The organism is Maribacter sp. ACAM166, from assembly GCF_005771495.1.
Taxonomy (GTDB): domain Bacteria; phylum Bacteroidota; class Bacteroidia; order Flavobacteriales; family Flavobacteriaceae; genus Maribacter.
The window spans coordinates 1-50,617 of the sequence record NZ_VAUW01000031.1 but is presented as its reverse complement, the minus strand read 5'-3'; the positions used below and the strand labels follow the sequence as shown (position 1 = coordinate 50,617).

The following is a 50,617-nucleotide window of genomic DNA, read 5'->3' as shown; positions in this document are numbered from 1 at the left end:
GATACTTGTGCCCAGATTTCTCACATCCTTTTGTGTGACCACATTTCATACATTTAAAACCATCGTGCCATTTTATTTTCGCTAAATATGCCTTACAGGCATCATCATTTGGCAATTCTTTTACAAAACTCAATATATTCTGTCCTTCAAATACTTCCATAAACGTTGTTTCTATTGACAACAAGATACAGAACTTAAATGACTAACTCAATAATTATATTTAAACTACTGGCCATTTAAAACACCGATAACTTCTTGATTAATCTTTTTTACTTCTTTTACATTCATCTTATCGACCTTTCGGTCATAGGTCATAAAACCATTCACCTCTCCTTCAACATCTGTCGTCTGCGTGTAGACTGCCCCAGAAAATCCTGCTTTTACTAGTTTTTTCAACTCTCTAGCATACTTTATATATTCAGCTGTAGTTTCTTTTGAATTTTTAAATTTTACGTATCCCCAGTTATTATCTGGCTTCCATAAATGATTCTTTAAAGCAAGTCCAATTCCACCATATTCACCTAAGACATTCACTCTTTGAGCATCATAAAGGTACATTTCTGGCCCTGGATAATTGTGTAAATCGACAATATCACCCGTGCGATAAAAATTACCTCCACTCGCAGAATTAACTAACCTACTTTTATCATATGCCTTTGTCCATTCTGTAATTTCTTCCGTTTTAAATTGTCCCCATGCCTCATTGAATGGCACCCAAACAACAATACTTGGATATGAGTATAAATAATCCATTATATCCTTCCACTCTGTTCTATATATTTTTTCCGATTCTACACTTCTCTTTAATTCGGAACCATCAAAATAATTACGGTTCTGCCATTGGGGACTCCTGTCACCACTTGGCATATCTTGCCACACCAAAATTCCCATTCTATCGCAGTGGGTATACCATCTCGCCGATTCAACTTTTACATGCTTTCTAATCATATTAAAACCTAGCTCCTTAGTTTTTTCAATATCATATTTCAAGGCTTCATCACTTGGCGCAGTATAAAGACCATCTGGCCACCAACCTTGATCAAGTGGCCCAAATTGAAAATAATCCTCGTTGTTAAGTTGCATCCTTACGATACCAAAAACATCCTTTTTCATACTGATCTTTCTCATACCAATATAACTTTTCACCTCATCGACAACCAGACCATTACTTAAAACCTCTATTTTTAAATCATATAAAAATGGTGTTTCTGGCGACCAGAGTTTCGCGTTCTCTACAGATAACACAATTTCTTCACCAACCACTGCTTTTGCAATAGCCACATTGATATCACCATCGAAGACAGTAACTTCTACTATATCACCATACTCTGCTCCTTTGACAACAGGCAAAACTTTTATTAGTTCATTATCTATATCTGGTACGGCCTTTAGATGTTCAATATGTTTTTTTGCAACAGGCTCTATCCACACGGTTTGCCATATTCCTGTTACAGGAGTATACCATATTGCTTCTGGTTTGTTTACCTGTTTGCCTCTAGGTTGCGGACCGTCATTAGTGGGATCCCAAACCTTTATGGTAAGTTGTTGCTCCCCATCAATTAGAAAAGGGGTTATATCAAAAGAAAAAGGAGTATATCCCCCTAAATGAGAACCTACTTTTACACCATTAACCCAAACAATTGTTTCCCAATCCACAGCACCAAAATGTAGTATAATAGCTTGATCTTTCCAACTAGAAGATACTTCGAAAGACGTGTTGTACCAAAGTTCATTATCCGTTCCAACCTCTTTCATAACTCCAGATAAACTTGACTCTACTGCGAACGGAACTAGTATTTTACCTTGGTAATTGGTCGGTGTAGTACTACCTTTTTTCTGAATAGCATAATCCCAAAGACCATTTAAGTTTTTCCATTCATCACGTTCCATAATAGGTCTAGGGTATTCCGCAAGAACATTATCGGGAGTGATTTTTTCTGCCCATACTGTTTTGATTTTATCACCTGCAGGCCTCCATTGACCCAATACCGGTTGAGAAATAGAAATAAGCAAAAGGAATAAAATTGCAAAAATCTTGATTTTTGTTGTTATCGAAAATAAATAATTCATTTTTTGTTGTTTTATTACTTTTACAAAGTAAAATTATCAACCCAACATCAACCTACTCTTTAGTTTCATTGTTTCATATATATTGGTCAATCGTAATTTTTATTTACACTGTTCGCAATATTGAACTAAATAGTGTTATCTATGAGACATATTATCGTGAACTATTCACTAAATTTTAACGATATTCGAACGTCTTGAAAAAATTTAAATTAAGCTTACTTCTTTTGGTTTTCCATTTTAGCCTACTATGTGGGCAAGAAATATATTTTCAACATTACATGGTGGGAAATGGATTATCACATAATACCATTCTAAGTTCCATGCAGGATTACAAAGGTTTTCTTTGGTTCGGCACAAAAAATGGTTTAAACCGTTTTGATGGATATAACTTTAGGTCTTTCCAAAACAATCCTGATGACCCCAAAAGCCTTAAAGGTAATTATATAGAAAGTCTTCATGAAAATGATAGCACCATATGGGTAGGTACCGATAATGGTTTATTTAAGTACAATGAAAGGTTTGAGAATTTTGATTTTATTGAAGGCACTTCAGATTCACAAATTATAGATATTGAGAACGACAAAAAAGGTAATTTATGGTTTGTCAGCGGAAGTACTTTGAACAAATACAGTCTAACCACAAAAGAAATTACGGAATATCCCTCCGACCAGTTTTTTAATGCTACAGATATTCATAGATTAAAAAATAATGACATTTGGATTGCCTCTACAAATCACATCTATCATTATGAGGAAGCATCTGATTCTTTCAAAGAATACAGCCTTGACGTTGAAGCCGACCTGAAACGGCCTTTTAGAATCAATGAGTTATTTGACCTTGATGAGCGCACTCTCCTTTTAGGTACACAAAACCATGGCGTGCTTGCCTTTGACCTGGTTGATGAAAAATTAAAAACATTGGCTCAAATAACTAAAGAATGCTATTATGTTAGAGACTTTGCCATGCGTGGAGAAGATGAGCTATGGGTGGCATCAGAATCTGGTTTACATATTTATAATCTAAAAACAAAGGATTATACAAACTTGACCAAAAATTATGATAATCCTTATGCACTATCTGACAATGCTCTATATACTCTAACAATAGATAAAGAAAATGGCGTTTGGGCCGGTTCTTACTTTGGTGGCATAAATTACAATCCAAACCAATATTCACCATTTACGAAGTTCTTTCCTATGTCCTCACAAAATTCTATCAATGGAAATGCGGTGAGAGAAATACAACCAGATAACTATGGTAATCTTTGGATAGGTACAGAAGACGCTGGTCTTAATAAATTTAATCCAAAAACAGGTCTATTTACCAACTACACATCAAAAGACAAAGATGAAAACGGTATCTTGACTTATCACAATATTCATGGTCTCTTACCCGTAGACGACAAGTTATGGGTAGGTATGTTCGACAATGGTCTAGATATTTTGGATATTAAAAAGGATAAAATAGTAAAGCATTACAATATAGGAAAAGAAGGCGCATTAAGAAGCAACTTTGTTTTTGAGCTATATAAATCCAAACAAGATGTCCTTTTTGTCGTAACCACATACGGCATACAGACCTATAATCCTTTGACAGATAAATTTATCCTGTTCAAGGCCTTTCCAGAGAATCATCACTACACATGTTTTTTTGAAGATGAACAAGGTATTCTGTGGGCAGGAACTTATTCTGATGGACTATATTTTTACAATCCTACAACAAAGAAAAAAGGTTATTTTAAGCATGACCGAGGTATTGCAACAAGTATTTCCAACAATCACATAAATGGAATTTTTCAGGATACGAGAAATAACATTTGGATTACCACAGAGAATGGATTAAATTTTTTAAATAAAGATAAAAAGGGTTTTACAAAATATACGACGAAAGATGGTTTTCCATCAAATGTATTTTATGGGATGTTAGAAGATTCTACTAAAAACATTTGGATCACTACTTCTAATGGTTTGGTAGAATTTGACCTAAAAAATGATGTAAAGAAAATTTACACCAAGGCGAATGGTTTAAAAAGTAATCAATTCAATTATAACTCCGCCTATAAGGACCCGAATGGCCGTATGTATTTTGGTACGGTAAACGGCATGATTAGTTTCAATCCAAAAGATTTTAAAAAGAATTCATATAGCCCACCAATATATATTACAAGTCTACAGATTAATAACAAAGATGTTTTTGTTGACCAAAAAGATTCTCCCATTAAAGAATCCATCTCTTCCCTAAAGAATCTGATCCTTTCCCCAGAACAGTCTTCATTTAGTTTAGAATTTACTGCTCTTAGTTACATCGCACCTGATAATACGGAGTATTGGTATCAAATGGAAGGGCTTAATAATGAATGGGTCTATTTACAAAAAGATCATAAAGTATACTTTATGGAATTGGCTGCGGGTAATTACAATTTTATTGTGAAATCTATGAACAGTAGCGGTGTGTGGGGCAAGGAAACATCCGGATTGGCCATTAAGGTACTTCCTATATTTTGGAAAAGTAATCTTGCTTATGGCTTGTATACATTGCTCTCTGGTTTTTTTATTTTTATTGGGTTTAGAACTTACGATCAAAGAATAAAAGCGAAAAACATTCAAAAAATCAAACAACTTAACAATAGAAAGGAAAAAGAAATCTATGAAGCCAAAATTGAGTTCTTTACCAATGTTTCCCATGAAATACGCACCCCATTGACCTTAATAAAAAGTCCTTTGGAAAAAGTTTTAAAAAAAGCACATGAAGTCCCAGGTATAAGGGATAATCTAGCCATTATCAAAAAAAATACTAACCGTCTTTTAGACCTTGTAAATCAACTACTTGATTTTAGAAAAATTGAGATTGAAAGAGTAGACCTTACTTATGTTGAAACAAATGTATCTGAATTAATTCATAACACCTATGAAAGATTTAGTGAGGCCATTAGGGATAAAAAGGTAGATTTTAGTTTAAAACTAGAGGGAAAAGACGTATTAGCTTTCGTAGATCCAGAGGCACTTAAGAAAATATTAAGCAATCTTTTTGGTAATGCTATTAAGTATGCCGATAAAGTCGTAATAGTATCTTTAATATCCGAAGGAACACAATTCACTCTAAATTTAAGAAATGATGGAAAACTCATTCCTACTCATTTAAAGGAACGAATATTTGAACCTTTCTTTAGGGTATCAGGCACAGAAAACCAAACAGGAACAGGTATAGGACTTGCCCTTGCTCGTTCTCTAACCGAGATGCATAACGGAAGTTTAAACTTAAATACAAGTGATGGCATAATGAACAGTTTTGTGCTTAAACTTCCCATTCATCAAGCAAAAGAATTTAGGTTGCGCCCCAAGACAGTGCAAAATTGGGCAACTGACGAAACTATAATAGATGTAACCATTTCACCTAATCAAGGTAATTGTATTCTATTAGTGGAAGATAGCGAAGAACTTTTAGACTTTGTAGCCAAAGAGCTTAATGAAGAGTACTTTGTGCTGAAAGCTTCAAATGGTGAGGCTGCTTTAAAATTGCTTAATGAAGATAATGTGCAGCTGGTAATCAGTGATGTAATGATGCCCGGTATTGATGGATTTACTTTATGTAAAAAAATAAAGACCAATTTAGAAACTAGTCATATTCCAGTAATTCTTTTAACATCTAAAAGTGCTATGTCCGCCAAAATGGAGGGCTTAGAGTCGGGTGCGGATGCTTATATTGAAAAACCTTTTTCAATTAAACATCTTAAAGTACATATTGCTAACCTAATTGAAAACCGTAAGAATATTATGGAACATTATGCAAGTTCTCCACTGGCACATATTAGGAGTATAGCGAATACTAAAACAGATGAAACCTTCATTAAAAAACTAGATGAGGTCATTTATCAAAATTTGTCAGAGAACGATCTTAATGTGGAGACCTTAGCTGAAATTATGAATATGAGTAGATCTACATTATATCGTAAAATAAAAGATATTTCCAATCTTAGTCCGAATGAACTCATTAACATCGCTAGACTCAAAAAATCAGCAGAACTACTTAAATCTGGAAAATATAGAATCTTTGAAGTGGCTGAAATAGTGGGTTACAATTCAGCAACTAGTTTCGGACGTAATTTTCAAAAACAATTTGAGATGACACCTTCGGATTATATGAACGATAAAAGTTCCTAATTTTCATTTGCTTTCAAAACTTTATTTGAAGTAACATTTTTTGTAAAAACAGAACTATGGTTTGAACTGAGCTAATCTAGTATCAATTAAATCTAATTACCAATTACTGTTATGTAATTTTATCAATTACTCAGTAAATTTATTAATAATAAGTAACCACTATTTTACAAAACAGCATCTGGAAAGGAATGTTTTAAAAAATTAAGGTTCAATTCATCTCTTGTGCTTTCCAATATTAATACTTGTTCTAATACATATTGAACTTTGTCAAATACTTCTCTTTAATTCTCTATATTTTATTTAAGGGATTAGTCATGCTAATCTCTTTAAAGTAATTGCCGATAACAAATTGACAATAGGAAAAATAAAATTTCGCAGAACCCATTATATTCAAGCATTCCGAATAAGATGTTTGAATCCAGTCGAGATTATTATTCTTTTTTTATATAAAAAGAGAAAAGATATTCTTTGGACTTACTATATTTAACTGGACTTAGAGTTAAGAGCGTGTTAGCTGTTTAAATTAACTTTGAAAAATGTCAAGAGAAAAAAGAAATTACACCGTAGAGTTCAAGGAAAAAGCTGTGGAACTTAGTTACGCACGTGGTAGCGTTGTAGAAATATGCAGGGAACTGGATATACCTACATCAGTATTGAGCCGCTGGCGCAGGGAATCGGGTGCCTATGGCAAGAACAGTTTTCCGGGCAAGGGGAACCCGAAACTTACGGACGAGCAACGTGAGATCGCCGAGTTGAAGAAAAGATTGATGGATGCCGAACTGGAACGTGATATCCTAAAAAAGGCGATAGCCATCTTCTCCTAGGACGACAGGAAAAATATAGGTTCATAAAACACCATAAATTTAAATTTCCAGTCGGGAAGATGTGCAAAATGTTCAAGTTAAGTAAAAGCAGCTATTATAATTGGTTAGGTAGGGAACCATCCAAAAGATGGTTGGAAAACCAAACGATATCCTCGGTCATTCGAGTTATTTTCATAGATAGCTTCGAGAGTTATGGGGCACCAAGGATCAAAGAGGAGCTCTCAAAAAAGGGATATCGTGTTTCCAGGCCACGGGTTGCCAGGATAATGAGGGCCAATAATCTGTTCGCCAGAAGAAAGCGCAGGTTCAGCATTACAACGGACAGCAGGCACAACTATCCGTTGGCCCGCAATATTCTGGACCGAAACTTTACGGTCTCTAGAAAGAACCAGGTTTGGGTGTCCGATATTACCTATATAGAGACTAAACAGGGATGGATGTATCTGACCGTTATCATCGATCTGTTCCATAGAAAGGTCGTAGGGTGGTCGATGGGCGAAACCTTAAATACAAGTGACACTATAATCCCTGCTTGGAATATGGCCGTTAAGTCCAATAATATAACAAAAGAACTCATATTTCATTCCGATAGGGGATCTCAATATGCCGGTCACAGATTTACCAATATCCTAAAAAGTTATGATGGAACGGTAAAGCAAAGTATGAGCAGAAAAGGAAATTGTTGGGACAATGCGGTGGCAGAATCATTTTTTAAGAGCTTAAAGGTAGAATGGGTCTACAAACATAGTTATGGACTTAGATCGGAAGCCGAGCTATCCGTCTTTCAATGGATAGAAACTTGGTACAACAGAAGAAGAATGCACTCTACATTGGGGTATAAAACCATAGAAGAATTTGAAAACGAAATGTATAATCAACAAATAGCAGCATGACTCTTATCTAATTGTCCACTTTTTTGTTGCAAGTCCAGAATTATGGGATACAAGAAACTGGACGAGGTCATGGAACTACTCAACGATGAGCTGGAAGAGTTCAACTAATCTCTGGACAAGTTGGAGAGACTCATCCAGAACGTGGATGACATCAAGATAAAATTGGATACTTCAGAAATTGAACGGATGCTCCAAGAATTATTAGTCTCCTTGGAGACTAATAATTCAAGACTTCAAGAGTTTTTTCAGCATATGGGGCAGCAGATTTCCAAAGCAAAATTGGTCCCAAAAGTGCAGCTGTGGATTCATTATTCGATTTAGATGCTGTCATTGGTCATTATCGGGTATCTAGCTTTTAGGATATCTCGAACAGGCGATATTCAAGAAAGGGCATTTGCCAAGAGAGAACAAAGGATAATCTCAGACCTTCGAGGATATTTTGACCAAAGCCTAGGGCATTATCAATCGTATCAAAAATGGATTAAAGAAAAAGATAGTGTTCCAAATCAAAAGTAGAGTGCGCCCTATGCGGTTTTTGCTTTACGTTTATCTGTAGGAACACTACAAAAACCGCATAGAATCCCTGCGCAGACAAGTTATGGTAAGATTTTTTAGGGGGGGGTAACCTATGTGTAAACTCAGGGAAAGCCCATAATAATTGATATTGACATCAAATAACATCAATTCAATTCATTAAAAATTGGAGGTCAAAAATAATAGATTTGTGTCACCCAGAACTAAAAAAGCCGACTCCTAAAAGTCGACTTTCCTTATGTACAGGCGGAGAGACTTGAACTCATACACCTTGCGGCACTAGATCCTAAGTATATTTAAAACATCACTACTTTATTTTAAAAATTAATAACAGCATCTAATGCTTCATCAGCTTCTTTGTGAATGAAGTTCGCTTGATACCCAATTGTAGTTTTTAGATCACTATGACGATACAACTTTTGTAGCATATAAGGGCTGATAGAATCCCCCGCGATATTCCCGAAACTATGACGAGCAATATGGTTCGACAAGTTCTTTTCTATACCACATTGCTTTCCAATACGCTTTAAATATTTATCAAAAAGACTGCTTGCGTTTCTAATTTTCACAAACTTGTCATATTCACTTTTTGGGTTAACATTGTCTAAAAAAGGAAAGATATTATCTGTTGATATTCGCCTATTTTCATATAGCCTAATTATGTCTTTAGCCTTTTTAGGTATCTTAAGACTAACAGGCTTTTCATTTTTGTTCATCGTATAGAACAAACGACCATCTTTAAAGTCCGACCATTTCATTTCCAAAACATCAGATATTCTGATTCCAGCAAAGTAAAAGGAAAATAGCCAAACGTTACGTGTATGCCAAATACTTGTTTGCATTTCCAAGTTCAAATCTTCTATCCTCAATATTTCTTCTCTGGTCAATCCGATTTTATGACCGGATGTTATTTTTATTTTTTCCTTATCTCCGGCAAACGGATAATGTTTTCTATCTACTTCCCCATCCGTAATAACTTGATTAAAGAGGGTGCGAATAAAAATCAATTGGTTTGTGATTGTACGTGTTTTTTGACCTAGATATGCAGCACAAAAAGATTTGTACTTATTCAAAAAAGCCGTATCAATCTCCTCAAAGGGAAGTGTTTTCTTCTTTGTAAAAAGCTTAATATCGTCCACCATGGAATGTTCAGGTTTCCGACCTTGAACCATTCGTTTTTTACGACGTTCCTGTATTTGTTTGATTACAGTTTCCATTGGTGCACTAGAATTTAAATTTAAATACTCTGCTATGTTATACAGGATAGACATTTCCGATTTAGCAACGGAAAACGTTCCCGCCTTATATTTTCGTTCAATACGCTCCGCTGCAGCTTCAAAAAAAGAAACACCACTTCCTTTACGTTTTACCTTATTAGCTATTTGTTTTGTTGAGAGATTTTCGTTGCTCGTTTCCGCATCAAGTAGACTTGCATGGGCTTCACTCAACTTTTTTTGAAGTAAATTATTTAACCGCGTTGAATTCGGATGCGACTTTTTTAAGCATCGTTCTGTTGCGTTCCATTCTTTTTCAAAAATATAATTACCTGTGAAAATATAGCTTGTTTTGCGATTTTTCGTTACACGAACGGCTATAGGAACTGTGCCGTCCTTTTTCTTTTTATGCTTGACAAGTACTATCTTCACTGATGCCATGGATTATTCTCTTTCCTCAAAGATAGAAGAAACTTGCCGAAAAAGGGTAAAACATAGGTAAAACATTTACTGCTTTTAGATGCCTTTTTATGGTTTTATTGAAAACAACATCTCCTATAAACATTAGTATATACTACATATTAGACCATATCACACCAATACCCTTAAGGCTCATAACCCGAAGGTCGCTGGTTCGAGTCCAGTCCCCGCTACGAAGGCCTAGGCCAACAAAATCAACGGTTCGTGTACGCACAAGCCGTTTTTTTATGTCTTTTATTTCCATACTTTTGCCTACCGTATACGATAACGTATACGCTTTGCGCATGAAACTTAACTATTCCGAGCCTAAATTCTATACGGGAGGGGTCAATATTAAAGGTTGGTCCAAACTAACCCGCAAGCAGCAAAAGGAAGCCCTTTCCAAGGATTGGTATGTCTATTTTTCATACAGGGACAAGGATTCAAATAAACTCAAACGCCAATCTCCAATCAAGGGTGGCGTAAACCGTTTCAAGACCAAAAATGAACGATTGATGTTCATGAAACTCATCAAAAGGTCACTTGTGAAATTTTTAGAAAACGGATATGTTCCAAATAAGGACAATTCTCAACTCTACGTCCCATCAAAAGAGCCTGCCCAGGAAACCACTGCTCCTGAAACCATTTTGGAGAAACTACAGGAGGAAACCCCAAAAACGGAAACCCAACCAAAACCATCACCTACCCCTGCCCTGCCCGTTACCGTCGATGAGAAATCCATGTCCGCCGAAGAAGCTTTCGATTTTGGGCTCAAAATCAAAAAGCAAACGCTCAGCCCTAATTCGTACGTAGGATATGTAAGCCCCGTTCGGCAATTCCAAAAATGGTTGAATGAAAAAGAAATAAAGGATATTAGCAAGATAAACAAGAAAACGGTAGTCGAATATCTTAATTCCGTTTTAGAACGAACATCGGCTAGAACCAGGAACAACGCCCGAACCACGCTAAGTTCAATTTTCACAACGTTGGAGGACAATGAAATTATAGATGATAATTTTATTCTTAAAATTAATGTTCTCCCCACTAAGCCAGAACGAAATAAAACTTTCACTCCGGTACAGGAATCAAAACTGGAGACCTATATGACAGATAATGATCCTTTACTCCTATCTTTCGTTCGGTTCCTTTCACTTAATTTTTTAAGGCCCATAGAAGTTTGCCGTTTAAAGATCAAGGATGTTGACGTATCCGACAAGAAGATATATGTCAAAGCAAAAAACAAAAAAGTCAAGATTAAAATTATCCCTGAAATATTAATCGATCTACTACCTGATTTTTCAGGTCTTGAATCTGAACATTATCTTTTCACACCACACCAAATTGGTGGAATTTGGGATATCCCGGAAATGGACAAAAGAAATTACTTTTCTAAAAGGTTTAAAAAAGTGAAGGACCATTTCCAACTTGGTAGAGAATACGGACTCTACAGCTATAGGCACACTTATATAACCAAGCTGTATAGAGAGATGAGAAAAGAATTATCTGAAAATGAGACCAAAAGTAAATTATTGGGAATAACCGGACATAATACTTTAATTGCATTAGAAAAATATCTTCGGGATATCGATGCGGAACTTCCAGCCGATTACTCAGAATTCCTACAAACATCAGTAACCGATAAAACCCAAAATGACTAAAAAGAATAAAGCTTATTTTGGATATTTAAAAAAAGAGGCGCTTAGTTCTTTATCCAATGAAGAAAAAATGGCACTGTTCATTTCGGAAAAATTGTTCACTACTACAAAAATCTTAAGCCTGACATCTAAGACAGCTATAAACCTATTGGACCCAGAGCAATATAAGACCGTAAAAAAACCGGTCAAGGCACTACTGAATGCCTATTATAGTCACATTACAAATACTTTCCAAGAATATATCGAAAACATATTCATTGATTTCTTCCATTCATTCAATAACCAAATTTTTGCGCTGGAAAATCCGGAGGTAAAAAAAATTGCTAGACTCCACTATCTTACTATTATAGATAACATACATTCTCCAAATTTTGACATTGTGAGAATGTCTGAAAATAATAACGGCTTTCCTAAAGTGAACAATGCTACCAAATTAGAATTGTATTCAATTAAACAGGATACTTTTAAGACCAGGGCCGTTCAGGAATATTCAAAGGGGTTAGATCAATTTTTAATGGGGAATTCAAAAAAGTTTAATGACGGATTATTAAGCGAAATTCCAATCTTGAAGGAAATCATACAATTCGAAGGTGATTTAAAAATACTATTGGCCTTGAACGAAGAATTTAAATTTGAAGAATTTGATTTTAATTATGCACCAAAAATAAAAAGCAACGGTTCCATTAAAACTAATACCTTACCCCTATCGCAAATACCAGAAACAAGTTTGCCAATGCCTACGCAAGAAGAAATGAATCAATACGTATTAGACTATGTTTTTAGCAAAAAAGACTGAAGAAATACCATTTGGGTTACCATTAGGGTTATTCGGGTGTTATACCACCCGAACAACTACCCGCTTTTAAAATTAAATAACATGTCATAACTACCTAATATTCTGTTATTTAAATAAACACTAAAACAACAACTCTAATTCTATTCTATAAACCCCTACCATTGCCAACCATTGCCAACCCTTCGCAACCCTATAGGTTAATCACTAAAAGGTCTTATCCTAAAATTTAAACATAGAAGAACTATTTGAAAGTTCAATTAAGTCGAAACTGGTTTGTTTGAACTTTAAGAGTTAGATTGTAGGTTCGGAAAACGTTCGATTTGTAAGAATAAGTTTCTATCTATTAATCCCTTTAGCGATTAGTACTAAATGTAGAAATAGTTTTATATTTTAGCACTGAGAGAACATAACAATATTCGGTGTAATCCAAGAACAGTACAGTGTCGCTTAAATGAGAATTGAAAAACAAATTTTGAATGTTATTGCGGCATTGTTGCTTATAGCGGCTTTAATGCTTCCTGACGTTATTCAATTTTCACATATCTTTCAGGAGCACGAACACGTTGTATGCAACGAGCAGACCACCCATATTCATACCGATGTTCCAGACTGTAAAATATGTCATTTTCATTTGGCCTCGTTCAATTATGAGTTGGCGGAATATGTAGAACTTTTGACTCCTCCAGTTCTAGAAAAAATCGAAATCCAATTTTCTTCACTATTATATCATTCCTTCAAAAACACTAATACCCGATTAAGAGCACCTCCGCATTTTCTTAGTTAAAAGATCCGAACCCGGTTTTATTTTTATCTAAGAATATTATATGCGCCTTTATGCACTAATAATACTGTTATTTAGCAGTATTACATCCATTTCACAAAATTGTAATTATACCCTTTCCGGTACCGTCGTCGACTTGCACGACAGTTCTGTTTTACTTGGCGCCACGCTTATCGTGGCCGGAACTGAACAGGCAGTTCAGACCGATTTGGAAGGAAAGTTTACCCTAGTAGGACTTTGTGAGAATACCTATTCCATACAAGTTTCGCACCCCTATTGCCTAACGGAGGGATACACAATAAAGGTAATTGGCAACACGACAAAAATCTTTCGTCTAGAACACCATTTAGAGGAACTCAACGAAGTGATTCTAAAAGGGAAAGCCAATAGAAACAAGACCAACACCCTTTTTGAAAACAAGGTTTCAAAGGAAGAATTGGAACGTTTCAGTAGCGGCTCGCTAGGTGATGCCCTAAATAGTCTTAGCGGTGTTTCTTCACTGAATACGGGAAATACGGTAGTGAAACCGATGATCAACGGATTGCACAGTAGCCGTGTAATTATCGTTAATAACGGGGTCAGGATGGAAGACCAGGAATGGGGGGCAGAACATGCACCAAATGTGGATGTCAATGCTGCGGGCAACCTTACCTTGATTAAAGGAGCTGGGGCTTTACAGTATGGCGGTGATGCTGTGGGCGGTGTAATTGTTGCCGAGGCATCAAAGGTAACTGTTAAGGATAGCTTGTATGGCAAATCAATATTGAGTGCAGCATCCAATGGGAGGGGTTCTTCCGTGACGTCCCAATTGACCAAAAGTTATCAAAACGGTTGGTATGGTACGGCACAGGGTACAGTAAAACGTTTTGGTGATTTTGAGGCCCCAGACTATGTTTTGAGCAACACCGGTATTTTCGAACGCAATGCTTCACTTCGAATTGGACTTAATCGCTTTGATTACGGCATGGAAGCGTATTATTCCCTTTTTAAAAATGATATAGGGATATTGCGCGCTTCCCATCTGGGAGGTGCCCAAGACCAAGTAAGGGCAATCAATAGCGACCGGCCGCTTATAATCAGGGATTTCACCTACAACATTACCGAACCAAATCAGGACGTGATTCATCATTTGGCAAGGTTAAGGGTATTCAAAAGGTTCGTGGGCCTGGGAAAAATTAGCTTGCAATATGATTATCAGCGCAATAATAGACTTGAATTCGATATCCGCCGTGGGGACGATGCAGACAAGGCCTCTCTTGATCTAAGGCTTGATACACATACATTGATGCTGGACCTCGATGGTGTCCTTAACCATAAAAGTAATTTGAAGTCCGGAATGATGGCTCGATATCAAAATAATTTTGCTAACCCGAATACAGGGGTAAGACGTCTGATTCCCGATTTTGACAAATATGATTTAGGTGTTTATGGTATTGTAGATTACAGGCTGGATAAAAACCTGATTCTTGAGGTAGGGGCGCGTTTTGACTACACTTTTATGGATGTGTTCAAGTTTTACCGAACCTCTTTTTGGGAATCACGCGGTTATGACGAACAGTTTACAAACATTGTAGTAAAGGAACTGGACAATCAGATACTCACCAATCCGCAATTAAATTACTACAATGCGTCGGCCACCGCCGGAGGAACCTATGCCTTCGATGATGAATACAAACTCTTTTTTAATTATTCGCTGGCTTCTCGAGCACCGAACCCTTCTGAACTTTTTAGTGAAGGGCTGCACCATTCAGCTTCCCGCATCGAGTTGGGCGATTTGCGTTTTAGACACGAAGTGTCCAACAAATTGGCCTTGACACTGCAACGGGAGAATTCCACCTTTGGCTTTTCCATCAACCCGTATATCAATAGTATCAGTGATTTTATCGTCATAGAGCCTACGGAAATCCAACAAACGGTCAGGGGAAGTTTTCAGGTCTGGGAATACCGTCAGATCAATGCCAGATTGTTGGGTGTGGATGTGGATGCCTCCTATACTTTTGTAACAAATTTCCGTTTTGACCATCAGTTCTCCCTGGTCAAAGGCTATGACCGTAACCGTAAAGAAGCACTAATAAATATGCCGTCTGTAAATACCAAAAACGGACTGGTATACCAGAACACTGAATATCATAATCTAAGATTGGCATTGGAAAGCCAATATGTTTTCAGCCAGAACGAATTTCCTGATAATAATTTTGAAGTCTTCGTCCCCGAAACCCAAACATTCGAGGTCGTTGATGTTAGTACCCCTCCAGATGCTTACCATCTACTCAATTTCAGTTCGAACATCGATTTTAATATCGGCAAAAAATCAAAACTTACACTGGGGCTTACCATAGATAACCTTATGAATACTTCTTATCGAAATTACCTGAACCGACTGCGTTATTACGCGGACGACTTGGGCAGAAACCTTTTGTTAAACTTTAAATACAAATATTAATTTTCAAAATCAAAACAATGAAGAAAGTCAAAATTTTAAGTACAGTAGTATTCGCAGGACTTTTATTTACCGCCTGCTCGAACGAGGACAACAGTACCCCCGAACCTGTAAACGAAGAGGAAGTAATTACCACGCTCACGGTAACCCTTGCCCCAGAAGGTGGCGGAACGACAATTACATTACAGACGCAAGACCTTGACGGGGACGGGCCAAACGTGCCTGTTGTATCGGTTTCAGGAAATCTGGAGGCAGGTGCTGTCTATAACGGTATTATATTAGTGTTGAATGAGACCGAGACCCCTGCCGAGAACATTACCGAGGAAGTGGAGGATGAAGATGACGAGCACCAATTTTTCTACACAATCGGGGGTGGCCTTGATGTAAACACGGTATACGGTAATTTTGACGGTGACGGCAATCCCTTGGGAACGGAATTTACCCTGACCGCAGGAGCAGTTAGCACTGGTGCGCTTACATTCACCCTACGCCACGAACCAAAAAAACCAAATGATGGTACGTTGGCCGATGCAGGTGGGGAAACTGATCTTGCAGCAACCTTTACTGTAACAGTGGGGTAGAATTACCTTTACAAACTTATTTCTCTAAAAGATGCCCTTTACAATCATATTTGTAGAGGGCATCGCTTTTTTGTGTTCTGAGTCGATCGTACTAAAACCGGTATAGCAGGCTCAATATTTATATCTTAACTCTTTAAGCTATCCGTTGTACCAAAAGTTTTAATGATAAAAACGAATAACAGTCCAGGGATACTTAGGTAGTTTTAAACCAACATATTTTGAATTGTATCCACTATATCATTACTATTTTTAATTCCTATCCGTCGAACTTTTATCACCATAAAACGGCAGTTTTTAGGAACATTTTTCCACCAAGTCGAATAAAGTTCAAAGATTTCCAAGTTTGGTCATTTTTTAGCAGTGATGTTAATTCCTATTTTAAAGGACACTCTAAGTATATCTAAACGATCCTTTTACCTATTTAAAAAATGGACTTTCGTTGAACTTTCTATAAGTTTAGCAATGGGTATGGTAAATGAACTATTTTGAAAAACTCCTATTGATTATAGTTATAGACGCTTTTATTTAGACTTTGAACGCCAACCTGAAGTTCATTTAAGGGTGGGGTTAAGTACACTAGTTCAATTAAGTGGGAAATAGGTTTATCGGAACTTCGCATTAGCTATGTTGTAATTTCAACATGAACCTTTATCTCTCAAATTTTACTCTAACTAGCAACTACAATTCTTTGATTTAGTGGTCATTTCAAGAATTTTTTATTTCAAAAGGAGTCTTTGTTTTGTAATGATTTCTAAAATCGGACGGTGATGATTTTGTTTTTAATTTGAACACACGTGAGAAGTATGCATAATCCTCATAACCTAAAAATTCAGCGATATCAGCTAAAGAATCTTCAGAATGTACTAAGAGTCGTTTAGCCTCAAGTATAATACGTTCGCTAATAAGTTCTGAAGATTTTTTATTTATCGTATTCTTGGTAATTCTATTCAAGTGCTTTGTGGTGATATTAAGTTTTTCAGCGTAAAATATTGAAGATTTTTGTGTCCTATAAAACTGTTGGATAAGTACTTCTAGATTTTTCAAGGTACTAAGGTAGGTCGTGGATTTCACAATTATGTGAAATTCAAAAGCTGAATATAACCTTGTTAAATCAATATAAACAAGGTTTATCAGGCTCAATAATTTTTGCTTTTTGAAAGTTGCACCATTATAGTATTCGTTGTTTATTTCTTTAAAACGTGAAATCACGGATTCAAGATCATCAATCTTCAGTCGAAGATTTGGTGGGTTTTCATATGAAAAATAAAATGGGAATTGTGTTAGTTTGGCATTTAAAAAACCAAACTCAAAAAAATCCTGAGTATGGAAAAATATATAGCCTTCAGGCTCACTATTGAATTTCCAAAAGTGTGTCTGACCAGGTTTTAAGAAAAACACACTACCAGGTTCAACAGGGTAGTTGGTGAAGTCGATTTCATGACTCCCAGTTCCTTTTGAAAAAAGAACACATAAAAAAAAGTCGTGCCTATGCGGTATGAAAACACTCTCTTTATTTTTCCATAAATGCGCCGCTAAATCATTACTATAAAAATCGATCAAGGATTCTTCTTTCTCAAATTGCTCGATGCTTAAAATAGGAATCATGCTCAAACTGCTTTAATATGTCCTAAAAGTACAAATAATGGAGATTATTCTATAATTAAAAGATACACTGAATGAATATCTTTGTTAGTGTTAAACGATTATCAATACATTGATTTTGGGAAAAAGTAAACCTAAAAATGAGTAGTTATGGAATTTCTGAAAGGAACTAAAGTTTATAGTATCTTAACTGGAGCATGTCCTGTTTGTCATAACGAGAGTATGTACCAAGAGAGTAACTCTTATAAACTAGGTAGCACCCTAAAAATGAATAAACGATGTGGTCATTGTGATACGAAATACAAGATAGAACCTTCCTTTTTTTACGGCGCTATGTATGTTAGTTATCCTGTTGGGCTTGCGTTTGGTGTAACAACTTTCGTATTGAGTTATTTAATTCTTGATTTGAGTTTAATTATTACCTACTGTATTATAGTTGCTGTGATGATTATGGTACTGCCAATAGTACTCCGAATTTCAAGAAATATTTGGATTAATATTTTTATGAGGTATAATGTAGATACTACAAAAAAAATATAACCCTAGAGCAATAGGGTGCTTACTGATGCTAATATTATAAGAGCTTAGGTAAAAAAGAGTGATATTTAAAAAATCTAGTTATAGATGAGTTTAATTATAATAGTTCAATTAAGTCAGAATTAGGTATAATTGAACTTTGCTGACATTTGGTGTATGCTTAGTTACGATTGTTGAGTAACTAAAATAGCAAAAGGAAACCAAAAGTTATTGAAATCCGTAGGATTTTCTTAGCATACACAGAGCCAAGCAATAAATTAATTAAACACGTCTTTGTTAGGCACCGTGTTTTATTTTATAAATTTTCTTTTTCAGCTTTTATCCAAAAATAAACAGCAAAAACAGTCGTTACAATCGGAATCATAAAGCCATATTCATCAATCCAGAATGTCGTATTATCATTTGAAATAGTTAGCGGAGCGCATATTTATTGAATGTAAATATTGTGAACAGAATGATAGACCGCTGCTGGCCACAAACTGTTCGATTTAAAAGTGTAATAATCCAAAATTACAGATGTCCCAATTATCATTATTGTAAAAGCACTAATATGTAACAAAAGATTTTCACCGCTTCCGTACATTACAGACTGTTCATCTTTCTTAGAGATAGACTGAAACCACGTATAAACAAAGTCAAAAGTGACATACGCCGACCCGTAAACTTTGAGTTATTAGGACATGGTTTTGTGCCTGTCTATAAAAAGGGCGTAAAAGGACATTACCAACTTGTAGTAACAAAGAAAAGTTGGGCAAAGATTAAACGTAACCTAAAAAGCATAACCAAGAAAACTAAACCAATGTCGTTGACAGAACGGCTAGAACGACTAAATCAAGTCTGTCGAGGTTGGATGAATAATTACCACCTAACCAACATTTACGCAAAAGTTAAAAAGCTAGATGAGTGGTTAAGAAATCGGTTGCGATATTGTATTTGGCACGATATGAAAAAGCTAGAGAGGAAACGTAAAAACCTGATTCGTTTAGGAATAGAGGACGGACAAGCATACGCATGGAGTAGAACAAGAATGGGAGGCTGGGCAGTCGCTCAAAGCCCCATTTTAAAGATTACTATTACCACATCTAGGCTTAAGCGAAAAGGATATAGACCTTTGCTAGATTACATTAATAATACGCAAACTTCAATTTGGTGAACCGCCGTATACGAGACCCGTACGTACTTTGGTGTTACAGGCGCACTCTGGCTAATTTAGTCAGAGCCGTCTACTCGATGTGTGCTGTGTAAGCTATAATCAAAGATGGAGGTAGGTCCTCCGATGAGGGTTTTTCGTCATAACGTGAAGCAAAACCTTTTTGTAACAATTCTATCGCATTATTTTTATCGTCGTCTTTAGCGTATGCTTTAGCGATTTTTATCATAATATCATTTGACGGAGCAGAACCTGTAGGAATTCCTCTTAAAATAGTTCCTCCTAAGTAAAGAGTTTTCTTTAGTGCAGTAATTGCTTTTGGATACTGCTCGATTTGAATAAGAAAGTCCTAATAAATAAAATAGATCAGGATCATTTTCATAGTCTTTAATTAGGTTCTCTAAAATAGTGATGGACTCTTGCCATTTTTTATTTTTGACTAAACCTACCGCTTCGTTTCTCTGATGAAAATATTCTGTTGTGTTTTCTATATTACTATTTTTCGTTTGAGAAAAAGTGTAAGAGATATTAAAAAGAACAAGTAGGATAAAACTTAGAATGGCTGTATTTTTCATATTTAATTATTGTTCGCTTATTATTAAGACAACTATAGAAGAGAACTCTCACACTTATTTTGCCATAATATATTAATCACTATTTTTGGCTATTTTACTTTTTAGTTGTTTTGGTAATCGAAGTAAATTAAAGGTTAAACAAAAACGAATAGTAACGTGATTTTGATTGTTTGATTAATGATTGGTACTACTAACAAAAGTTTAATTTGTTACAATCGAAGTGGTATCCAACAAAGGTGTAATGAACATATGGTCATTATACATCTAATAGGATGTTGTTTATAATATAAGACTGTAGAAATTACTGTTAGGGCTGTTTTTAGGGATATATTTTTCATATTTATACAACTAGTTTTTTAATCCGTTAGTTTTCTCATCACCCATTCTAAGGGTCCAGAGTTGTAATATTTTCTCCAAATAACAGCAAATAGAATACACAGTAAACTAAATACGATTGCATAAATCACTGAAAATTCAATTGAATAATTTCCTATTTTAGAGGAGTTTATCACTTCAATAATTCCCATTCCAATAATCACGTGTGCTACGTAAAAGGTCAATGCTAATTGACCTGTTTTATTTAAAGCATCAATGATAAAATTGTTTGCAAATTTCTTGGCAATTAGTATAGACGCTGAAATTAGTGCAAAAGCAATCGCAATACCATTGAACATATAAATAGGTAGAGGCGGCATTGGGTCCGTTCCCAAAATCTCAGTTATTTCCAAAGCAGCCTCTTGGTTTCCTTCTGATAACATTAAGATGGACACATAGGACATAACTTGAATAGAAATAAAAATGATGGTACTCATCCAGAATGTTTTTTTTACGAATTTGTCGTTGTGTAAATCCTGTTTTCCGAACCAATAACCAAAGAGCATAAATGCAGTCCAAGGCATTACTGGATGAAAACCATTAAAGAAAAGGTTTCTCATAAAACCTTTAAATGTCCAAAAATATTGATAGTCTAAGGTGTCAAAATCCCAACCGGTCTCGTAATTCAAAAATGTTATTATAATTGGATACGCTATAATTATGGAGATACCTGAAATTAAGATTGTTCTTTCTTTACAAGTTAATAGTACCATTATGATTACCATATAAATACCATAAAAATGTAGAATATCTGCTGGCCAAATTGTGATGTATGAAATACCAACAAAGAATAGAAATACGGCTCTTTTTAGAATTCTAAACCGAGCAATTTTTAATTTGGTTTGGTCGTCATTTTTAATGGCAGAATTTGTCATTAAAGCAAGACCAACACCAGCTAAAACAACGAATGTAGCTGCGGCTTTGCCATCAAAAACACTTGCAAACGATTTTACCCAAGATTGGCCATTTTCGCCAAATACAACTTTGAAATTGACGATTATCATTCCAATAACGGCCAATGCTCTTGCTACATCTATTCCTATTATTCTTTGTTTCATAACGTTTTTTTTGTTTTGTAAAATGTTAATCTATTATCCTACATTATTTGATTTTTCATTGAAATAATCTGGTCTCCATGATAAATTCCCAAAGATTATCTTAAATCGATCTTTCCATGACTTGCACTTTTTTAAATCTTTTAGTACGCTTTTAAATTCTATGAAATTAATTAACAGGGGGTTGTTGGTATCTATATCTTTGGTTAACCCATAAATAACTTTTTCCTCTTCCTTTTGATAGGTTCCAAATACCCGATCCCAAATAATCAAAAAACCACCATAATTTTTATCTAAGTATTTTTTATTTGAACCGTGATGTACACGATGTACCGATGGCGTATTGAAAATTTTGTCTGGCCAACCTAACTTTCCAATACGTTCCGTATGTATCCATGTTTGAAATTTCCCAACTATGATAAGTCCTACTATAGCTTGAAAAGGACTAAAACCTATGAGTATCATTGCTATTAAAACACCCATTCAATCAAGCCTTCCAAAAATGCTCAGTCGAAATGAAATACTTAAATTATAATCTTTAGAAGAATGATGGACACTATACAAAGCCCATAAAATTCTTTGTTCGTGCTCTATTCTATGCATCCAATAATAGGTCAGGTCTGCAGTAAAAATGCGAGTACCGAAGTCAGTGGATTTATAGTTATAGAGAGTGGAGTAAGCCAATGAAAGGGCATTAAACATATAACGCCAATGGAACCGACTACTGTTTTTTCCATAAGCTAATTTATTATAAAAATTAAAAAATTAGCACCTGTATCTCTCCATCTTCTTTTTTTTGAGGTAATCAAATCTGTCAATGTTTCAATAAAAATTAGGCTAATATTAAAAATAAAAAAATAGGCAATGAAGGTCATTATTTGAGATGCTTCAAATAAGGATATTAATCTTGTGAAACTCATTTTATGAATGTTTTAATTTGCGTTGTGCAATTATGGCTTATGCGTTCCGAGATAAAATGCACTTAAAAATTAATTCCTAATTCCAACGCAAACCCAAAATTTCTATTGATTACTTTAGACGTCTGCCATTGTTGAAAGAGACTAGCTCCAATTACGATCCCAAAATCTTTCCAAGGAATTATTTTCACTCCTTGGTTAGCACGAAAACCTATTAAAAAATTAGTTGATTTTTTGTCTTCTAAATCTATTAATACTTCCATTCCGATAGGTACATTTAGACCAATATCGACATAAACACCAGGTGTTATTTTGATATAGCCATTGAATCCTAAACCTAAGGCATATGAATCAACAGTACTATACCCACGCTCCTGTACTATATCTGATTTAGCTCTAGATTGACCATAGCCTATTACAAAAGGAATAATAAGGTCTTTTTCATTATCTGAAAATCCAGTATATGAAACATTCCAACCCTCATTATATTTATCCGTCATTCTTTTAAATGTTAGCATATTGAACCACTTACCTAAAGGAACATAGGTTTCAAAAGTGGATTCTTTCTTATTGGAACTTGCATCATCTAGCATTCCACCTTTTGTCAAATTATTGGTTGTATTTACTTTTTGTGCATTAATGAAGCTCCATATACAATATTCCAATGCTGCCCGGATTCTTTGTTCGTGGGTTTTGTAGATTTCCGTTAAATTAGAAGCTGGAAAAACCTGATCTTCAAAATGAACTACTTTATAAAGTTCTTCTCCGTTTGCTGTATAGAAATTAAGTTCAATATAAACCCTTGCTGTTCTCTTATCGAGACTTGTTTGTGCATCTTCAATTTTTAAACTTTTAATCCTTAAAGTAATCGGAACTCTGCCAACCGTTTTAGGTAGAGCAGCATCCGTAAAGTATTTGATTGTTGTTGCAGTGCCATTCTCAAAACGCAATTTTATTTTCTTATTAGAATTATCTTCTATAACACCAAGGTATAGCTCCTGGCAATCATCTATGACGTTGTCTACATAAAAATTCTGATTCTTAAACTCGAATGGCACCTTTTTTAAATCTATAGTTGTCTGTGAAAAACAGATGGCACAACTAAAAAATATGGCTGAAATATTTATTATTTCTTTCATCATTCATTTATTAAATAGGCTTATAATAATGCACTTCGACATCCATGATTTCATTAATATCATACTTAAGTATTAAAGAGTTCTTTGAAATTGAAATGATGTATGCTTTTATATTTTCATCATATTTATCGCTCATTACTACATAAGCACCGTTTATATTTAGGATGTAAGTTCCTTCTTCTTCTTTACCTTCTGATTTTGAAATAAAAGTCATGTCTTCTTTAAAAAGGATGTAATCGTCTTTTTCCTTTTTGTTGGGCGGATACTCCGTACCTTCGATTTTATAGGTATCTAAATACCACGTATTGAATAGCATATTTGTCTTATCTTCCTGTCCAAATACATTGCTACTGACAGCGATTATCAATAGGCTTGTTATGCATACTGTCTTTATACTATTCTTTAAACCCTTATAATTTTTTATCATTTTCATTATAAACTGTTTTGGTAATTTTTAATTTGCTTATTAACCTTATTAATATTGATATAGGGCCTTTTGTAAATCTCTGGCTCCATAACATGGAAAAGATTATCGAAACGATACAGAAATCTATGGCATACAGAAAAGCAACCTCTGTATTTAAGTTGTTTTTACCAAAAAGCAGGTATACACTTAGTATGCCCAAAACTACGTGGAGTATGTAGTGAATAAATACCATTTGACCCGTTTTTGCGATAATTGATAATCCGTGTCTAGTATTCATTTTTTCAGTAATCCAGACGCATAGTAGAATTATTGTAAAAGACCAGCTTATACCTGAAATCATAAATAATGGCATCGGTGGGAATGATTCTGTTCCCCAGATAGCTATTACATCTTCAACCGGCATAGTAGTATAGTGCAGAGCGATGTAAGCAAGCCTAAAAGAACTCATCTGAACCAATAAAAATATGGTTATGGATAATAATAGGATTAGATTTCTGTTATTTTTGTTTGCTATATTTTGCCTACCGAGCCATATACCTGCTAGTACGAAAGCGACCCAAGGCACCACAGGATAAAAACTATTCACTATTAAATTCTGGAGAAAACCTTTGAAGGTCCAAAAACTAGTATACTGTTTAATGTTCCAATTCCAGCCAGTTTCCAAATCCACATAACCCAGAATAAGTGGATAAACGGCGATTAAAAGAACTATGATTATCCATAGACTTTTCGAGCGTATTGAAATCAATAAGGCACCGATGGAAATAAAAAAACCATAATTATGTAGAATATCAGTAGGCCATAAAGGCAGGTAGATCAATCCGAACACAAATAAGAACGCACCCTGTTTCAGTATTATTCTTTGTTTTTGCCATAGCCTTATTTTATCGTAATAAAATAAATTAGTCTTGACCAACAAGGAAATTCCAACACCAGCCAATACAATAAAAAGAGCGGCTCCTTTGCCTTGCAACTGGTCTAAAACCCTGGACAATAACCCATCATCATTTAGCCTCGCCAGACTCAAATTAAAGTTGACGGTGATCATAATAAATAAGGCCAAAGCTCTGGCAACATCATACCCTTCGATTCGTTGTTTACTTTCGAACATATAATACAGGTACATTGGTGATAGATTTGATGAATGTTACTATCGGCTTAGAGGCCGCTCAAGTATTGATTGTTGACTTTGTTAGCCTAACTTTTAAAAGTTGTAAGAAAGTGCCAATTGGAAGGTTCTGTTTTTAATTTTCCCGGTAGTTTTAGTAATATCTAACACACCGTAAGAATAGCGCAACCCTATTTCTACATTATCGACAACGCGATACCCTAGACCTAAGACTGCACCAAAATCCATTTTTCGATAATCCAATTTAGACGGGTTATTGTCCTTTTTGCTTAAAAGCAGTCCAACATAAGGTCCTGCCTCAATACTTATTTTTTCAACTGGATAAAATTTCACAAGTGCAGGAAGAAGGTTTACATAGTTTAACTTTATAGTTTCAAAACTTTCTTCTTTCTTAGCTCCCTGTATGGAAAACATAGCTTCCGAACGAATCGATACTTTTTCAGCAAATCTGTATTCTGTAAAAATTCCACCTAAAGGACCTATTTTACGCTTTCCGTCGGCATTTTTTAAATTCGAGAGATTTACCCCAGCTTTAACCCCGAATTCTAAATTGGAGCTGTCATTGGACTGTGCAATACTTGTAAAGATTCCGACCAATATCAAGGATATTATCAGAGTAGTAGTTTTTAATGCAATCATAATTTTTCTTTTTTAAATTATTATAAATGATTTATATTTATGAGACAAATGTATTTTGGGATGTGTAATTAAGCGTTCTTCCCTATAATACCAAACAAAAAAAAGTGTCTTCATTTATCGGGAAGACACTTTTTTTTTGTTATTGTAATCTGATAATCCAGTATTTACGCTAATCCTCAGCGTTGTGAAGTTTTTTAAATTCGGTAGGAGTCATTTGTGCACTTTTTTTGAATGCCGTATAGAAAGCAGCTTTACTATTAAAACCTACATCTAAAGAAATTGAATAAATTGTATCTGGCGTAGGTTCGAGAAGCTTCGTTTTCGCAACTTCAATTCTATATTGATTGATATAATCGGGAAAGCTCATTTGGGTATTTTCATTAATAGCCTGTGATATATGATGTACAGAATTATTGAGTTTGTCTGCGAGGGTGTTCAGCTTAATGTCAAAATCAAGATACAGCTGTTCTTCCCTGACGCTTTCTTCAATTTTTTTGAACAGATCAAAAGAATCAGACAGAGATGACTTCGCATACTTTTTCTTTGTAGCTTGAGGTAAATCATCAAAAGAACCTGTAAACGCAAAAACGGGTAAATGCATAATCGAATACGCGAAAATAAAAAAGAAAATGGATAACAAAAGCGTTTCGGTCTTCATATAAAATTCAAGGGACGCAAGGCTATCAGTGTTTAGAACCGTATTGAACCCACTTGCAAATTGTAACACAATAAATAATAGTATCAATATTTTGATCCACTGATAATTTAGTTGCTGCAATCTATCCAAAACTAGAAAAAGCGGGGCTCTTTCCAATTTTATATATCCCAATACCAATAAAAAAATATTTATGATAGTGACTACAAGATATTCTAGTTCTATCCAAAACCAAATACCATAGTTATCGGCAGATGCAATTATCTCGTTGACAGTGTCATACTCTAAGATAGGTAGAAAAAGAGCCCAACGGATAAGGGTATATCCTATTAATAGAAAAATCCATTTTTTAAGATTTACCGCTGTTTTTGTAAATAGTAAAATAAAATAGTAGAATAGGGGACCAATAATATGGTATAATAGGTACGAACCACCCGAATATAGACTGTTTATATCAAGTTTGAGAGATAAATAATAATCGAAGGATGTATAGGCATATAAAAACACCAGTACACTCAATACCAGCCTTATTTTTTTATCATTGCCTAGGCCTGATTTTCTTGATAGTATAAAAATACCCAAGAGTAATCCGAGTATTGAACTAAGTATAGGAGAAACATCCAACAAATTCATGGAAACACATTTAATCAGGTGTAAAAATACAGTTGTTTTATTTGCTAATAAAAAAAGAGGTTTTGCATGGGTGATAATTACAGCGTATTTGATAAGAACGGAGATTCAATTCTTTTATATGTTAAGCTTTTTGTAAGGGTTTCTTTGTCAGTAAATTATAATTTAGTTAAAGAAACGGACGTGGTCTACGCACAAGAGATTGACTCAACTAGGCTGTTTTTACAGAGGCTTTAGGAGAACCGGTCTTGATCGAATCTGTTGGCGAATAATGGTCAGGTAGCCTTGGAAGGCATCCATAACCGTCCTGAAATTATCAAGGGAGGGTTTCCTTCCCCCTTTCTTAAAATACTTTTTTAGATTGAAGGCAATCGCGACCATGAGCATGACCTTATGTGCACTGGACTTACTATATTTAACTGGACGAGCGTGTTAGCTGTTTAAATTAACTTTAAAGAACTGGACTAAGGCTTTTCATAGGAGGTGTTGTCAGGCACTGGCTTCATTTGCATTTAATTCGTTTTCAATATATTGGATAACCTCGACTGTTTTATTTAGATAATCCTCAAGTTTGATAATAGTAATATCTGAATCTCGTCCATGTGCAATATTGTGTCTGTCCTTGAGAATGTAATTAATTGCAGCACCTCTATTTTCTTCTTGCATGTAATCTCTTATTACGTCATGCCATTCGGGATTGAAGGATTTGGCTAAAGCTCGAATTTTTTCGCTATTAGCATTTTGGATTTTAAATAGTTGGGACTTTGCATATGTCAAAACAACTGAAGAGTCGCAACTATTTTCTGCAATATCGCTAAATGCATGAAAAACCGAATTCTCAATAAATCCTGAGCAAAGCACGCAGATATATTTTGTGAGATGTGACCTTAATTCATCATCAGGCTCGAATTCTTTTGCTTTTACTATTAATTGCTGAATTCGATTGTATTGGATGTTAAGCTCGGAATTATTGAACATATTGATTTATATATTCATTAAACAATCGATGTCTATCGGCAACTACCTTATCATCCGATGTAGCACGTGTTATTGAGTCTACAAAATCTTGATTTTTGTATAGGCTATTTATGTTATTAGCAAATGACTCAAAGTCGATATCATCATCAATCCTTTTAGCTATCCCTACCATTAATACTTCGAAAGCCGCTGCATTGAAAACCCTATCAGGTCTAAATGCATTTTTGCCAATTCTTTCAAAAATGATATCAGCGGTTCGCTTAAAAATTGCCCCTAATCTTTCCAATTCCGCATCAGTTGGGTTTCTGTATCTCCCGTTGAATTTATTCAGAAACTCCTTCAAAGGCTTACTATAGATGTCAAGGGAAGTATATATTGCGAAAAAGCGTAGAATCATTTCTTGGTCTTTTAGTCTATTATTCTTCTTTCCAAATAACTCTCTCCAAGAGGGATAATCATTCAAGTCAGAAATCAAATCATTTAATTTACCAATATAAATTGCTGATCTAATTTCTTGTGGTGTAAGTTTTCTGCCTCCTGTGTTTAGCCTCTCAAAAACATGATATATACTCGTGTTATCATCTGTTGGGGTTTCTTGTTTTATAATTGTGGCGTGTAAAATGGAATCATCAAGATTAATTCTATCATCCTCTTCTAATTCTTCATACGTCTTGCCTTCAAATTTTTCTTGAACATTTTTTAGCCTAAAAACTCTTTTTTTTGTGTCACCTTCCTTTGGGTTGAAAAATCCTTCGTAGAAAAAAAGTAAAGATTTCAACCTTTGTTGACCATCTATAACTGAAAGTTTGTTAGAGTCACTTTCTTTAGCCAAAAAGACACCTGGTACTGGCAAGCCAAGCAATAAAGATTCAACGAGTCGTGAGGCTTCAGCTTGATTCCAAACATAGTCTCTCTGAAAGGGTGGAATAAAAATATCTCCTCTTTTCAATCTTTTGACAAGTCCATCCACATCATAGTCCGCGCCATAACTGGAAATCCCATAAATCTGAGGTGAAGAAGCTTCTTCACTTTCTTCTACATCAATTACAGGGTCATCTAATTCCTCAATATTATTACCGTTCATAATTTACTTTTTATTTATTCTTTCATAGGTAATTAAAGTGTTATTACTACAAAAACCTTCCTACAAGTATTTGGTTTAAAGATATAGTTATAGAAATGAAATTTAGTTTTTGTTAGGGACTTACTAACTTTATTATTGAACCAGCAATTATTAAAAAAATAGATTATTCTACTAAATTTTCGGGCCCTCGTTCTCCCAATAAATCTGGGCCAGCTTTCATATTGGCTTTATGCAACTCAACTACTCTCATTATTTTTTGTATTTGTTCTGGATATTGATTCGCAATATTAAATCGTTCCGAAGGATCTTCTTCCACGTTAAATAACAATGGAGGATTGTGTGAAACTTGTTTTGCTCCTTGAACATATACTTCTTGAGTAATCATATGCGCTTTGTAAGCTCCAACCCTAGCAGCAAATAAATCTCTTCCCAAATAGTAAAATAATTCTTTCCTTGGACTTTTGCCTTCACCAAACAAAACAGGACTTAAATCTACTCCATCTATTATTCGGTCATCAGGTACAGGTACTCCTGCAATAGAGCTAAAGGTTGTAAATAAATCCATTGTTGTACCCATTTCCATAACTACTTTCGGATTAATATTTCCTGGAGACCAAAAAATACCTGGTTCTCTAAATCCTCCTTCCCAAGTAGATCCTTTTCCATTTCTCAAGAGACCTGCACTTCCACCTGAAATTTCAGTAGGAAGCCAAGGGCCATTGTCTGAGGTAAATATAACCATTGTGTTTTCTGCTAATCCTTCTTCCTCTAACATTGCCATTATCTGACCTACACTATCATCGATTTCTTCTACAACGTCACCATAAAGTCCTCGTACACTTCTGCCCATTGACTCGTCTGAAGCAAACAATGGAACATGGGGTAGATTATAGGCCAGATACATGAAAAATGGCTTTTCTCTATTATCCCTAATCCATTTTGTAGTCTCTTCGGTGTAACGTTTCGTCATTGTGCTTTGATCAACTGGGCGTTCAATTATCTCTGTGCCACGATACATAGGAACATTAAAATCGGCAGGAGTTAAATCTTTATATTCTTCGGTCCAAAGTTTCCAATAATCACCGTAAGAAGTTAGCTTTCTAGTCAAATCCATATCATTTGAATAGGGTATACCATAGTAATAATCAAAGCCATGATTTACTGGGAGGGACTCGGGCTTGTGTCCTAAATGCCATTTCCCAACCATTCCTGTAGAATATCCTGCCTTTTTAAGTTGCTCCGCAATTGTGATTTCTGATTTTGGTAAGCCATTTTTGGAATTAGGATGTAATACCCTGACTACATTACTGGCCATACCACTTCTCAAAGGAAGTCTGCCGGTAAGCAGCGCAGCCCTACTTGGGGTACATACACTTGCTCCCACATAAAAATTTGTCCATTTTTGACCTTCAAAGGCCATACGATCTAGATTAGGGGTGTTAATTGTGGGATGTCCATAAACACCTAAATCGCCGTAACCCATGTCATCCGCAAATATGATTACAAAATTCATTGGTTTATCTTCGGCTGAAGTTTCATTAACAGCGATTCCCTTATCTTGGTCATTACATGAAAATGTTAAGATTACCATCCCAACAAATAGAGCCTGTTTTATGAAACTTAATTTTTTGTTTTTCATTGTATTACTTTTTTAATAATTGAGATTAACATAATGCCACTAAAAAGGTGCAGTGAAATATTACACTACACCTTTAACAACTAACTAAACAATTGCCTTCACACCTATAAATTTCAAGTATCAGCAATAACAGTATAACTCAATTTCTATTTACTAAATCTTTTATCAAAGCTTTATCAATTTGTGCTTATCCAAACAATCCACTATGTAGTAATTTCTGCGTTTTAAAAAACTTACCAGAAATCACTTGTATCCTTATATTGATTACCGCATTTGACCTAGTTATATCATTCAAATTGACGATAGGCCTTACTTTAATTCTTACGCTATCTTTACTATAAAAACTGTAATTATAACTCAACTAGTTTTAAACTGGTTTCACACTCGTGGCTGAATAATTATGGTATTTTTTATAGATTATTGTAGTTTCTACTCATTATCCTTTTGCCAAGGGACTTTTCCGCTATTTTGGATGTGCTGCATTAAAATAGCATTCAGTTCTTCATACTTATCTTGTTGCTCATCAATAAGATTATGTTGTTCTTGAGGGTCATTTTTTAAATTATAGAGTTCATAACTTTCATAAGGACTGTTTTGCAATAGTTTCCAATCACCCTTGCGAAGTGCATAAATTGCTTGACCGCCATATTTAGTACCTCCTTCCCTTCTTGTAAAGTAAAAAGATCGGTCGAGGTAATCTGATTGATTTTCGTTTATCAACTCGGAATAAAAACTTTGCCCCTCTATCGTATTCTTAGGTTTCGACCCTGCAATTTCAAGTAACGTTGGGTAAAGATCCATTGAGATTTGCATTTTGTCGGAAACGCTACCGCCCATTATTTTGCTAGGCCAGCTAATCGCTGTTGGCACTTTCAAACCACCTTCATACATACTTTGTTTACCATCCCGCAAGGGACCGTTATTTGCTTTGCTTGGTAAATGACCGCCGTTATCACTAGAAAAAACAATGATAGTATTTTCATATTGACCACTATCTTTTAAGGCTTGTATCACTTTTCCGATTCCGTCATCCATATGCTCTATAAAGGCGATTAACTTAGCTCTTGTTTCATCGATTCCTTTCTCTCTTTTTCTCACTTTATCAAGCCATTCTTTAGGAGGTTGTACTGGAAAATGAGGCGCATTATAAGCTAGATACAGAAAAAAGGGGCGATTATCGTCTGCTTGGCTCTTGATATAGTCAACTGACCAATCGGTAAAAAGGTCTGTTGCATGTCCTACCGGGTCGATTACCTGCCCGTTAAGACGCATATAGTTGATATCATGGCGACGATGTGTCCAATAGTCGTCCATCATATCGCCTAGCCAACCTTTAAAATAGCCGAAGCCACGTTCTATGGGAGTATTCGGAGATTCAAGGCCCAAATGCCATTTTCCTATTAAGGCAGTAGAATATCCTGCCATTGAAAGCTCTTGAGGCAAAAGTGTCGCTTTTGGATTTAAATAGCCCCAATTATTATCTGGATTGGTACGAATAACGCCTGGAACACCTACATAATCTTGATATCGGCCGGTAAGTAACGCCGCTCTTGTTGGAGAGCAAACTGGACAATTTGCATAGAAATTGTCAAAACGCATCCCCGATGATGAAATCTGGTCGATATTCGGGGTGCGAATGTCCTTAGTGCCATAATACGATACATCATGATACCCTTGATCATCAGTAAAAATCAACAGTATATTAGGTTTGTCAACAATAGTCAAACTAGAGGTCTGTGCGACAGACGTTAACGAAAATATTACGGTAGTAACTACGCAATAAAAGGATGTTTTAATTTTAAAAAACATATTATCTAATTATACGATGACCTTACTCTCTATCTACTAATTGGTCTTTACCTTTAACCATTTTTGACTTATGAACCCCTACCACGTCACTTATTTCACTAAGTATTTCAGGATGGCCTTCAGCTATATTAAATTGTTCTGATGGGTCTACAGCCAAATTGTATAGTAGGGGTGTACTATGCTCTTCCTTAGGACCAAACTGCCCATATTCTCCTTGGGTTATAAAATGTGCTTTATAATCTCCTACCCTAACGGCAAATAGATCTGGTCCCCGATAGTAAAAAATATTTTCCCGGGGGCTAGGCTGCTCATTGAATAAGGTCTGGCTCAAATCCAATCCGTCTATCATTCTATCTTTTGGTATTGGTACACCTGCCATTTTACTGAAAGTGGTAAACAAATCCATTGTTGTTCCTAATTCGGTTATTAATGCTGGTTTAATCTTGTTAGGAGACCAAAAAATACAAGGTTCGCGCATACCGCCCTCCCAAGTCATTCCTTTTCCTGCTTTCAGTAGCCCAGCACTACCTCCATTAACGCCAAAAGACAACCAAGGACCATTGTCAGAAGTAAATACTACTATTGTATTTTCGGCCAAGCCTTCATCTTTTAAAGTAGTAATAATTTGACCAATGCCATAATCAATTTCCTCAACTACATCACCATAAAGTCCACGGTCACTTTTACCCAAAAACTCTTTAGATGCAAACAAGGGTACATGTGGTAGATTATGCGCTAAATATAAAAAGAATGGCTTTTCCTTATTTTTTTTTATAAAGGAAATAGCTTCCTCCGCATATCTTTTTGTAATAGTATTCTGATTGGCAGGTCGTTCGATAATCTCGGTATTGCGCATCAATGGCACATTGAAACTTTCAATTTTAATGTTATCGGGTTTCAACCAAAAATTCTTATAGTCCTCCATCGTATTGATTTCGGTAACGTTGTCCATATCATTACTATATGGAATTCCGAAATAATAGTCGAATCCATTATTGGTTGGTAGATATTGCTCTTTATGACCTAAATGCCATTTACCGATACAAGCCGTGCTGTAGCCTACCGTTTTCAATTGTTCAGCAAGTGTAATTTCTTCCGTTGGCAATCCATTTACTGAGTTCGGAAACAAAACCCTGACCTTATTGCTGGTCATACCGCTTCTAACAGGTAGGCGACCTGTTAATAATGCTGCCCTACTTGGAGTACAAACACTTGCACCAACATAAAAATTGGTCCATTTCTGACCTTCATTAGCCATTTGGTCCAGATTTGGGGTTTTAATTGTCGGGTGCCCGTAAGAACTCAAATCACCATAACCCAGGTCATCGGCAAAAATTATAATAAAGTTAGTTTTCTCTTGAGCGTTGCCACGATTAACACAAAGAAGTAGTCCGCATATTGATACTAACAATAACTTTGTCAATTTTCCTATTACGGGTAATATATTATCACATCTGAAATTCTTCATTCTCTAATAGTTTAGTTAATAACCCGGATTTTGAACAAAATTAGAATTGGCATCTAATTCTAACTGTGGAATTGGGAACAACACATGATAGTCCTGTGCGTTTTTACCTCTTGCTTGTGCCTTAGAGATAAACACTTCTTGCCTAATTTTGATCCTCCCGAGCTTTTCCTTCAAAGAAAAATTCCCAACCCCGTTCTTGTAAAATTGCAGCTCGGAGAGAATCCTTGGTGTAACCTGTTAAAATCAATTCGGATGCTCCTGCTCTAATCCTTACTTGATTGATTAGATTTATGGATTCTTGGCTAGGACCATTGATTTCATTCAATGCTTCTGCGCGACTTAACAAGATATCAGCATATCTAATGGCAGCAAAATCATTACTTGCCCAAGGTCCGACTGCAGTTGGTTCGAATGGAAATTTATTTGGAAACGACTGATCATTTCCAAGTCCCATGACCAACTCACCACTTTGGGTGCTGACCCATTCGGTAATAATCTGACTTGTCCTAGTATCAGAAGCTTCAAAGGAATTTACAAAATCATCGGATAAGTATGTCCTAGCTGCGAAAACAGCATTATTGCTAAATGGTCTAGGAAAATCAGGTGGGTAAGTTAATGCATTAAGACCATTACCTGTTTCCCCGCCACCAGCACCATTTTTTGGGAGTACCCATATGACTTCTTGATTTTCTTCATTATCAAAGGCAAAGACATCTGAATACGTATCAAGTAATAAGTATTGATTCAGGTCAATAATATCTTGGGCTGCATCAGCAGCCTTTTGCCATTGTTTACTATTCAGATAAAATTTACACAAAACTGCCAATGCAGCACCTCTTGAGGCCCTTCCAAAAGCTGGTGACTGTTTGGGTAATGCACTTGCTGCCATTGTGAGTTCCTGTTCAATAAAGGTGCGAGTTTCCTCCTCGTTCGCCCTTGGAATTAAAGGGTCTTCACTAGAAGAACGATACAAAGGAAGTGGACCATACCAATTGAACAAAGCAGCATAATTCCATCCTCTAAGAAAATGGACCTCTGCTTCTGTCAATTTCTTAAAGCTTTCTGAAAAATTGTCATTATCCAAATTATCCAATACGATGTTTGCATCTCTAATACTATTAAAATGTACGCTCCAAGTTGAAAAAAAATGGCCATGGTTAGAATCCCATGTAAAATCCATTTGGGCCACCCATAAATTCTCAATTGACCCACCAGCACCTGTGGTCTCACCAGCAGTCATACTCTCCATATGGAAAGGAGCCCAAAAATCTTGTGCGCCCCGTCTTTGGGCAAAGGCATAGGATGCATTTAAAACTGCCGATAGTCCATCTTCGGAAGTAAACAATGTTGAAGGAGAAAGTTCTGAATATACTTCTTCTTCCAATTTATCATCACAGGCAAAAAAACATGCCGTGATGAGAACGATAAATAATATTTTATAATATTTCATTTTATCTAAATTTTATGATTATGATTTTAAAAATTAGCTGTTACCCCTAAAAGAAAGGTTCGGGCTAGGGGATAGCTACTATAATCTATTCTGACATTGCTTCGGCCTAATGAATTAGCCTCAGGGTCAAAACCAATATAATCCGTTATAGTAAAAATGTTCTGACCTGAAATATAAACACGCAGTGCATTAAGGAAATCTATGTTGTCAATCGGTATATTATAGCTCAATTGAACGTTCTTTAAACGGAGATAGGACGCATCCTGTACGGTCAAGGAATTTACCTTGCTAGCCCCATAAGAGTTTGGATCAACAGAAGAAGGCCATTTAGCATCCGTATTTACAGGTGTCCATCTATCCGTAATTGTTTCTGCTAATCGGTTTCTTCTAAAATTAGCAGGATATAAAGACTCTATAAGGTTTACATTAATTAAATCTACTCCAGATTGCCCTTGAAAAAAGAAATCCAATTGTAAATCTTTCCATGTTATGGAATTCTGAAATCCATATGTAAAGTCCGGCAAAGGACTACCTATTATAGCTTGGTCTAAAGGCGTGATTGCCCCGTCTCCATTCCGATCTTCAAAAATCGGAAAACCAGGTTGGGAATCTGGTTGCGCTGAGTTTGCAATGTTATCGCTCTCTTGAAAAATTCCGGTAACAACGTATCCATAATAGGAAGCTAGTGGATCTCCTTCTCTTATGATAGCCGTATTTCCTACGGCTTGTATATTTCCGGTTACAATACTTTCAATTCTTCCTAAATCGACCACTTTATTATTAATTGCCGAGAAATTAAACGAAGACTTCCACGAGAAATTATCTGTAGAAATATTTGTGGAAGAAATGAGAACTTCGATACCACTGTTTTCTACCTCTCCAACATTGGACAATATTGATGAGAAACCAGATGATGCTGGTAAAGGAAGATTGAACAATAAATCTTTTGAGTTCTTTTTAAAGTAATCTAACGTACCGCTAAAACGCCCACCGAGAATTCCCCAGTCTATTCCCACATTAAACTGCTCTGTCGTTTCCCATTTCAAATCAGGATTAGCAATTCGGCCTGGAACTACAGACCCCTGTAAAACCCCTCCTAGAACTGCATTTGGACCTGAGCCAAAAGTCAATTGGGAAGCAAAATTTCCAATTTCTTGATTTCCTGTCTGTCCCCAACTTGCTCTAATTTTCAATTGATTAAATGCATCTGGTATAAATTCTTCCTCTTCCAATTTCCAACCAACGGCAAAAGATGGAAAATATCCCCATTTACTATTTTCACCAAAACGGGAGGATCCATCCGCTCTTATAGAAGCGGTCAATAAAAATTTATTGAAAATATTATAATTGACCCTTCCTAGATAGGATAATAACGTATTTTCTTCCTTGTTACTATTGACTTCATCGTTATTGGTATCTCCCAAACCAAGATTATTGGTTTCGATATCATCTGTTGGAAAGCCACTTATTTGAGCGGAGACAAAGCGACTGCTAAACTTTTGAAAGGTACTACCTCCAAGTATTGTCAAACTATGATTCTCATTGAATTCTTTGTTGTAAGTCATAGTATATTCAAAAAGGTAATTTGATCGTTCTAAAGAATTGATATTTGCGATTCCTCCAGAAGCAGCACCGAATATGGTTTGGGAATCATTATAAATATCCCTCCTAGACGTTTGCCTATCAGTTCCAAAATTGAATTTTCCGGATAAAGCATCCGTAAAATTGTAGTTTAGAAATGCACTTCCAAAAGTTCTATTAGTCTCGTTTAGACTGGTTATTGCATCTATGACGAGTACTGGATTGTTAATTGTCAAATTAGATGATTGAGCGAAACTTCCATCGGGGTTGCGTATTGGTTCTGTCGGATCGTAAAGCAAAGAAGAGTATATGGGTCCACCATTTTCATTGGTTTGTATACCATCCACATTATTATTGTCTTTTATCAGACTTGTATTAAAATTTAATCCAATTGTTGCTCTATCGCTAAGTTTAGATTCGAGGTTAATTCTCCCCGTATATCTTTTAATTCCTGTATTCTTAACGATTCCGTTTTGATTAAAATAGTTGAAGGAGGAGTAGTAGGATGTATTTTCAGATCCACCACTTGCTGAAAGGTTATGGCTTGTTATTGGTGCAGAGCGTAACACTTCATTTTGCCAGTTTACCCCTCTGCCTATCGAACTAATATCCGCAGCACTGAAAACCTCTCCATTACCCCTTTCACTTGACAAGGTGTTTATTGCGTCAATATATTGGTCAGTATTCAGGACATCTAAATTGGCTACTTTGGATTGCAGACCCGCATAGGCATCATAAGTAACGTTTATGCGGCCTTCCCTACCTTTTTTAGTAGTAACCAAAATGACACCATTCGCTCCCCTTGATCCGTAAATTGCAGTAGCGGAGGCATCTTTTAGTATTTCTATGGATTGAATGTCAGCAGGATTTAAAGCGTTTAAGGGATTTCTAGGGCTTTGATTGTTGCCTACTTGGGCTGCACCACCTGACCCAAGATTAGGACTATTATCAATTGGGAAACCGTCAATTACATACAAAGGCTCGTTGCCTGCATTTAATGAACTTGACCCTCTAATACGAATGGAAAGACCTCCGCCAGGAGCCGAGCTAGATTGGGTAATATTGACCCCAGCCGCCCTACCTAACATTAACTGGTCAACTGATGCATTTGCTCCAGGGTTTAAATCATCTTGACCTAAAGATGTTACCGCTCCGGTTAGGTCACTTTTCTTTTGAGTTCCATAGCCAACTACTACAATTTCATCCAAGGCGGAAGCACTTTCTTGAAGCGTGACATTCAAACTCGTTTGTCCTTTGAGAGCAATTTCCTTTGTTAAAAAGCCTATATAAGAGAAGACTAAAATAGCATCGCCATCTGCAGTTGTTATAGTGAAATTACCATCAAAGTCTGATTGTGTCCCATTCGTAGTTCCCTTTTCAACAATATTCGCACCTGGTAAAGGAGTACCTAGATTATCTAAAACTTTTCCTGTAAGCGACAACCCCTGAATAATAGTATTAAGTTTATTTTTAACGGGTGGTTTAGAAATTTTATAAACAGTCACTTGCCTATCAATAACAGTATATTTTAAATTATAGCTGCCCAGCAAAGGTTCTAGGATATTTTGTAATGTTATCTTCTTTTTGGCCAATGAAACCTTTTCATTAACGGGAAGAATACCATCCTTATAAAAAAAGATGTACTCACTGTTGTTTTGAATCTCATCAAAAAGCATCTCAAAGGATACTTGTTCAACGTTAATGTCCATGGTTGTCTGAGAATAAGTCTCGTTTGCCATAACCGTTGTTAATCCAATTGTTATAAGAATTGCGAGCGTTCTCATGATGGTATTGATGATGTGCCCTACGGTATTATTACCAGAATAAGGAACGTTCCTTAAGGAATTATTCATAATTTTGTGGTTCAATTAGTTAATTATTGTTTTACTAGCGATAATTCTACTATTTAGCCAGTAAGTGTTGGCGCACTTGCTGGTTTTTTTAATTTAAGTTATATCATTGACTCTTGATTTTAGGATTAGTTTTTTTAGTTAAAATAATATTTCCGTTCTCTTTTGTTACCTCAATTTTAGTGGTTTTACTGATAATTTCGATTACCCGATCTAAATCTTCTTTGAGGTCAAGCTTCCCGGAAAAAGTTTCTCCAGCCAGTTCCGCATCAGAAATAGTGATATCTACGTTATAGTATCTGGATAACTTAGCTGTTAAATAATCAAGTCTATCTTTTGCCAGATTTACATAACCCTCTCTCCATGCAAAATAATCATCCACATTAACTTTTCGTCTTTCTACTTTTGCAGTATAACGATTATAACTAGACAAAGTGCCAGGAGTGATTTTATACGACTTTGATTCATTCCCTTCATACGTTATTTTAATACTACCGCTTTTTAATACCGTATTCATTTGAGTATCTTCGACGTAATTTGAAATATTAAAAACGGTGCCCAAAACTTCGATTTCTTGGTTCTTTGATAAAACCTTAAAGGGTATATCCTTATTATGAGCTACTTCAAAAATAGCCTCTCCTTCAAGATATACTTCCCGTATGTCTTTTTTGAAGAGTGCAGGATAAACAATTCTTGACCCAGAATTGATCCATACTCTAGTGCCATCTGAAAGTGTAACATCGGTTCGTTTTCCGTATGGTACTAGAATAGTATTAAAAATGGGCTTTTTATCAACCATTGCCTGCTGCTCATAATCCTTTCCTTTTCCCAGATTAACATTTTTTCCATTGGTTGAATATTTAATTGTACTATTTTCTTCCATAGAAATATTTTCTCCATTTCCCAAAACTACAGTCACCTTATCGGAATTAATTATATCTACTGTTGAGATTTCGCTAATGATATTTTTTAAAGATGGTTCTTCTGGCTGATAAACATATTTAAATATTCCAAAAATCAGAATAATACTGGCTGCTGCCATTAAAAGATATGTTTTGTTAGGCCAGCGCTTTTTTTTCATTTCTGTAGCCGATGTTATCAAACGCTCACGAAGTGCTCGCTTTTCCATTTCAGATAATGGTTTATTGGTCTTTGAATTCATAAAATGATTTAAGGGCGTATCGCAAAATTTAGTATACAAACTACCCATCTACTTATAAGAGTAGTGAATACAAGTACATAGACACGAAAATGAATAATTATTTTTTTATAGAAATATGGAAAGTGTAGAGTTTCGAATGGTTTTAACAGCACGATATATTAAGGTTCTGGCAGAAGAAACGCTTACACTCATAATATCGGCAATCTCGTCATAGGACTTCTCTTCTGTAAAACGAAGTATTAAAATGTTCTGCTGATGTTCGGTAAGATTGGTAAGTGCCCTTTTTAAAAAACTAGAACGTTCATCTTTATGTTCTTGTTGAATTAGTTGTTCTTCATGAGAATTGACAACTTTTAAATCAATTGGAATATTGTTGTTATTATCATCCCAGTTTGGTCTTAAATGTGTGATTTGAAATTTATTCTGCTTGTATAATTTTCTTTTGAAAGATGTTATTAAATAACCAGCAATGCTTCTAACCTCTGCTAGATGTTCATGATATTTATATAGGTCTAAAAATAAATCATGAATATGATCTTGAACAAGATCTCTACTCCCAATCGTTTTCATTCCAATAGCAAATAGTTGGTCAACATATAAATCGTATAGATTACCCAAGGCCTCAGGATCTCCACGTCTCAATTCTAGCCAGATTTCTTTCTCTGAATCGCTTTCAATACATAATTTTTGATTGGCATTATCCATCTTGGTTGGTTTCATAAATTTTTGTGGAAACAATCATAATTAAAGAAATTTCAATTTTGTTAATAACATATTATTAGTGATTGATAACTATAGAAGAACATTCAAATATATTATATTTTTGAGAATTTAATAATTTTAAGGTACATAATATAAATTAAAACTATTTGTGAATTATCTAATTAACTACAGTATCCTATGTTAGGAATTGGTTGTATCTATTTCTCCTAAATTAAAATGACTTAAATATATTATTAAATTTTCCTCATTCCTATGTCTATAAAATAAAAGTTATATCCTCCTTAGATAAGAAACCTAGAACTATAAAAGAACAGTACAATGAAGCGAAATATATCCTTAAGAATATCAATTAAACTACTATTATCAGTTTTTATCTTCTTTTTTTATGTGAATTTTGATGCTTTAGCTCAAGGGGAAATAACGAAAGAACCAAACATCGTTCTGATATTTATGGACGATATGGGATATGGAGACTTGACTTCTTATGGAGGGATTGGTTATGAAACTCCCAATATAAATAAATTGGCAGCGGAAGGTATGCGCTTCACTAACTTTTACGCGGCCCAGGCCATATGCAGTGCTTCTCGTGCGGCTATCCTTACTGGATGCTATCCTAATCGTATTGGAGTAACGGGAGCCTTATTTCCAAATTCCAAGATTGGTTTAAATAATGATGAAGAGACCATTCCGGAAATCTTAAGAAAAAAGGGCTACGCTACCTCAATGGTAGGCAAATGGCATTTGGGCGAATCGGAACAATTTCTTCCACTTCAGCATGGATTTGATGAATACTTTGGTTTGCCCTATTCGAATGATATGTGGCCAGTGGATTATGATAACAAACTAGTTACTGATTCTTCATCTTGGAGATCCAGGATGCCACCTTTACCATTGATAGAAGGAAACAAAACTATAGAATATATTCGCAATATTAGCGACCAAAATAGGCTTACCAAGCGTTACACTGAAAAGGTAATCAATTTTATTGAAAGACATAAAAAGAAACCTTTTTTCTTATATTTTGCTCATTCTATGCCCCATGTTCCTTTGGCCGTATCGGAACAGTTTAGGGGTAAAAGCCTGCAAGGTTCTTACGGTGATGTAATGATGGAAATAGATTGGTCCGTTGGTCAAGTAATGAATACCCTCAAAGAGAATAATATTGATAAAAACACCTTGGTCATCTTTACAAGTGACAACGGTCCATGGCTTAACTTCGGTAATCATGCCGGCTCATCCGGAGGTTTAAGGGAAGGGAAACAAACTTCGTTTGAAGGTGGCCAGCGAGTACCTGCCATAGTACGTTGGCCTAATTTAGTGCCAGCTGGAACCATAAATAATAAATTGGCCTCTACCATAGATCTTTTGCCTACTTTTTCGGTAATTGCAAACGCCAACCTGCCTGTTAAAAAGATTGACGGTGTAAATATCCTTTCTTTGTTCAGAGGGGATGAAGATGCAAATCCACGGAATCACCTTTACTATTATTACAATAAGAATAGCTTGGAAGGAGTTCGTATGGACTCTTGGAAACTTATTTTACCGCATTCTTATCAATCATATGAAGATGAATTACCCGGTAATGATGGTTTTCCAGGTAGTCGGCATTTAGACTCCACCGGATTAGAATTATATGACCTTCGACGAGATCCTGGAGAGCGTTTTAATGTAAAAGAACAGAATCCAGAAGTGGTGAAAAGTATCATGGACCTTGTTAAGGTGGCAAGAGAGGATTTGGGAGACGACCTCACAGAAAGAGAAGGTAATAATAGACGTAATCCTGGAAGGATAAATTAAAATGAATTCTTATAAAGTGAAAATTGAATAATTCAGGTAAATTGTTTTTTTTCGGTCTATCCAAAGAACTATAAAAATGTCTTAGGTAATTTTTTGGGTTAGATGAAAACCATTTATTACTGGGATAAGTATTAAATGGGTTTAATCATGTTGAGTTAGCCTAGTTTTTTTTGAAAAAGGGATGCTGGTTTTTTAATATCCCTTTTGTGTTAATCGATGATTACTAATTAGTAATTCATTTTTGATAAGACTTAAATTTCAGTCCCAAAAAATAGCAGATTAAGGACAGTTTTTCTGGAATGTGTAATCTTTCGTCCAGGTATCTCAACGAATTTTGTTTTAGAATAAACTGATTACAGAGTAAGGAAACAATATTCAATAATCTTATTGAGAAAATGGTCATTATTATATAAAACAAAATTAATAAGCAATTAACTTCTGACCTCTACTATTGCATATAAAGTATATATTAAATGGTAATTTTTAAGAAGTAAAAATTAAAAGCCGTGGCAATAATGGAATATTTTAAAGGGAAAGATTTTGAGGCCGGAAAATTGGAACTTTCAGATATGTATACGATCGCAAATGAAAATGGCGAATTAGCTTTAAAAAGGGGGAAGCAAAAGTTATTTGAATCTAGGGTCAATCAATTTATCTAAAATATGAAGCAGAATACAGTATTAATTTATTTGGTAACACTTGTTGCAACATTAGGGGGGTTGCTTTTTGGCTATGATACAGCTGTAATCTCAGGAGCAGAAAAATCAATTCAAGCATTTTTAATTGATAGCCAAGGCTTAGGTTCTTTTTTACATGGTATTACGATTTCATCAGCGTTAGTAGGTTGTATAATTGGAGGTGCTCTATCAGGAATTGTAGCTTCTGCCTATGGCAGAAAATACGCTTTGATCATTGCAGGTATTTTATTTCTGCTGTCTGCTTTAGGTTCCGGAAACCCGGAATTCTTGTTTTTTGAAAAAGGCGAGCCATCAATGGGCTTACTTTGGATGTTTAATTTCTATCGGGTTATAGGTGGTATTGGTGTTGGTTTGGCATCAGCGGTATGCCCTATGTATATAAGTGAAATTGCTCCAGCTGACATTAGAGGTAGATTAGTTTCCTTAAATCAATTTGCTATTATTTTCGGTATGTTAGTGGTGTACTTTGTAAATTGGGGTATTGCTGATGGCCAAACCATTGAATGGGTTAATGAAATAGGGTGGAGGAGAATGTTTATTTCTGAGACAATTCCTGCATCTATATTTATCATACTAATGTTTTTTGTGCCGGAATCTCCAAGACATCTGGCGTTGCAACATAATGACACAAAAGCATTGTCTATTCTTACCCGTTTCAACGGAGCAGAAAGGGCTTCTCAGATACTTAATGACATCAAAAATAGTGTAGAGACTTCGAAGGCAAAGTTGTTCTCATATGGTAAACCAGTCATAGTCATTGGGGTATTATTATCGCTCTTCCAGCAATTTGTAGGTATTAACGTAGCCTTGTATTATGCACCCCGTATATTTGAAAGTATGGGAGCAGCTAAGGATGCTTCGATGTTACAAACAATTATTATGGGATTGGTAAATGTATTGTTTACGGTCATTGCCATTTTAACTGTTGATAAGTGGGGAAGAAAGCCTTTATTAATTATAGGTTCAATTGGAATGGCAATTGGAATGATTGCTATTTCAACCTTGGCTTTTTTAGATATTATAGGTATTAGCACCTTGGTATTTATAATTATATATACAGCTTCTTTTATGATGAGTTGGGGGCCAATTTGCTGGGTACTTATTTCAGAAATATTCCCGAATAAAATTAGGAGTCAAGCAGTAGCTATTGCTGTTGCGGCCCAATGGTCGGCTAATTTCTTTATTTCTTCAACCTATCCGCCAATGATGGAATTTAGTAATGGCGGAACGTATCTATTCTATGGAGTAATAAGTATTCTTTCTGCTTTTTTCGTGTGGAAGTATGTTCCCGAAACCAAAGGAAAAACCTTGGAAGAAATGGAAGGTATCTGGAAGAAAAATTAATTTAAAGCATCTGTATATCTAATTGGATACTCAATTTTTGATTGGATTAATCTATAGATTATTCGAGAAAAATAAACAAGAAAACAGACCAACAATCAGCGAATAAAATTAGTGGACTCTCTACAAAAAAGCGGATAATTAGTTAGGAGTCGTGCTGCTAACATTCGGACTGGCCATTTGGTCTAAAGGGGTAGATTACGACCAAGAAAAAATACTTGAGGATGATATAGCCGTCTAGTCTTTTGTTAAGTTTATACTGGTATTATCATCGAATCTGAACGGAAATAATAGTACATAATCGGTAGGAGGTTTTGTCGGTGAACCGAAGCATGATTAAAGGTTTAATTATTAGGATACTATAGGCTGACAGAATTCTTTTCGATATTTTTAAATTTAATCCATTCTTAGATTCTATTATCTACCCTATTATTATTTTAGTATCTTCTACTTAATAATTTAAAGTCAACTCAAGGTAACCATTAGGAACCATCGACAACCCTAACTACTACCCATAAACTATATCGCCTACCATAGGCAACCATATTGCCAACCATTGACTACCCCTATTTCATACCCAAGGTAATCATATCACCTACCCAGAGCTACCCATTTGCTTACCGGAATTAATGTATTGCCAACCCGAGATTACCTACGGCTACCCTATGGCTTACCCGAGATCACTGTATTGCATACCCAGGGCTACACATTTGCCTACCCGAGGTACTTCAATTGCCAACCATTATCAACCATTGCCTAACCAAGGCTACCCCTATCACCAACCCATTATAACCATTATTACATAACGTTAAATGTATTACTTAACCAACACTACCCTATCCTATACCCCTAATACTAAATTTATCCAACCCAGAATTACCATAATTCCTATCAGATTTTACATTAAAACCAACTAAACGTATCCATTACCAAGCAGAAACAATCATTTTATCTCCCCATAGTTATCATCTTACCTTTCAGTGCCTACCTGAGAAAAGCATATTATCTACCAAAACATACGCTCTTAAAATTACAAAGGGAAATCATATTATCTAACTGGGCCTACCCAAGGTAACCGAATAGCGAATAGATATTCAATTGCCAAAACATTTTTATTTAATTGTGTTTATACCCCTTACTTTTTGCTATTTTTGACTAAATAAGTTGTCTAATCAGCGTATACGCTAACGGATACGATTTTGGAGGAAAAAGCTTGAAAAAGACCTAAAATATGAGGTTTTGTAAAACTCATAACCCGAAGGTCGCTGGTTCGAGTCCAGTCCCCGCTACGAAGGCTTAGGTCAATGAAAACAACGGTTCGTATACGCACAAGCCGTTTTTTTATGCCTAATTTTAAGGAACTAATTGCTATTTAACACGAAAATGAATACGATTTACCTGTAAAACGAAATTTTTACAGACCTAAAATATATTCGGACAATGGTGATTTAACAAAGCGCTGGTATGTCTATTTCTCCTATCGTGAACCTAAAAGCGGAAAGCTAAAACGTCAGACACCCTTTTATGGAGATGCCAATACATACAAAACCAAAGAAGATTGGTTGTCCATTTTAGTTACCTGTAGAAAGGTTTTACTACGATTATTGAAACAAGGCTATAATCCGTATACTGATAATACGGAATTACATCGTAAATTAACTAGTAAGAATAATGCGGTTAACAATCCAATCTTAGTAAAGAAGGAAATTAAAGATTTGAGTATTGCAGATGATAAGCTAAATATGACTATTCAAGAAGCTTTCGATTTTGGAATTAAACTCAAATAAAAGGTAGTGAACAAAACGACTAAAAGGGGTTATGAAAGCAAAATAAGTTTGTAATTGTTTATCCTTTATTTGAACTTTCAGGTATTAATCAATTGATTTGATTATTGGTATCAATTCTCTATTTTCTGGCGGATTCTTAATCCTAATGTTGATTTTTTTGTAGTCCCATGAACCATTAATCCATTCTGCTGAAATATCAAGTATTGCTTTTCCATTTTCTCCAAATATTTTAATCGTAGACTCAACAGCTTTATTATTCTCCGAATAGTGAATTGCTCCATTTATAATAGCCATCTTTCCCATAGGTTCAATTTCTCCCAATATTTCTCTTACCCTACTATTGCTCTGAACTTTCTGAATTGCAATACTGTAAAGACTTGAATCAGTATAAGCTTTTCCGTAATCGCTAAATAAACTACCTAAACCAGATGATGATATAAAAAATATAAATAAACAAAATAATAAGAAAACTAGAATTAACCATTTCCAATTTCTCTTAAACCAACTTTTCTCAATTATTAAATCATTACACATTAACTCATTTCAATTTATCCTTTCACAGGAACACCAAAACATTTAGTTTCCTCTAAATATTTTAAAAACCAAATCCTTGGTTAGTTGTTGTCCTTTTGCTCTTTCACGAATAGAATCGTAACTAAACCTAAAATCGCAGCCCGCTTTATATTGGCTACAACCATAAGCTGTTTTTCCCTTAATAATAGTTCCTTTGTTGCATTTTGGACAGCTATTTTCTTCGGAAGACCTTGCTGAAACCTGAACACTTTTAGTGTTTAATTGTTTTTTAGGTTCCAATTTTAGTTTAAAATTTTCATCTAGTCTAATAAGTCCTTCAATAAGGGAATTATTAACTTTAAAGCCTTTTAAATTTACGGTCGACCCTTTTTGCAACAGTCTAATGTACTGTTTTTCTGAAATGGCTTTACCTTCAAACATAAATGGCATAACAAAATCGCAATTCTTTTTGAATTGTGAACAACCATAAGCAGATTTTCCTTTAAGGACAGCACCATCCTTACATTTAGGACATTTTTCGGATGCTATTCCACTTGTTTTCTTGGCTACTACTTTCTTTGTACCTGCAGGCTTATTATGTACTGCCGAAATATTAGCTTTCTTAGTTTCGCTTCTAACTTCGTACACTAAATGATCTACCATTTGTTTCATTTGCTTAATAAAACTTCCAGCACTAAATGTTCCTTTTTCAATATCTTTTAACTGCTTTTCCCATTTACCTGTGAGCTCGGCTGATTTCAATAATTCATTTTGAATGACACCTATTAACTGAATGCCAGTATCTGTTGGAATTACTTGCTTTTTATTTCGTTTTATATATTTTCTTCGGAATAAAGTTTCAATAATATTAGCACGTGTAGAAGGCCGACCAATACCGTTTTCTTTCATAATTTCACGAAGTTCATCGTCGTCAACCTGTTTTCCTGCAGTTTCCATTGCGCGCAGAAGTGAGGCCTCGGTAAATTGGTTTGGTGGTTTAGTTTGCTTTTCTAAAAATGAAGGTTCGTGTGTTCCTTTTTCTCCTTTTATGAAAGTTGGTAACATTCCAGATTCCTTAGTCGAAGAATTTGGGGTTTCAAAAACAACACGCCAACCTTTTTCTAAAATCTCTTTTCCTGTAGTTTTGAACTTTACTTTTTCAGCTTTACCAATAACTGTAGTATTAGAGACTTTACAATCTGGATAAAATACAGCAATAAAACGGCGTACAATAATATTATAAACCTGTTGCTGGTTGTATTGCAAATTCATTTGCTGCCCAGTTGGTATTATTGCGTGGTGATCTGTTACTTTACTATCATCGAAAACTTTTTTAGTTTTCTTTAGCTTTTTACCATGTAAAGGAGCCGTTAAGGCTGCGTAATTGGTTAAATTTTTAAGTGTCTCAGGTACTTTTGGGTACACATCATTTGGTAAAAATGTAGTATCTACTCTAGGGTAGGTTACTACTTTTTGTTCGTATAATTTCTGGATAATTTTCAATGTTTCATCTGCACTAAAACCAAATTTAGTATTACAATAGACTTGTAAACCCGTTAAATCAAATAGCCTTGGCGCATATTCATTGCCTGCTTTTTTTGCTGTAGAAACAATTTCGAAATCGTGTTCTTTTACAATTTTCGCCAGTTTCTCTCCATCTTCAACTTTAAGAAAACGCCCTTCTTCGTAGCTAAATAAAGTACCACGATAAAGTGTTTGCAATTCCCAATACGGTTGTGGTTTAAAACTTTCTATTTCCTTAAACCGATTAACTAACATAGCTAATGTTGGTGTTTGCACACGACCAACAGATAATACTTGTTTGTAACCACCATGTTTTAAAGTGTACAAACGTGTTGCATTCATACCTAAAAGCCAATCTCCAATAGCACGAGAAAAACCTGCATAATATAAATTATCGTAATCCGCAGATGGTTTTAAGTTTTTGAAACCTTCTTTTATGGCTTCGGTCGTAAGCGACGAAATCCAAAGTCTTTCAACCTTACCTTTATAATTCGCTTGATTTAAAACCCAACGTTGTATTAATTCTCCTTCTTGCCCAGCATCACCACAATTTATAACAACTTCTGCTTTATCGAATAATTGTTTTATAATTTTAAACTGTTTTATAATACCCGAATCTTTAGTTACTTTGGTTTCAAAGCGTTCTGGTAGCATTGGTAAATTGTTTAGATCCCAACTTTTCCAATGTGGTTTGTAATCGTTTGGCTCCTGAAGTGTGCAGAGATGCCCAAAAGTATATGTTACAGCATAACCATTACCTTCATAATATCCATCATGTTTGGTGGTAGCCCCAAGAACGGAAGCGATTTCTCGTGCTACAGATGGTTTTTCGGCAATACAGACTTTCATTTTATGTATTGAAAATTAAAAAATTTGAAATAAACTTTAGCCAAATTACATGAAGTATAGCGATTCAAGCGGTCGTGATTATTTATGAATTGAAAACTCACAATAGGTAGACTTTTTTATTTGAACGGGTATAGAAATAGCTTGAATTAGTAAAATATAAAAAAAAATCGCTAAGGCGCAGTTCTGCGGTTTTTTATTTGGACTATTTAGCTAAAAGTAAAACTTATGCTAATGCTGCAGAATATCCATAAAAAGCTCCTTTAACAAGAAGAGTTATTGTAGTTTTCTTTCTCTTACCAAATCTTCTTATCTAGTACGCCAAAGTGTTATAGCCATTTGCTTGTAATTGAAGCATCCTTACCGAGGCGGTCGGGGTAACGTTGAGACCTTCAAAAAGCGTCTCTTCCGCTACGCCTAATTTTTCCATCGCAACACTGCATACACTTACCTTGACTTTTCCCTTATATTTTTGAAAAAACTTTTCCAGTTCGGAATTTTTGACCAATTGGTTCACCACCTTACCTTTGACCACAATTTCGTAATCCTCTATTAGAACACCGTTTTTAATGAGCAGATCATACATACTTAATACTCCCTTAAAATGCCTCTCCGTGGTGAGTACAAAAGCATATTTAGGTGTTTTTTGCAAATCTGTAATGGCTTGTTGGTCTAATTTTTTTTGACCGTGGACTTCTGTGGCAGTAGCAACCATCACCATAATAACTAAAAGGGTTCGGAAAATATTATTCATAAATTCTATTTTGATGTATATACTTTATATAAAAATACAGAATTAAATTGCCATTCTTTATGTAAGCCATGAGAAAAACTAGACCCCTGAAAACCACCCTTGTATTCGACCACCAAATGGCCAATGAGAAAATAAAAAAAACTCTAAAGCCCCCTACCAAAAGTGAAGTATTGCCAAAGTGGACTTACTATATTTAACTGGACTTAGAGTTAAGAGCGTGTTAGCTGTTTAAATTAACTTTGAAAAATTTCAAGAGAAAAAAGAAATTACACCTTTGATTTTAAGGAAAAAGCTATGGAACTCAGTTACGCACGTGGTAGCGTTATTGAGATATGCAGGGAGCTGGATATACCTACATCAGTATTGAGCCGCTGGC

40 protein-coding genes and 1 pseudogene are annotated in these 50,617 nt (G+C 35.3%); 15 read left to right on the top strand and 26 right to left on the bottom strand.

The features are described 5' to 3' along the window. Together ES765_RS16710 and ES765_RS16705 are read right to left on the bottom strand one after the other, a co-directional pair. Nucleotides 1-160 (bottom strand): transposase (locus ES765_RS16710; protein ID WP_138115476.1); only part of this gene is annotated, 160 nt, incomplete at its 3' end. A gap of 65 nt (nt 161-225) precedes the next feature. Beyond that, nucleotides 226-2,070 carry a glycoside hydrolase family 2 protein gene (locus ES765_RS16705; protein WP_138115474.1) on the bottom strand — a complete coding sequence of 615 codons (1,845 nt, stop codon included), beginning with the start codon at nt 2,068-2,070 and terminating at the stop codon, nt 226-228. 194 nt (nt 2,071-2,264) lie between these two features. On the opposite strand from ES765_RS16705, the gene ES765_RS16700 reads away from it, so the two are divergent. From ES765_RS16700 to ES765_RS16690, 3 genes are all read left to right on the top strand, one after another. Beyond that, nucleotides 2,265-6,230, top strand: coding sequence for a two-component regulator propeller domain-containing protein (locus ES765_RS16700; protein ID WP_410504712.1), 3,966 nt, complete (start codon nt 2,265-2,267; stop codon nt 6,228-6,230). 536 nt (nt 6,231-6,766) lie between these two features. Further along, a protein-coding gene (locus ES765_RS16695; RefSeq protein ID WP_249356548.1) for an IS3 family transposase occupies nt 6,767-7,947 on the top strand; the annotation gives its coding sequence in 2 pieces (ribosomal slippage) (nt 6,767-7,025 and nt 7,025-7,947; 1,182 coding nt in all). Between the two features lie 120 nt (nt 7,948-8,067). Further along, a complete protein-coding gene (locus tag ES765_RS16690) occupies nt 8,068-8,268 on the top strand; it encodes a DUF6730 family protein (protein ID WP_138115468.1) in 201 nt (66 codons plus the stop codon). A 530-nt stretch (nt 8,269-8,798) separates the two neighbouring features. Here the strand turns inward: ES765_RS16690 and ES765_RS16680 are convergent. Beyond that, complete coding sequence (locus ES765_RS16680) at nt 8,799-10,136, bottom strand: tyrosine-type recombinase/integrase (protein ID WP_138115464.1); 1,338 nt, start codon at nt 10,134-10,136, stop codon at nt 8,799-8,801. A 323-nt stretch (nt 10,137-10,459) separates the two neighbouring features. Here ES765_RS16680 and ES765_RS16675 point away from each other — a divergent pair, with 323 nt between their 5' ends. The 5 genes from ES765_RS16675 to ES765_RS16655 all read left to right on the top strand — a co-directional run bounded on the left by ES765_RS16675 (nt 10,460) and on the right by ES765_RS16655 (nt 16,407). Next, nucleotides 10,460-11,812 (top strand): tyrosine-type recombinase/integrase, encoded by a 1,353-nt coding sequence (locus tag ES765_RS16675; RefSeq protein ID WP_249356546.1) that lies wholly within the window; start codon nt 10,460-10,462, stop codon nt 11,810-11,812. Next, nucleotides 11,805-12,605, top strand: coding sequence for a hypothetical protein (locus tag ES765_RS16670; RefSeq protein ID WP_138115461.1), 801 nt, complete (start codon nt 11,805-11,807; stop codon nt 12,603-12,605). The genes ES765_RS16675 and ES765_RS16670 overlap by 8 nt, the downstream gene beginning before the upstream one ends. A gap of 451 nt (nt 12,606-13,056) precedes the next feature. Further along, nucleotides 13,057-13,389, top strand: coding sequence for a hypothetical protein (locus ES765_RS16665; RefSeq protein ID WP_138115459.1), 333 nt, complete (start codon nt 13,057-13,059; stop codon nt 13,387-13,389). Between the two features lie 40 nt (nt 13,390-13,429). Beyond that, entirely contained in the window at nt 13,430-15,829 is a 2,400-nt protein-coding gene (locus ES765_RS16660) for a TonB-dependent receptor (RefSeq protein WP_138115457.1), read from the top strand. A 17-nt stretch (nt 15,830-15,846) separates the two neighbouring features. Next, nucleotides 15,847-16,407 (top strand): type 1 periplasmic binding fold superfamily protein, encoded by a 561-nt coding sequence (locus tag ES765_RS16655; protein ID WP_138115455.1) that lies wholly within the window; start codon nt 15,847-15,849, stop codon nt 16,405-16,407. A gap of 705 nt (nt 16,408-17,112) precedes the next feature. On the opposite strand, the gene ES765_RS16650 is transcribed toward ES765_RS16655, so the two are convergent. Then, nucleotides 17,113-18,012, bottom strand: a complete 900-nt coding sequence (locus ES765_RS16650) for an AraC family transcriptional regulator (RefSeq protein WP_249356542.1) — start codon at nt 18,010-18,012, stop codon at nt 17,113-17,115. Between the two features lie 147 nt (nt 18,013-18,159). Between ES765_RS16650 and ES765_RS16645 the strand changes: the two genes are divergently transcribed. Continuing rightward, a complete protein-coding gene (locus ES765_RS16645) occupies nt 18,160-18,549 on the top strand; it encodes a DUF983 domain-containing protein (protein ID WP_138115451.1) in 390 nt (129 codons plus the stop codon). A 685-nt stretch (nt 18,550-19,234) separates the two neighbouring features. After that, a complete protein-coding gene (locus ES765_RS22430) occupies nt 19,235-19,699 on the top strand; it encodes a group II intron maturase-specific domain-containing protein (protein WP_262710692.1) in 465 nt (154 codons plus the stop codon). Between the two features lie 70 nt (nt 19,700-19,769). Here ES765_RS22430 and ES765_RS21850 read toward each other — a convergent pair whose 3' ends face one another. The 19 genes and pseudogenes from ES765_RS21850 to ES765_RS16550 all read right to left on the bottom strand — a co-directional run bounded on the left by ES765_RS21850 (nt 19,770) and on the right by ES765_RS16550 (nt 40,978). Beyond that, nucleotides 19,770-19,925 (bottom strand): hypothetical protein, encoded by a 156-nt coding sequence (locus ES765_RS21850; protein ID WP_171017338.1) that lies wholly within the window; start codon nt 19,923-19,925, stop codon nt 19,770-19,772. A gap of 702 nt (nt 19,926-20,627) precedes the next feature. Continuing rightward, a complete protein-coding gene (locus tag ES765_RS16630; protein ID WP_138115447.1) occupies nt 20,628-21,704 on the bottom strand; it encodes a DUF418 domain-containing protein in 1,077 nt (358 codons plus the stop codon). A 33-nt stretch (nt 21,705-21,737) separates the two neighbouring features. Beyond that, nucleotides 21,738-22,403: pseudogene (locus ES765_RS22085) on the bottom strand (sterol desaturase family protein). A 38-nt stretch (nt 22,404-22,441) separates the two neighbouring features. Then, nucleotides 22,442-22,621, bottom strand: a complete 180-nt coding sequence (locus ES765_RS22075; protein WP_212744251.1) for a hypothetical protein — start codon at nt 22,619-22,621, stop codon at nt 22,442-22,444. A 62-nt stretch (nt 22,622-22,683) separates the two neighbouring features. Then, nucleotides 22,684-23,757, bottom strand: a complete 1,074-nt coding sequence (locus ES765_RS16620) for a hypothetical protein (RefSeq protein ID WP_138115482.1) — start codon at nt 23,755-23,757, stop codon at nt 22,684-22,686. Between the two features lie 10 nt (nt 23,758-23,767). Beyond that, the gene (locus tag ES765_RS16615) at nt 23,768-24,190 is read right to left on the bottom strand and encodes a lipocalin family protein (protein WP_249356537.1); all 423 of its coding nucleotides are present in this window, start codon (nt 24,188-24,190) and stop codon (nt 23,768-23,770) included. Further along, the gene (locus ES765_RS16610) at nt 24,168-25,310 is read right to left on the bottom strand and encodes a DUF418 domain-containing protein (protein ID WP_138115445.1); all 1,143 of its coding nucleotides are present in this window, start codon (nt 25,308-25,310) and stop codon (nt 24,168-24,170) included. The genes ES765_RS16615 and ES765_RS16610 overlap by 23 nt, the downstream gene beginning before the upstream one ends. 78 nt (nt 25,311-25,388) lie before the next feature. Beyond that, entirely contained in the window at nt 25,389-25,952 is a 564-nt protein-coding gene (locus ES765_RS16605; protein WP_138115443.1) for a porin family protein, read from the bottom strand. A gap of 169 nt (nt 25,953-26,121) precedes the next feature. After that, nucleotides 26,122-27,240, bottom strand: coding sequence for a helix-turn-helix domain-containing protein (locus ES765_RS16600; protein ID WP_138115441.1), 1,119 nt, complete (start codon nt 27,238-27,240; stop codon nt 26,122-26,124). A gap of 486 nt (nt 27,241-27,726) precedes the next feature. Further along, nucleotides 27,727-28,215: a HEPN domain-containing protein gene (locus ES765_RS16595; protein WP_138115439.1), complete on the bottom strand. Its 489-nt coding sequence runs from the start codon at nt 28,213-28,215 to the stop codon at nt 27,727-27,729. Next, entirely contained in the window at nt 28,205-29,299 is a 1,095-nt protein-coding gene (locus ES765_RS16590; protein ID WP_138115437.1) for a DUF262 domain-containing protein, read from the bottom strand. The genes ES765_RS16595 and ES765_RS16590 overlap by 11 nt, the downstream gene beginning before the upstream one ends. Before the next feature lie 163 nt (nt 29,300-29,462). Beyond that, complete coding sequence (locus ES765_RS16585) at nt 29,463-30,938, bottom strand: sulfatase (protein ID WP_212744250.1); 1,476 nt, start codon at nt 30,936-30,938, stop codon at nt 29,463-29,465. Between the two features lie 429 nt (nt 30,939-31,367). Continuing rightward, nucleotides 31,368-32,747 (bottom strand): sulfatase, encoded by a 1,380-nt coding sequence (locus ES765_RS16580; RefSeq protein WP_138115435.1) that lies wholly within the window; start codon nt 32,745-32,747, stop codon nt 31,368-31,370. A gap of 22 nt (nt 32,748-32,769) precedes the next feature. Continuing rightward, nucleotides 32,770-34,215, bottom strand: coding sequence for a sulfatase (locus ES765_RS16575; protein WP_138115433.1), 1,446 nt, complete (start codon nt 34,213-34,215; stop codon nt 32,770-32,772). 15 nt (nt 34,216-34,230) lie between these two features. Then, nucleotides 34,231-34,350, bottom strand: a complete 120-nt coding sequence (locus ES765_RS22610; protein WP_171017337.1) for a RagB/SusD family nutrient uptake outer membrane protein — start codon at nt 34,348-34,350, stop codon at nt 34,231-34,233. Between the two features lie 7 nt (nt 34,351-34,357). Then, complete coding sequence (locus ES765_RS16565) at nt 34,358-35,665, bottom strand: RagB/SusD family nutrient uptake outer membrane protein (RefSeq protein ID WP_138115430.1); 1,308 nt, start codon at nt 35,663-35,665, stop codon at nt 34,358-34,360. Between the two features lie 26 nt (nt 35,666-35,691). Further along, on the bottom strand, nt 35,692-39,099 hold the full coding sequence (locus ES765_RS16560; protein ID WP_138115428.1) for a SusC/RagA family TonB-linked outer membrane protein: 3,408 nt from the start codon (nt 39,097-39,099) through the stop codon (nt 35,692-35,694). A gap of 103 nt (nt 39,100-39,202) precedes the next feature. Continuing rightward, on the bottom strand, nt 39,203-40,258 hold the full coding sequence (locus tag ES765_RS16555) for a FecR family protein (protein ID WP_171017336.1): 1,056 nt from the start codon (nt 40,256-40,258) through the stop codon (nt 39,203-39,205). A gap of 105 nt (nt 40,259-40,363) precedes the next feature. Further along, a complete protein-coding gene (locus tag ES765_RS16550; RefSeq protein ID WP_138115424.1) occupies nt 40,364-40,978 on the bottom strand; it encodes an RNA polymerase sigma factor in 615 nt (204 codons plus the stop codon). 321 nt (nt 40,979-41,299) lie between these two features. On the opposite strand from ES765_RS16550, the gene ES765_RS16545 reads away from it, so the two are divergent. From ES765_RS16545 to ES765_RS16535, 4 genes are all read left to right on the top strand, one after another. After that, nucleotides 41,300-42,778 carry a sulfatase gene (locus tag ES765_RS16545; RefSeq protein WP_138115422.1) on the top strand — a complete coding sequence of 493 codons (1,479 nt, stop codon included), beginning with the start codon at nt 41,300-41,302 and terminating at the stop codon, nt 42,776-42,778. Between the two features lie 515 nt (nt 42,779-43,293). Beyond that, nucleotides 43,294-43,437 carry a hypothetical protein gene (locus ES765_RS21840; RefSeq protein WP_171017335.1) on the top strand — a complete coding sequence of 48 codons (144 nt, stop codon included), beginning with the start codon at nt 43,294-43,296 and terminating at the stop codon, nt 43,435-43,437. Between the two features lie 3 nt (nt 43,438-43,440). Continuing rightward, nucleotides 43,441-44,820 carry a D-xylose transporter XylE gene (xylE, locus tag ES765_RS16540; RefSeq protein WP_138115420.1) on the top strand — a complete coding sequence of 460 codons (1,380 nt, stop codon included), beginning with the start codon at nt 43,441-43,443 and terminating at the stop codon, nt 44,818-44,820. Between the two features lie 1,559 nt (nt 44,821-46,379). Continuing rightward, complete coding sequence (locus tag ES765_RS16535; protein WP_138115418.1) at nt 46,380-46,604, top strand: hypothetical protein; 225 nt, start codon at nt 46,380-46,382, stop codon at nt 46,602-46,604. Between the two features lie 84 nt (nt 46,605-46,688). Here the strand turns inward: ES765_RS16535 and ES765_RS16530 are convergent, their stop codons facing one another. The 3 genes from ES765_RS16530 to ES765_RS16520 all read right to left on the bottom strand — a co-directional run bounded on the left by ES765_RS16530 (nt 46,689) and on the right by ES765_RS16520 (nt 50,241). After that, nucleotides 46,689-47,138 carry a cytochrome c oxidase assembly factor Coa1 family protein gene (locus tag ES765_RS16530; protein ID WP_138115416.1) on the bottom strand — a complete coding sequence of 150 codons (450 nt, stop codon included), beginning with the start codon at nt 47,136-47,138 and terminating at the stop codon, nt 46,689-46,691. Nucleotides 47,139-47,180: 42 nt separating this feature from the next. Next, a complete protein-coding gene (locus ES765_RS16525; protein WP_138115414.1) occupies nt 47,181-49,490 on the bottom strand; it encodes a DNA topoisomerase 3 in 2,310 nt (769 codons plus the stop codon). 310 nt (nt 49,491-49,800) lie between these two features. Continuing rightward, complete coding sequence (locus ES765_RS16520) at nt 49,801-50,241, bottom strand: DsrE family protein (RefSeq protein WP_138115412.1); 441 nt, start codon at nt 50,239-50,241, stop codon at nt 49,801-49,803. Between the two features lie 246 nt (nt 50,242-50,487). Here ES765_RS16520 and ES765_RS22985 point away from each other — a divergent pair. Next, nucleotides 50,488-50,617 (top strand): transposase (locus ES765_RS22985; protein WP_171017339.1); only part of this gene is annotated, 130 nt, incomplete at its 3' end.

Bases quoted from the DNA above. Each gene is read 5' to 3' on its own strand.
- ES765_RS16550 (WP_138115424.1), bottom strand. From the start codon at position 40,978: ATGAAACCAACCAAGATGGATAATGCCAATCAAAAATTATGTATTGAA.
- ES765_RS16580 (WP_138115435.1), bottom strand. From the start codon at position 32,747: ATGTTTTTTAAAATTAAAACATCCTTTTATTGCGTAGTTACTACCGTA.
- ES765_RS16615 (WP_249356537.1), bottom strand. From the start codon at position 24,190: ATGAAAATGATAAAAAATTATAAGGGTTTAAAGAATAGTATAAAGACA.
- ES765_RS16650 (WP_249356542.1), bottom strand. From the start codon at position 18,012: ATGATTCCTATTTTAAGCATCGAGCAATTTGAGAAAGAAGAATCCTTG.
- xylE (WP_138115420.1), top strand. From the start codon at position 43,441: ATGAAGCAGAATACAGTATTAATTTATTTGGTAACACTTGTTGCAACA.
- ES765_RS16655 (WP_138115455.1), top strand. From the start codon at position 15,847: ATGAAGAAAGTCAAAATTTTAAGTACAGTAGTATTCGCAGGACTTTTA.
- ES765_RS16620 (WP_138115482.1), bottom strand. From the start codon at position 23,757: ATGAAAGAAATAATAAATATTTCAGCCATATTTTTTAGTTGTGCCATC.
- ES765_RS16630 (WP_138115447.1), bottom strand. From the start codon at position 21,704: ATGAAACAAAGAATAATAGGAATAGATGTAGCAAGAGCATTGGCCGTT.
- ES765_RS16560 (WP_138115428.1), bottom strand. From the start codon at position 39,099: ATGAATAATTCCTTAAGGAACGTTCCTTATTCTGGTAATAATACCGTA.
- ES765_RS16610 (WP_138115445.1), bottom strand. From the start codon at position 25,310: ATGTACCTGTATTATATGTTCGAAAGTAAACAACGAATCGAAGGGTAT.
- ES765_RS16605 (WP_138115443.1), bottom strand. From the start codon at position 25,952: ATGATTGCATTAAAAACTACTACTCTGATAATATCCTTGATATTGGTC.
- ES765_RS16670 (WP_138115461.1), top strand. From the start codon at position 11,805: ATGACTAAAAAGAATAAAGCTTATTTTGGATATTTAAAAAAAGAGGCG.
- ES765_RS21850 (WP_171017338.1), bottom strand. From the start codon at position 19,925: ATGATAAAAATCGCTAAAGCATACGCTAAAGACGACGATAAAAATAAT.
- ES765_RS16585 (WP_212744250.1), bottom strand. From the start codon at position 30,938: ATGAAAAACAAAAAATTAAGTTTCATAAAACAGGCTCTATTTGTTGGG.
- ES765_RS16530 (WP_138115416.1), bottom strand. From the start codon at position 47,138: ATGTGTAATGATTTAATAATTGAGAAAAGTTGGTTTAAGAGAAATTGG.
- ES765_RS16595 (WP_138115439.1), bottom strand. From the start codon at position 28,215: ATGTTCAATAATTCCGAGCTTAACATCCAATACAATCGAATTCAGCAA.
- ES765_RS16675 (WP_249356546.1), top strand. From the start codon at position 10,460: ATGAAACTTAACTATTCCGAGCCTAAATTCTATACGGGAGGGGTCAAT.
- ES765_RS16680 (WP_138115464.1), bottom strand. From the start codon at position 10,136: ATGGCATCAGTGAAGATAGTACTTGTCAAGCATAAAAAGAAAAAGGAC.
- ES765_RS16665 (WP_138115459.1), top strand. From the start codon at position 13,057: ATGAGAATTGAAAAACAAATTTTGAATGTTATTGCGGCATTGTTGCTT.
- ES765_RS16705 (WP_138115474.1), bottom strand. From the start codon at position 2,070: ATGAATTATTTATTTTCGATAACAACAAAAATCAAGATTTTTGCAATT.
- ES765_RS16545 (WP_138115422.1), top strand. From the start codon at position 41,300: ATGAAGCGAAATATATCCTTAAGAATATCAATTAAACTACTATTATCA.
- ES765_RS16660 (WP_138115457.1), top strand. From the start codon at position 13,430: ATGCGCCTTTATGCACTAATAATACTGTTATTTAGCAGTATTACATCC.
- ES765_RS16520 (WP_138115412.1), bottom strand. From the start codon at position 50,241: ATGAATAATATTTTCCGAACCCTTTTAGTTATTATGGTGATGGTTGCT.
- ES765_RS22075 (WP_212744251.1), bottom strand. From the start codon at position 22,621: ATGAGTTTCACAAGATTAATATCCTTATTTGAAGCATCTCAAATAATG.
- ES765_RS16525 (WP_138115414.1), bottom strand. From the start codon at position 49,490: ATGAAAGTCTGTATTGCCGAAAAACCATCTGTAGCACGAGAAATCGCT.
- ES765_RS16555 (WP_171017336.1), bottom strand. From the start codon at position 40,258: ATGAATTCAAAGACCAATAAACCATTATCTGAAATGGAAAAGCGAGCA.
- ES765_RS16590 (WP_138115437.1), bottom strand. From the start codon at position 29,299: ATGAACGGTAATAATATTGAGGAATTAGATGACCCTGTAATTGATGTA.
- ES765_RS16645 (WP_138115451.1), top strand. From the start codon at position 18,160: ATGGAATTTCTGAAAGGAACTAAAGTTTATAGTATCTTAACTGGAGCA.
- ES765_RS16575 (WP_138115433.1), bottom strand. From the start codon at position 34,215: ATGAAGAATTTCAGATGTGATAATATATTACCCGTAATAGGAAAATTG.
- ES765_RS16600 (WP_138115441.1), bottom strand. From the start codon at position 27,240: ATGAATTTGTTGGATGTTTCTCCTATACTTAGTTCAATACTCGGATTA.
- ES765_RS21840 (WP_171017335.1), top strand. From the start codon at position 43,294: ATGGAATATTTTAAAGGGAAAGATTTTGAGGCCGGAAAATTGGAACTT.
- ES765_RS16565 (WP_138115430.1), bottom strand. From the start codon at position 35,665: ATGAAATATTATAAAATATTATTTATCGTTCTCATCACGGCATGTTTT.